Source organism: Lacibacter sp. MH-610 (assembly GCF_045780045.1).
GTDB lineage: Bacteria > Bacteroidota > Bacteroidia > Chitinophagales > Chitinophagaceae > Lacibacter.
On the sequence record NZ_CP116002.1, the window covers coordinates 2,823,002 to 2,880,672 of the forward strand.

The following is a 57,671-nucleotide window of genomic DNA, read 5'->3' on the forward strand; positions in this document are numbered from 1 at the left end:
CGTGGGCATCATGCTCATTATTTGTACTGCTGTTTCATTATTGATCAGCAATACCGGCTGGGGTAATAGTTATGCAGCTTTCTGGAACAGTGAAACACATCTCTCCCATTATCTTCCGCACACCATCATACACTGGATCAATGATGGATTGATGGCTATCTTTTTTTTCCAAGTGGGGATGGAAATAAAAAGAGAACTGTTGTGTGGCGAATTAGCATCTTTCAAAAAATCAATTCTACCGGTTGCCGGCGCAATAGGTGGCATGCTGGTACCCGCTTTGATCTTCTTTGCTTTTAATAAAGGAACAGAATTTCAAAATGGCTGGGGCATTCCCATGGCTACGGATATTGCCTTTTCTTTAGGTGTTGCTTCATTACTCGGAAAGAGAGTACCGCTTTCATTGAAAATATTTTTAACAGCACTTGCCATTATAGATGATCTGGGTGCCATTGTTGCCATTGCGGTTTTCTATACTGAAACGATTCATTTCGGTTACCTGTTTGGTGGCTTAGGTGTGATTGCCTTCCTCGCCATCTGGAATTATTTTAAACTTCCTTTTGGCTTCTGGAATTTTTTACTGGGGCTTCTTACCTGGTTTTGTTTCTTTAACTCAGGAGTGCATGCCACCATTGCGGGGGTTTTATTTGCCTTTACCATTCCCATTAAAAAACTGGATCATATAGAACACAGTCTGCACAACTATGTAAACTTCCTCATCATTCCTGTTTTTGCATTAGCCAATACAGCCATTATTGTTCCGGACGGTTTTGTACAAAATCTCGGCAATAACTTAAGCATCGGTATTATGGCGGGCTTACTTATTGGTAAACCGCTGGGCATTGCGGGTCTTACATTTTTACTGGTGAAACTGAAAGCCGGAAGTTTAGCAAAAGACATTCAATGGAAACACATGATTGGCCTGGGTTTACTGGCAGCCATTGGTTTTACCATGAGTATTTTTATTTCCATGCTTGCATTTAAGAGTTCTTTCACACAGGACGAAAGCAAAATGGCCGTTATGGTAGCATCATTCATCGCAATGCTCCTCGCTTATGCATGGTTTAAAATTTTCACAAAAGAAAAAACAGGAAAAGCAGTGGCATAGTTTTCGGTTATTGGTACAGAAACCGAAAATCATGTACAAACACATCGCTCCGCTCCTGCTTTTTGCACTGGTATTTACATTCAGTAACACGCAGGCACAAACAAAACACCAGGCCGGTGTACGTTTAGGCAGTATTGACCAGTCACTCTCCACAGGATTTACCTACCGTTATTTTCTCAATGAAAAATCGGCTGTAGAAGGTATTCTCAACCTCAGGGGCGATGCGATTGCCTTGGGTGCTTTGTATGAACGGTTTCAAAACATACAGGGTGTTGAAGGGTTACAATGGTATTATGGCGCCGGTGCTTATGTTGGTTTCCAGGGAAACAATAATCTTGGTGTTACAGGTATTGCAGGATTAGATTATAATTTTAAAGAAGTACCGGTGAATCTATCCATCGACTGGAAGCCTGAATTGAATTTAATTGACAACGTTGCTTTCCGTGCTTCCTCTGTTGCAGTGAGTGTACGGTTTGCATTCGGAAAGAAATAGGTCTGGTTTTCTATGGTTCCAAGGTCTGAATTGTTTCAGACCTTTTTTATTCAATATATCTTGGCTGCTTAGGCTTGGGAAGTTTATTCAATTGAGGGTAATGCGTTTTTAACTCATTCCAGGTAGCTTCATATATTGCCGGGTAATAATATCTTTCAAGAAAAAAAGTAATATTATTCAAATAACAGACAGCCCAAATTTCAATTACTTTTTTATTCTCTTTCGCTTTTATATTACCTTCTCTATCAAAATATTTTACCAAAAACTCATCTATAGGAAGAGAATTAATATGATTAAAAATGGCATCATTAATTACATACCCCACAAACATGTTAATAGGGTTTTTTATTCTTGGTATTCGCTCATGACGAATAAGTTTATTGTAAACTGAATCTATATTTCGTTTGTAATTTAAAGAATCAGGGCCAAGACCATAATAGTTGTGAATTTGAACTACAAAAATCATTTCGCTCCATTTATTACCTACAGAGTCAGTAAAATCCATCTTAACTCCTCTATAGGGAAAAGACCCATGGTATAATGTGTACTTCACAAATTCTCTTCTGCAAGAATCTGAAATACAAATTGGACTTTGTCCATTTGTCTTTAAACACAGAAAGCAACAGAGTAACAAAAAGATTCGCATAAAAAGAAATAACAATAAAACAAATTAAATATTGCTTTTATACCTGATAATTTTAGTTGATTTTTTTTATTTCTAATTAATAGTCGCACAAAATCGCCCTAACTTTAATACATGAAGATTTTTTCTGCATCACAAATCAAAGACTGGGATGCTTACACCATCGCTAACGAACCCGTTGCGTCTGTTGATTTAATGGAACGTGCCGCCACGCAATGTGCCGAATGGTTGATTCATAACGGTTATGCAAACAAACATCTTCATATTTTTTGCGGCAAAGGAAATAATGGTGGTGATGGATTGGCTATTGCAAGATTGTTACTGCAGAAAGGATGTAAAGTAACCGTGTATGTACTGGAGTTTGGTCATAAAGGCACCGATGATTTTCAAACGAACCTGCGCCGCTTACATCCCCTTACGTTTGATATTCATTTCATACAATCAGAATTATTCTTTCCCATAATCCAGGAACAGGATGTGATCATTGATGCCATGCTGGGCACAGGCTTAAGCAAACCATTGGAAGGAATTACGCAGAAACTGGTGCTGCATCTCAATCAAACAAATGCACAGCGGATTGCCATTGATATCCCTACCGGTATGTTTGCAGATATCAGTTGTAAAGAAGCCACCGTTTTCCAGGCACATCATACCCTCAGTTTTCAAAACATGAAACTCTGTTTCCTGATGGATGAAAACCAGGAGGCCTTCGGCACCGTACACCTGTTACCCATTCGTTTGCATCCGGAGTTTGAAGCTATCAACAGTTCACCCTTTCAATTGATTGATAAAGCACTTACTCAATCCATTTATAAACCAAGAAAAGCATTTGCACACAAAGGAAATTTTGGACATGCATTGCTGCTGAGCGGCAGTTATGGCAAAATGGGTGCTGCTGTTTTAATGACCAAGGCCAGTATGCGCAGCGGTGCGGGTTTGGCTACAGCATTGATTCCGCAATGTGGATATACAGTCTTGCAAACCGCTGTTCCGGAAGCAATGGTGGAAACAGATAAAAGCCAGTTTCATCTTTCACAAATACCTAAAGAATTATTACGCTATGCAGCCATTGGTATCGGGCCCGGCATTGGGCTGCACGAAGAAACAGCTACGGTTGTAGTTGAACTGTTGAAACAAGTACATCAACCAACAGTGCTGGATGCAGATGCATTAAACCTGTTAAGCATCAAACAAAATCTGCAGGAGTTATTGCATGAAGATTGTATTCTCACACCACACCCTAAAGAGTTTGAACGATTGTTTGGTAAAGCAGCGAATGATTTTGAACGGATGCAACTGGCCTTGTACCAGGCGGCCAAACTAAACGTACACATTATTTTAAAAACACATCATACATTGATTGCTTGTCCTGATGGTAAAGCCTTTTTCAACAGCACCGGTAATGCAGGCATGGCCACTGCCGGCAGCGGTGATGTATTGAGTGGCATCCTTACCGGATTGCTGTCACAGGGCTATCGTGCAGAAGAAGCCTGTGTACTGGGTGTATATCTGCATGGCCTCGCCGGTGATATTGCAGCAACTCATTTGTCGCAGGAAGCAATGATGGCGGGAGATATTGCGGAGGAATTGGGAAAGGCTTTTCAGGCTATTAAATGAATGGGATTTAAGAAAATCATACTCCATTCTGTTCTTTTCCCCAAACCGCCCCGCCAGCCTCATTTTTAGCCTCATTCCCCTATCTTTGCCCGCCCGTACCGAAACGGTACGTTCGGGCGGGCCGCCCTGTTATTTGCAGAGTCGGCGCCCACCAAACTAAAAATCAACTATCAATTGTTTATGGAGAATTTGATTTATCTCGTTCCCGCTATGGCAGTCGTAGGATTGCTGTACACTTTCGTAAAATTCAACTGGGTTTCCAAACAAGATGCCGGTAATGAGCGCATGAAAGAGATCAGCAATCACATTGCTGAAGGTGCCATGGCATTCCTCAAAGCTGAGTGGAAGATCCTGGGCTATTTTGTAGTGATTGTAGCTATTCTGTTAGGTGTAATGGCCATGGCCAATCCTAACAGTCACTGGAGTATTGCACTGGCTTTTGTGATTGGTGCAGTATTTAGCGCCACAGCCGGTTACATTGGTATGCGCATTGCTACCAAGAGTAACGTACGTACCGCACATGCTGCACGTACCAGCCTGAGCAAAGCGCTCAACGTATCGTTCACCGGTGGTTCTGTAATGGGACTTGGTGTTGCCGGTTTGGCGGTATTAGGTTTGGGTGGTTTGTTCATTATTTTAAAACAGATTTTCGTTCCTGCAGGCGCTGATGTAAATGGTGCTGATATGCTCCGTACTATTGAAGTACTCACCGGTTTTTCATTAGGTGCTGAAAGTATTGCCCTCTTTGCCCGTGTGGGTGGCGGTATCTATACCAAAGCTGCTGACGTAGGTGCTGACCTGGTAGGTAAAGTAGAAGCCGGTATTCCTGAAGATGATCCACGCAACCCTGCCACCATTGCCGATAACGTAGGTGATAATGTAGGTGACGTAGCCGGTATGGGTGCCGATCTGTTCGGTTCTTATGTAGCTACTGTACTTGCAACGATGGTATTGGGTCAGGAGACAAAGAGCATCGACAACTTTGGTGGTCTGGCTCCTATATTGCTGCCAATGTTGATTGCGGGTGTTGGTATCTTATTCTCCATCATCGGTACATGGATGGTTCGCATCAGCGATAATGCAGGTGTGAATACAGATGTGGTTCAGAAAGCATTGAACATGGGTAACTGGGGTTCTATCGTGCTTACTGCCATCGCTTCTGTTGGCCTAGTATATTATATTCTTCCTGAAACAATGGTGCTCCGTGGTAATGAGTTCACCAAGTGGGGTGTACTCGGTGCTATTGCTGTTGGTTTGGTAGTGGGTGCATTAATGAGCATCATTACTGAATATTACACAGCCATGGGTAAACGTCCTGTATTGAGCATCATCCGTCAATCATCTACAGGTCATGCGACCAATGTAATTGGTGGTTTGGCGATTGGTATGGAAAGTACCTTCCTACCAATATTAGTTTTAGCTGCCGGTATTTATGGTTCCTTCCTTTGTGCCGGTTTATACGGTGTAGCCATTGCTGCTGCCGGTATGATGGCAACAACTGCTATGCAATTAGCGATTGATGCATTCGGCCCTATTGCAGATAATGCGGGCGGTATTGCTGAAATGAGTGAATTACCCAAAGAAGTTCGTGAAAAGACTGACGTATTAGATGCTGTTGGTAATACTACTGCTGCTACCGGTAAAGGTTTTGCCATTGCTTCTGCAGCTTTAACGGCGCTGGCTTTGTTTGCTGCGTTTGTGGGTGTGGCAGGTATTGATGGCATTGATATTTATAAAGCAGATGTATTGGCCTGTTTGTTTGTGGGTGCCATGGTTCCGTTCATTTTCTCTTCCCTCGCCATTCGTGCTGTGGGTGAAGCTGCGATGAGCATGGTGGAAGAAGTGCGTCGTCAGTTCCGTACCATTCCGGGTATTATGGAAGGTACCGGCAAACCTGAGTATGATAAGTGTGTAGCCATTTCTACAGAAGCTTCTATCAAGAAAATGTTGTTGCCCGGTGCTATTACCATTATCTCTCCTCTTGTAATTGGTTTTGCATTTGGTCCGGAAGCCCTTGGTGGTTTCCTGGCGGGTGCAACAGTAAGTGGTGTATTGATGGGTATGTTCCAGAACAATGCCGGTGGTGCCTGGGATAATGCCAAGAAGAGTTTTGAAAAAGGTGTAGAGATCAATGGCGAAGTATATTACAAAAAATCAGAGCCGCATAAAGCATCTGTAACCGGTGATACCGTAGGTGATCCGTTTAAAGATACATCCGGCCCTTCTATGAACATTTTGATCAAACTGATGAGTATTGTTTCATTAGTGATTGCCCCTACCCTGGCGCAGCTATACAGTCATGGTGGTCATACAGCCGCTAAACAGGAAACTGTAACTGTTACAGTTGATAAAAAAGCTGGTGCAGAAGCCGGCGAATTGAAAATTGACAACCCGTTTATCCAGGCTTTGATCACTGACGGGTTGATCAATACAAAAGAAGGTTTCAGTGTAAACCTGAAAGACAACAAATTAACCATCAACGGAACTGAGCAATCAGCTGAGGTGTTGCAGAAATATGCATCACTGCTCAACGGCAAAACCGAGCTGAACGTGGAAGTTAAAGTTGATTAAAAACTATAAAGGATACAACCATTTAAAAAAAATCGTATTCTTACAATTGTCTAATCAGACCATTATCATTGCCCCTGCATTTCTATGCGGGGGCGTTTTTTTATTGCCTTTCCGCTTTCTTCAGTTTAAGAATTTTTATTAGATTAGTGCTGAGAAGAAAAGCTTATGAAATCATTATTGTACCGCTTACTACTAACTTCTGCCCTGTTTCTTTTTTCTGCGTTCGTACTGAAATCTCAAAAAATTACCGACACCATTTTCTTTAACAAAAACTGGGAAATATGTGAAAAAGAAATGGCTGTGTACTACCGCATCGGCACTTTAACGGTTGATTCTTTCTGGTACTATACCGGCCCCAATAAAGATTACAACCTTAATCATCAACTCATGATGGATATTGTATATGCAGAAGAAGGATATAAACAGGGTCCCTTCAGCTACTTTTACAATAATGGACAGCTAATGATTAAGGGACAGTTTCATTTTAATGAACCTACCGGCAACTGGACCTGGTACTACCCCGACGGAAAAGAAAGGGCCATCATCAACTTTGACGAGGGAACTGATAATTTTCAGTTCATTAAATATGTAAATGAAAAAGGGCAAACGGAACTTGAAAACGGCAATGGTGATTTTGAATGGAGATTTACCATTAAAAATGAACCGGCATTCGGCTACCAGATGAGCGGGCATTACAAAAACGGAAAACGTGACGGTAACTGGAAGTTTTACAATATCAAATCAGATAACAGTCTGAACCTGGCGCTTATTGAAAAATATGATAAAGGAATGTATAAAAAAACGCTTCTTCAATTAAACCGATATGCAGAAACCAGCCATAACCAGGTTAAGAATTATGAGTTTTTACCCCGAAAAATATGGATCACCGAGAAAATACGTTACGATAATTTTTTCAGGAAGAATGGCAATGAAAACAGTGACCTTGCTGTAATACGCTACCTGTTTAACAGGAAAAATTCAGAGATTATAGTTAAGAACAAAAAATTTGAAGATGCACTTCTCTTCATTCTGAAATCACTTGAAAAAAGCAGTAACCAGCTTGATTACAGAACCAAGGCTATTAACGGACGTATAAAATTCAGATTGGGTGAAAATGGCTACCCGGAAGATGTTACGGTAACCGGCGAAGGACTTACTCAAAAAGAAAAAGACTTCCTCATTTTTTATATAAGTAAGTTTAAGGAAATAGAAATGCCCACGGTTGAATCAGTGGCTTTTGAATCCTATCATACCATCAATTTTTATTCTATTGAAGTAAAAGATTATGTACCGGTTTCTATAAGAGATGAAGTTGGTACCGAGTTATTCTTTTCCACACTTACCAGGGATGCGTTTGTAGCCATACTGGAAACCAATAAAAAACAGATTAAAAAATTTGTTCGGTCGCAGTTCAATTATTACTGGTAATGTTTATCCTGAGGTCACACAGATTATTTTTTTGCCGTCTGTTTTACATCAACGTTTCTACTTGAGTACAGATACCGTGTTTATAAAAACAGGGAGAGGACATTGCTTATCAAGAGGAAAGATGCATGAACCATTGTAATTAGGCAACGTCCCCACCTGGCTATTTACTATATCTCAACTTATAATTTTGGAAGACCTTGCTTAAATAGGGGCGTTTTTATTCCGGTATTGTTATTTACTTGCTTGATTCCTTATACTTGATTGAAACAATAAGAACAACAGGGCATATTGTGTATGCACAGAAACATTAGAAATATAGAATAATTTAATTTAACTTGTATAGTAAAGAAGCTGTGTGAAACTGATATACATAATACCCCTTTTATTATTTGCTATTTGTATTGATCAGAGTAAGGTATTGGGTAATTCTACTACATATCTGCCTAACTCTGATAATCCTTCATCTATTTCAGATAATGGATTTTTAACTAAAAGTAAAAAAGCAAGTTTGGGGTTATTAAAAAAGCCTAAGATTAAGAAAAACCTAAAAACGATCTTTTTTGGAGTGATATACAAGAAGATTCTTAAAATATCACATAAGAACGAAAATGACAGCAAAGCATCAACCATATCTTTTTTGTTTTCACTAGCCGCTATTATTTTACTTATCCCTGCTTTATTAAATATTTTTACCGGCATAGTTTTTTTAATATTTATTCCGGCATTTGCAGTTATAGCACTTTTGTTAGGGTTAAAATCAAGGCGTTCAGGCAAAAATTTTAAAAACACATTTGCTATTATTACCGGTGGCTCAATTCTGCTTCTTGGCATTATTATTTCCATAATAGCTTTAGCTACATTCTAATTGCAAAGCAATAACTGTCTCTATTGTTGATTCTTATATGAACATTTCTTATTCCATATTTTCAATAAGTCAGAGTAAATTTTTTCGCCTAAACACCATCAGATAGTATTAAATTTCTTTTAGGTAGTATGGTATGTTTTAATATCGTGTTAACCTTTCCTAAAATTTACAAGCGGTCTTTGTTTTTACGAACCAACTCGTATATTTGATACGAAACAAGTCGTAATACAATGAATAAGCAAGTAAAGCCTACTGAAAGTGAACTGGAAATCCTTCGTGTACTCTGGGAACGTGGAGAAGCAACCGTGCGGGATGTACATGAAGAACTGAGCAAAACAAAAGACGCAGGTTACACTACTACCCTTAAACTCATGCAGATTATGTTTGAAAAAGGGATGGTGAAACGGGATGAAAGCAATAAAACACATAAATACATTCCACTCCTCTCCCGTGAAAAAACACAAAAACAATTTGTAGGTAAAATGATTGATACGCTCTTCCAGGGTTCTTCGTCGCAACTGGTAATGCAGGCGCTGGGCAATCACAAAGCGAGTAAAGAAGAGCTGGAAGAAATTCAAAAACTCATCGACAATCTTAAAAAACAGTAACCATGCTGCAACTGCTGGAAAATGTTTTTTTGCAGGCCCTTGGCAAAGCAATTGCTGCCAGCATCTGGCAAACGGCGATTGTGTACCTGCTCTATCAATTGGTGATACATGCCTTCAAAATAAAACAGGCCGTTGTAAGAAATTTTATAAGTACGGTACTGGTGCTGTTATGCTTTATATGGTTCACCGGTAGTTTGTTCTATTACCTGCAATACCCTGCACCGGCAGCCATTGTCATTGAAAACGGAGCCGGCAATAATTGGGTACAATCTTTTACTGGCAGCAATGGCTGGCAGTTATTTCTGAATTCCTTGATTTTTAAAATCGACCTTTTACTTCCCTACCTGGCTGCAGCTTATTTATGCATCCTTTCAGCACTCAGTTTTAAATTGGTATGGCAACTCTATGCAACACACCAATTACGCCGTAGCGGTATAGCACCGGTGCAGGAAGAATTGCAACAGTTTGTTGATGTTTTATGTGATGATCTTAAGATTGCTAAACAGGTAACTGCCTTTATAAGCCATCAACTGGATATTCCTGCCACCATTGGCTTTTTAAAGCCTGTTATTCTGTTGCCGGCGGCCACCGTAACACATTTAACACCTGCCCAGTTAGAAGCCGTATTGCTGCATGAACTGGCACATATTAAGAGGAATGATTATTTCTGGAACCTGCTGCTGAGTATGGCGGAAATGGTGCTTTTCTTTAATCCGTTTGTTTTACTTCTTATACACTCAGCCCGTAAAGAAAGAGAAAACTGCTGTGATGATGTGGTGATGGCCCATCAGCAGAATGCAGCTATTTATGCTGAAGCATTATTAAATGTTGAGAAGGCAAGGAAACTGACTCCTGCACTGGCAATGGCACTGGGTGATAACAAGCATCACCTCATGCACCGCATCAAACGTATTTTAAATATGCCTGCTGAAAAAAACAGGTTGAGCAGTAAATTGCTGGCATTACTTCTGTTTACGATCCTGTTTGCAATAACCGGTAGTTTTCTCAATAAAAAAGAAAACAAAAAAACAGTTGCACAGAAAGCAGAACAACTACCCCTTGGGGCCAAACAGTCTGTCTTTTATTTATCACCCGATGCGATTATTAAAAAAGAAGACAAGGCTATTTTATTAAAGGATACTGAACGTAAACTGAAACTGGAAATCAGGAAAGAAGAGAATAATGAAGAATTTGTTGTAATGAATGATGAAGGAAATGAAGCTGTATTTGATCGTATCATTTTTGAGAATGCTCCCATGGTTTGGCATTTCAATACAGAAGAATTACCTAAGGAACCAATTGTAACAGGAATTCCAAATGAACTGATGCGCAAACAACTCCATATTGATTCTTTTGTACAGGTATATACCAATAAAGTAAAAGTGATGCAGGAAATGGAACGTTTTTATAAAAAGCGTATGCCTGTACCTGCAACGCCCCATCTTTTATCAAATGAAAAGATCAGGCTGTTTTTTAAAAATGAAGAAGCAAATGATTCACTAAGGTTTCGTTTTAAACAACATGACTTTGAGTTTATTACTGAACAAAGTGTTGAAGGATTAGCTGATTTTTACCGCCGCAGGGCAAAGGAATATGAAATATCCCAACATCAACAGCAACTACTGAGGCAACGGATGGAACGCTTAAAACAAATGCAGTTCCGCAACAAAAACAAAAGACCAAAAGATTCTGCTGAACCGGAAACAATTATTGAAGAAGTACCTTTTGTGTGGACTTCTTACAATGAAGTTTTACCGGAAAAAAAACAGGAACACCAAAAACAGTTTACCATTGTCATTGAAACCAATGGTGACAGATGGATTAACGGTGTGCGGATCAGTAAGGATTCATTACAAAAACAACCTGTACCAGTAAAGAGAAAAGTTATTGAGATTCTGCAGCTCTGATAGTATTACCATACACGTCTCGGACAAAGATCGCCCCACTTATTACCAATTAAAAAGCCCAATACAATTTCATGGGTACCACGTTGCATATACTGCAAGAGGTAATTAGCATTGTTAATATCATAAGAGTAACTTACGTTAAACGTATTGGAAATATTTAATCCGGCCATTGCTGCAAAACCTTCTTTAATACGATAGTTGCCTCCCACCCAAACCCTGTCCTGGTACTGGGCTTTTACATTCACATCAACAAAAGAAGGCATGTTACTTATATAACGAAACATTACAGAAGGGATGATATTCACATCCTCCCCTGCCATGAAACGGTAACCGGCCGTTGCAAAAAAATGAGGCACCAGTGCAGAGCCTTTGTACTGATCATTATTAACCAATGTTATGCGCTGGGGAATAATCTGCTGTGCAGAAACACCAGCAAAAAACTTATCAGAATACAGCCATAACCCTGCACTCAATTCAGGTCTTGTTTTCCTGAACTCAGTCGTTAAGCTTCCTACAGCCGGATCAATGGGATTCGCCAGTTCTGCCTTGGTAGCATCAATGGTGAATCTTGTAAAACCGCCTGCAAAGCCGGCTGACAAGTTCCATTTGGGACTTAAGCCCAAATGATACGCATAAGACACTGTTGCAGTAATCCGACTTATATATCCTGTTTTATAATTTACTACTGAACCACCAATACCATGATGCGGTTCTGCGGCCGTATATTCTTCCCAATAAGCTTTACCACGTGGATTCTCGCCCGGCACCTGAAATGAGGTTGGCGTAGTTCTGTAATCCTGTTTGCCAATAGCACCATGAACCGATGCATAAAAAGTTTGAGGAGCCCCGGGAAAGCCCGCCCATTGATTACGGTAACTCAGTTTTACATCCGTATAATTTTCAATACCGGTTAAAGCCGGGTTAAGAATGTAGTTGTTGAGTATATACTGTGTATAATGCGGTCGTTGCTGGGCATTGCCTGTTTGAACGGCCAGGAAAAAAATAAATAATCCTGTAGTATATCTGAAAAAAATTACCGCAGCTTTCATTAGTCTTGATTGCGTTTCGTTTATCCGTTATCGTAAAATCGTTATATATCCTGCCACTCTTGAACGTCCGTTTTTAGGATCAATTACATAATAATAAGTACCGGCAGGCAAAGGCTGGCCATTATACTTTCCATCCCATGGTGTACTGTACCCTACAGACCTGTACACTAATGTACCGGCTGTATTATAAACTTCCACTATACAACCCGGGTAATCATTGAGGTATTTAATTTCCCAGAAGTCATTGATGCCATCACCATTAGGTGTAAATGTATTCGGCGGTTTCGGCAGCTTGAGCACTTTTACAAATACTGCATCAGAGTTGGTACAACCACCCCTGCCCGTTACACGAACCGTATAAGTAATATCATCCTGCGGTTTTACAATTGTTGGATTTGCACTTGCAGGATTATCCAGATAGGTAGAAGGAGTCCAGAGATACTGCAACCCGTTTCCGGTTGATCTTGCTTCCGATATTTTACGGATGCCGTCCTGCAACATAGTAATATCAGGACCTGCACTAACAACAGGATAAGACCAAACATTGATTTGCTTTTCTGCTGTATCACTTACACAACCTTCTGTTGTGTACACAAATAATTTTACTGTATAAGGAACGGTTGCAGGTGCAGGATACCTGTATCGTGGATTCTGAATAAAGGAGCTATCGCCATTACCAAAACTCCATTTCCAGGTATTAATATTTCGAACAAGTCCGTCACTTTCATCTGTAAAATCAATCGTTTGACCGATACAGATACTATCCACACTTGATTTAAATCTTGCCTTTGGTTGTGGAAATACATTTACCAATTGTTGTGTAATAGAGTCAATACAATTATTACCGCTTGTTACAATCAATTTAACATTATAAGGACCAAGATTGGAATATTTATAAACAGGATTTTGAGCAGATGAAGTATCAGAACCTGCCGGAAATGCAAATCTATTACCGAAGTTCCAACGGTAGCTGAAACCTGTTTGTGTATTATCAGCAATGGTAGAACGATCCGTAAATTGTCCCCTTCCATCGGGCAAACAGATTTTAGGCAGCTGGAAATCTACTTTTGGTAAAGGATTGATTTTTACCTGAAGTGGTTCCGGGAAACTGTTACAACCACGGTTATTCGTTACTGTAAGCTGAGCTGTATAATTTCCATAAACAGCATAGGTATGATTAACTGGATTACTGTTAGAGGTTGTAACTACCGGTGTACCGTCACCAAAATTCCATTGCCATGCAGCAATGCCGGTGGCATTAGCTACAGAACCGGTACTGTTAAAGGTGATGGCATTCTTTTCGCAGAAAGGTGCAGCCGTGTTCAATTTTGCAACAGGCCGGGGCCATACTTCAACCTGGCTTTCTGAATAATGGGTACAACCATTTTGTGCCGTAAATGTGTAACGGATTGTATGAATACCTACGCCTGCTGCAGCAGGATCAAACAAACCGGAAGAACTTACACCGGGACCTGAATAGACTACAGATCCTACCGGTAATCCGCCCGTTTCTCTTGCCTGTGTTATTTGCCGTGGAGCAGCATCCACACAAATGCCGGGTATAGATGCAAAGGTGGTGAGCGGACTTGCATTAACAACAATATCCTGTATGGTATCTTTTTCACAAATAACACCTGAAAAAGCACGCATACGTACCCGGTATGTCCTGGTTAACGGTGATTGAAAATCAGGATAACTGTGTTTGTAGATTTCATCCACTGCAGGGTTATCATCCACTTCCACCTGTGTGGGGTTATTAGCCCAATCCCAATAGATTTCAACCTTAGTAAGCCATCCGAATACAACTGTAGATTTATTTTGAATCTCTATTTCCCTGTTACTGCACAAACCATTGGTTGGCAGAATGCGGTAATCTGTTTTTGCAATTACACCATTTACAGTAAAAGGAATATTAGTGACAGAATCCACGCAACCATCTTTTGACTGTACTCTTAAACTCAACGCATAATTAGCTGCAGTAAAAAACTGAATCGTTGGATTTTTCTGAGTACTGGTTAAAGGATTAGGAGCCGGTGTTACAGGCACTGCACCTGTATTGAAAGTCCATAAATAACTTAACTGCGAAGTACTTCCATCAGCAATTTTTGATGTATCATTAAATGTTGCAAAACCATCTGTTAAACAAACTTCAGGCAAAATGTATCCAATTTTTGGTAGCGGATTGATAAGTACAGATTGTGTAAGTGTATCACTCTTACAACCTTTACTGCTTTCCACCAGCATCTTAATAGTTTTGTTTCCCCAGTTTGCATAGGTATGAGAAACAGGTGTACTTGTTGATGTATTAATGATAGTACCATCACCTAAACTCCAGTACCAACGTACCAGTGTGCCGGCATTGGGTTGTGCTGTACTGTTAAATACAACGGTATTTTTTTCACAGGCCGGTGCATTTAAACTGAAAGAAGCTGTGGGCCATGGATTAATTACAATAGGAACTTCAACGGTATCGCTTACACAGTTTTGATTGGTAAAAGCCCAGTGTTGTACAAAATAAGTTCCCGGTGCAGGAAAATTATATGCAGGATCTTTTACAGTTGATGAGCCTATTACAGTACCGGATGCATTTTTAAATCTCCACTCCCATCTTGTTACAGGATGTGTGATACCATTGGTTTGATCAAGAAATGTTACCGGTGTTTGAAAACAAACTTCAGCCGGTGCATTGATACCTGCTTTGGGTTGCGGATAAATATTATTTATCGGTTTCGTAATAGAATCAACACAACTTTTATTGGACTTTACAATTAGTTTAACCTGGAAGGGACCTGTTGAAGGGTACTTGTGTGATGGATCTTTAATGGAAGCCGTATTCAACGCACCACTGGCAGGATCTCCAAAATTCCATACATAAGAAAACAGATTTTGTGTGCCATCTGAAATAGTTGATGTTCCTGTAAAGTTTACAATACCATCGGGTAAGCATCCATGCAGGTTTGTAAAATTAGGTACCGGTTTTGGATTAATTGTTACCGGTAAACTGACAACGGGGCTTAAACAGCCCGTACTGGATGTAAGCTGCAAAGAAGCCGTGTAACTGGTAACAGCAGGATATGTTGTTGTTACACTGTTTCCGTTGGGATTATTAAGTATTGTACTGTTTCCAAGATTCCAGTTCCAGTTTACGATTGTTCCATAACCTCCGGGCAAAGAAGAAGTATCACCAAACGTAATAGGATTACCGGGGCATTGCGGATTGGTAAATCCGAATTTAGCCACCGGCGTTTTAGTAACCTTTATCACTTTAGGTATAGTATCACTCAAACATCCTATATCCGTCATAATTGCATAACGGATTGTATACTCACCGGGGGTTATAAATATTTTGTTGGGATTGTTAACAGATGAAAATGAATTATCACCAAAGTTCCAGTAATGTTTTACAACCGGTCTTCCAAATCCATTATTATTGGTGGTAAATATTAACAAGGAATCTGTACATCCGTATGCCGGTAATGAAGGCCATGAAAAATCTGCTTTTGGATTTTCAAAAACCTGTAATGGAAAAGGAATAGTTTGAATACCACTGCATCCGTCGGGTGTAGGATTATTAACAGTAACTGATACGGGATAAGTGCCTACTGTATTATAAACATAGGAACCAGGAACTTTAAAAACATACAACTGCCGGCCGTTAAACATATAAGTAGAATCCGGAGTTGGAGAATTATTTATATAGTTTGGATAGGTGGGTATGGTCCAGTTAATTGATACCGGTATGTAAGGCAGAGTAATTGCAAATAAAAAAGGAGAGTTTTTACAAGCAACAGGGCTGTTTACTGTAGCAAATTGATTTGTAGTGGATACAAACTGGGACAAGTCCCGCACGTTTGTACCTCCATTGTATCCATAAGATTCCACACTGCCAAATCCATATACAATGGCCGAAAAGCCAGTATCTGCTGTTACCCTGTGTACAGGATTAAACGCAGAAGATGCTGAAACATCTTCCTGCAAATAAGAATAGTTGGTACCGGGAATATCTACAAAAGTTCCTGTAGGAGCAGCTCCATCGATACGTACGGTATTCTTAAAGTTGCGGTTAATGATAAGATTCACGAAGTGATTTACCACATTGGTTTGACCTGCCGGAACATAGCTTTGATGGGCTGAGAAAAAAGTAATAGTATCTAAGGTTTGCTCAATTGAATTCAGTACCACCATTTCAGGATCCGCATAACAGGTAGGGTTACTCGAGTTAGTAGGACAAGATGCTTTACAGTTTTGAGAAGTTATATATTGTACAACCTGGATTGGCTTATCACCTGAAATAAATAATGGATTTGCTGTTTTATACTGATAGAACCTTCCGTTCGTATTAAACTGACCGGGACCAAACGTATTGGTTATACCATTTTCAGTATAAGTAACTACTGTTGTGGGGTCCTGTACATAAACTCTGTATATATCAGATGGTCTGTTTCTGAAAGGTGCTGTAACAAATTGTTTGCCCCATGAGCGATTGGGAAAAAGTTGCTGATAAAGATTGTCGCCTCCGGAAGCTCCTGCACAATCAAGCGTACTCCAGGTACTTCCTGCAAAAACTGCTACCGGCTTACAACCTCCTCCACCTGATGAAATGGATTTAACAGTAGTACCGCTAAGATCTCCCAACTGTACACTTTGAAATTGATAACAATCCCCTGCATTGGGCAGTGTAATCTGGAATGGAACACCGGCGGGTCTGCCCGCTATACCATTTGCTTTAGGAGTAATTTCAATAACAGTATTACTTTGTGTTGCTACAACTGCAAACTGACTGATTCCACCCTGTGAACCATCACCGGTACTACCCGATCCTGTAACACTTCCATAATTGGTAACAATATATTCAATTCCTAAAACCGGTGTTGGAAGCGCCAGCGTTGCACCGGACCTGGCAGAGCGAATGATGTGTGTGTAAACTACCACTTCATCATCGGCAGTAATTTTAATGGCCGCATTTGATTTAATACCGTCCTGCATATTTAAATAAACCCCGGTATTGGTTGGATTACCGGCTCCGCCCAAGAAAACCCTCGATACCTGGTTTGCAGTAATAGTAAATGGTATGATATTACCGGCAGCATTTACCTGGCCACTTGTGTTTTTGCTGGATGTTATATAGATGCCCATTACTGAGCCCGTTCCATCAATATGGGCCGGGTAGGCAACCCAGAACTCTTTTCCACGATTTGAGAAATCCTGTGCAGATGCAGTAAAAAAACCTACAGAAAACAGAGTAACGGCAGTTAAATATTTGGCAAGAAGCTTCATAACGTAAGGGTTTCCAAGATAAGTATTTCCCCTCATTAATCTAAGAACTGATTGAGTTTTTATATTGGTTCAACTTGAGCAAATAATCAATTGCCCCGGGTCCCTCACAAAACAAAAGATCCAGGATACTGAGATTGGCCATAAAACCAAAACGATCCATAAAGACCTGTTGATAGGTTGGGTAATTAATATCATCTATCGGATGTAAATCTTTTGTTGAAGGCAAGGGATCACCATTATCTGAACAAGGATAATGCGCCAGAATGTCCGTTTTAAGTTTCAGAGTCTCAAAACAAAATTGCATGCATCCAAGGTTCCAATCATACAGAAAACCGGCAGGTTTCTGATAGAGTAGTTCCACCCGCCAACCCAGTTCCTCAAACCAGGGACTCTTTCGATAGGAGTCATGAATACTTCGCCAATGGATGCGCCTCCATTTGCCATCATCCGCTACACGTACATCTTTAAAAAGCCCTCGTTGGTTGCGTCCGCCCAGCAAGGGAACAGAGAGTGAAATAAGCCCATTGGGACCATAAATCCGGGTTCGGTTGGGGTGGAGGGCTTTTAAATACAATGAATCAATACAAAATTTGATATTCTTTGAATTAACTAAAGTTGAATACAATTCAATACTTCCAAAATACTGATAATCATACATTTGAAATTTTATTTTGTCATCCTGTCGTATCATAAACCTAAACGCTTAAAAATGATGCAATAATGAAAATGTAGCTGCATAAAATTTAAATTATTAATTAGATTAAAATTTAATTATAAACTGATTTACAAACAATTAAGACTAAAGTATACACCTATAATTTATTGCTGAACTCTGAAGCTTTAAATGATGCGATTGGGCCTAAGAGTTTTAGCTCAAATTTAAACGATCTGAGCATGCCGTTTTTATATTTATTAAAAACTTGCTCTTATATTGCTCAAAATTTATACACTTGAAATTGCGCTCCTCCCTCCCACTTTGCCTGTTGATTTTTATAGCATCCTGCAACTCATTTCAAACCCCGGAGTACAAGGAGTTCAAAAATTTTCATTTCCAATCGCTCGGCTTCAGCGAAACAATGGTGACAATGGATTTGATTTATTACAACCCTAATCGTTTTGGATTCCAGGTAAAAAGAACGGAAGCAGATGTGTATGTGGATGGGGTTTACCTTGGCCGGGCAATCAGCGATACATTGATCAGGGTTGCCAAAAGGTCAGATTTTTTGATTCCCATGCAAATCAAAACAGACATGAAAAATCTCTACAAAAATGCATGGTCGGCCGTGGCAAATAAAACGGTTTTGATTAAGGCCAATGGATTTATTACGGCCGGAGTAGCCGGCATTTATAAAACTGTGCCGCTGGAGTATGAAGGCAGGCATGAGTTTAGTTTGTTCCGTCCTTGATAACATGATAAAAAAAATGCCGGTTACCAAGCGCCGGGATCAAATGATTTCTTTTCTAATTCTTTTTGGGAGGTCCACCTCCATCCTCAGGTCGTTTGCAGCAAATGGGTAATCTTTTGTACGTTTCTTCATTAGCCGTAATATCATCCGCATCAAAACCCAGGTTTGCAATGGTTGTTTTGATGTTCTCAATATTGGTACGATCGCTCAGGTAGGTTACGATGGTGATTTTCTTTTTGATATCCACCACTATCTTAGCAATTCCCTCTTCATATTTCAGGAATTTCTCAATCTTGTCTTTGCACTCAGCACAGGCTGCCTGTGGGGTCTTAATTTGTATCGTTACGGGCTTTTTGAACTGTGCAGTACTGCTCAGTGCACCTAATAACAGAAGAGATATAAATATTGATTTCATCCGGTAAGTTTAGGATTTAAAATTATCAAATTCCCTTCCAGTTAGCAGGATCAGCATTCCATTTTAACAAAACTTCCTGCTGAGATGCATCAACGATGCTTTTATCAACCGCCAGTTGAATCAACGTTGGGTAATTGGTCAGTGAGCGGTAAGGAACTCCGGCTGCTTCCATAGCTTTTGCTGCCACCTCAAAACCATAGGTAAAGATGGAAACCATGCCAATAACTTCCACACCGGCTTTACGCAACACTTCCACCACTTCCAGGCTGCTTTTACCGGTTGAAATCAAATCTTCTACCACCACTACCTTCTGCCCTGCTTCCAATGCGCCTTCTATTTGATTACCCAGCCCATGTTCCTTGGGTTTGGGACGGACATAAACATAAGGAAGCTTCAATTGATCTGCTGCCATGGCACCCCAGGCAATACCTGCAGTAGCAACACCGGCCAGTAACTCAGCATCAGGAAATTGTTCAAAAATCACATTGCACATTTCACTCTTGATGAACTCACGCACATGTGGGAACGATAAAACTTTCCGGTTGTCACAGTAAATGGGGCTCTTCCAGCCACTGGCCCAGGTAAAAGGTTCTTTTACATTTAAACGGATGGCCTTAACTTGTAGTAGTTTCTCGGCAACTGCCTGTTCATTAGTCATGACGCAAAAGTAAGGGTGTAAAGTTGGAAGGTTAAAGGTGAAAGGCAATAAAATCAAATAATACGATGATTGTTATTTATTTTCAACCATATACCTTACACCCCAAGCCCTAAACCCTGATTTCATGTACATCAAAATTTATTTTGGCGATAAACCTGTCTATCTGTGCAATGAAGTAGATGCTTACCTGAACGAAATCATGCATCATCCTGACGCTGTATTTATTGATGAACTCTCCGGCCCGGCTATTAAATCCCTGTTACACGAAATTGTAAAGGAAGATTTTCATGCAGGCATTATCTGGAATGAGGATCTGGAAAAACTAAAGAAAGCATTCTTTAAACATTTTACAACCTTAACAGCTGCAGGCGGAGTGGTAGAAAATGAAAAAGGAGACATCCTGCTCATCTTCCGCAGAGGAAAATGGGATTTACCTAAAGGCAAACTGGATAAAGGAGAAACCATTGAACAATGTGCCCTGCGGGAAGTAATGGAAGAAACAGGACTTACCAATGTAGCATTAAAACATCCCCTTACCATTACCTATCATACCTATGATGAATTCGGGAAACATATTCTCAAAGACAGTCACTGGTTTCAAATGAATGTAAGCGGAAAGCAGGAATTAACTCCACAAACAGAAGAAGATATCCATGAAATTAAATGGGTAAATAAGAACGAACTCAAAAACTATCTTAACAATACCTATCCATCTGTAAAGGAGGTGTTGGAAATGTTATAATGGCTTTTTTAAAATCGCTACCGTTAACCGGCTTACACAAATCAATTTCTCCCGCTCATCGTGAATTTTAATATCCCACACATGTGTGCTGGCACCAATATGTATAGGCGTACAGGTACCGGTAACAAATCCACTGCGGGCAGAACGTACATGATTGGCATTGATTTCCAAACCCACACAAATAAACTTTTCCGGGTCAATTACCATAGCAGAAGCTACGCTACCCAAGGTTTCGGCAAGTACACAACTGGCGCCACCATGCAATAAACCATAAGGCTGCTGTGTGCGATGATCCACCGGCATAGTTGCTTTTAAAAAATCAGGTCCTACTTCAGAAAATGAAATACCGATATGCTGACCCATGGTTTCATCATTCATCGCTTTAAAATGGTCGGCATTTAATTCTTTATTAAACCAAATCATAAGTGAGAAATATGATTATACAACTATAAGATAGCAGCTGCTAATTTTATTGTTCGATGATTTTACTTTTTGCTTACAGCCCTGTTCACCACATCCGGTAAGAACGGGGATGCATCGCCGCCGTTACGGATTACATCACGTACTAATGTTGATGCAACGGAAGTATATTGAGGTAAACAGGTAAGAAAGAGGGTTTCAATATCATGATCCAGACTGCGGTTCATATCAGCAATCGCTTTTTCATATTCAAAATCATTTACATAACGGATGCCCCGAAGAATGAACCTGGCATTCACTGTTTTGCAGCAATCAACCGTTAATCCTTCGTAAACAACAGCCTCTACCCTTTTTTCCTCTTTAAAAATTTCATTGATCCATTGCAACCGCTGCTCTTCGCTGAACATGGGCGCTTTATTGGCATTACGGCCAATGCCTATATAAAGCTTGTCAAACAAATCAAGAGAGCGGTAAATAATATCTAAATGACCAACTGTAATAGGATCAAAAGTGCCGGGAAATAGGCAGATACGTTGCATATGGCTGAATTATGTGCCGAATATCGGAATGATTCACCACATACAAAACCTGTATTTTAAATAGTTCCTGATTTGTGGTATTGCTTGTATTATCTGCAGTTTGTACATTAACACAAACTTTTACCGCATGACCAACAGAAACACTTCCAAAGTAAGAATCCTGAGTATTGATGGCGGAGGCATACGTGGCATTATTCCTGCCACGATTGTGCAGTATCTTGAAGAGCGGATTCGTGCAGTTACCAATAACAGCAATGCCAAAATAGGCGATTACTTTGATATGATTGCCGGCACCAGCACAGGAGGTATTCTCACCTGTATTTACCTGTGCCCGCAGGATGACGAACGGCACTTACCCAAATATGCAGCTTCTGATGCGCTTCAATTGTATATGGAGCATGGTGATGAAATTTTTCATAAAAATTTCTGGCAGCAGTTTAAAAACTTTAAGCTGTGGAATGAAAATTTTCCGGTTGACAGTCTTGAAAAACTATTGAACCGGTACTTAGGCGATACATTGCTTAGCCAACTGATAAAACCATGCGTCATCAGTGCCTATAATTTTTATGAACGCCGGGCTATGTTTTTTAACAGTGCTGACAGCAGGAAACTGGGTGGAGAAGTAAAAGAATTTAAAGCGAGGCATATAGCAAGAGCTACCAGTGCAGCGCCTACTTATTTTGAACCGGCATTGATTAACAGCCTGAGTGAAGCACCCCAATACCTCATTGACGGCGGCGTGTTTGTAAACAACCCTGCATTATGCGCCTACAGTGAAGCCAGAAGCCTGGAATTTACCAGCAAACAGGTTTTATACGGTTCGTATCAAAAAGAAAAACCTGATTATCCATCAGCAAAAGATATGCTGCTGGTAAGCATTGGTACCGGAAGCAGCAAAAAGAGATATGAATTTGATGATTTGAAAAATGCAGGCATTATTAAATGGCTTCCTGTAATTATCGATATCATGATGAGTGGTAACAGCGAAACCGTACACTACCACCTGAGTAAAATGTGGGATACATTGGAAGGGGAAGATAAAAAAGACTACTATCGCCTGGAACCAGAACTGGGTATGGCTTCGCCGGATATGGATAATGTGAAAAAGAAAAATTTAAAACTACTTCATGATGCCGGGCAAACCTTTGTATTCAATAACATTAAAATGCTGAATGAAATTGCAGATAAGCTGATTTTACATTCTTAAATTTACCGTCTGAAATAACCTATACTTATGATCAAATACGCATGCCTTGCATTTATTATTTCTATTTCCTGTTCTAAAGTAAATGCCCAAACTACCGCAAAAGATTCTATAAACTATTATAATTCTGAAATAAGGAAACTAACCAAAAGATACCGAGACTCCTTATTTAACAATCCCGCTTTTAGAGAATACAGTGATAATGCCAGAAGGTTACGGGCAAAAACCGACGATTATGCTGGATTTCATCTTTATCTGCAAACCAGTTCTGCAGATTTTTCAGGTATTAATAACGACTATAACGGACTGGGATTTTCAGGTTTTAGTGGTTCGCATCTTGCGATTGGTTATGGTTTTACTTCCAAGAAAAACAGACGGATTTTTGACTGGAATCTTACAGCTTTCGGAATCGGTAAAAAATCAACATCTAACCTAGGTGATTTAAAAACTTCATTTATGACTGCGCTTCAGTTTGAATGGGGTTATGATTTCATCAAGAAAAACACGATCAATATTTACCCCTACGCAGGTTTTGGAATACGCAGTGAAGGATTAGAGTATCGTAATAAAGCAATTTATAATGGCACTCCTACTAATCTTACGAATGTGATTCAAAATAATACCTCTTTAAATGACTACAAATCAAGTATCAGTTACCAGGCAGGAATTGGGATGGAATTTGTAATCACAAATCCTGCAAAAAATGGAGGAGTAATACTTTGCCTGAAAGGCGGCACTAACCAGCCATTTAGTAAAAAGAGTTTTTCGTTTGGCAGTTTCAATTATGACCCTCAGATTAATTATGGAGCATGGTACATTACCACCGGATTTAAGTTTTTTGGAAGATGATTATGTGATTGCTGCCAGACTGAATGAATCTTCCAACGCCTTTTCTTTGCAAGAACTTCCGGAATAAACAGCATACTTACAATTGAGATGCAGAATGGCGTTCCCCCTGTACAAGAGTGCGACGCCACAGCAGTTGAAACGGGATTGTAACGCTGACTACAAAAAAATTGTATTCAAAATCCCCCTTTTCCACAATCTGTTGAAAACAGGTTGATAACTATTGAAAACGGGCATCATTCCTGCAAGTTCTGTAAGGGTGAATCTTCTATATTTGTCGCCTTCCACTAAATAAAATACCGTGAGATTAAAGAGTTTAGAGATTAAAGGATTTAAAAGTTTTGCCGATAAAACTGTGGTGAGTTTTGACGAGGGTGTTACGGGCATCATTGGCCCCAATGGTTGCGGCAAAAGCAATATCATTGACAGTATCCGTTGGGTGATTGGTGAACAAAAAATAAGCCACCTCCGCAGTGAAAACTTAGAGAGTTTGGTGTTTAACGGCTCCAGAACAAGAAGCGCTTCCGGTTTGGCTGAAGTAAGCCTTACGTTTGAAAATACCAAGAACCTTTTACCTACTGAATTTAATACGGTTACTGTTACCCGTAAGTTTTATAAAAGCGGCGAAAGCGAATACCGTCTCAATGATGTGCAATGCCGTTTAAAAGATATTCAGAACCTGTTTATGGATACAGGTGTGAGTACAGACAGCTATGCGATTATTGAGCTGGGCATGGTGGATGATATCATCAAAAACAAAGAAAACAGCCGTCGACGTATGCTGGAGCAGGCGGCCGGTATTACCATTTACAAAACACGTAAGAAAGAAGCCAAGAATAAGTTAGATGCCACAGAGCAGGATCTTGCACGTATTGAAGACTTGCTGTTTGAAATCAACAACCAGTTGAAGGCATTGGAAAACCAGGCGAAGAAAGCGGAAAAGTATCACGAGATTAAGAAAGAATACCGTGAAGTGAGTATTGAACTGGCCAAAGCAGCTCTGGAAGGTTTTAACCTCACCTGGAAAACATTAAATGAGCAACAGGAGGCTGAAACCAACCGCAAGGTAGAACTGGAAGCCAAGATTGCCGGCGATGAAGCAGGATTGGAACAGGAACGTCTTGGTTTTATTGAGAAAGAAAAAGAATTGCAGCAAATGCAACATGCCTTTAACGACATGCTGCAAAACCTGCGCACCAAAGAAAATGATAAGAACCTGGCGCAACAACGTTTGGTGTACCTGCGTGAGAAAGAAGGCAACTTAAATGAGTTTCTGCAAAAAGCAGGCGGACAATTAAAAGGCATTGAAGAAAGCATCGGCTTTACACAACAGCAGATTACTGATGAAGAATCTCAACTGAATAACTTAGGTTCACAATTAGATACGTTAAGAGCCGCCGTAGAAGAAAAGCGAAAAGTATTTGATGAAAAACGCAGCGGTATTGATGAAGTGCGCCGGGAAACCCAGGCCATTCAGCGTAACCAGTTTGAAGCAGAAAAGAATGTAGCCGTAAGTGAAACAGGTGCTCAGAATTTACAACGCAGCATCTACCAACTGAAAGAAGAACAAAGCAACCGCAAGCAGCAATTGCAGCAGTTAGAAGAAGAAAAGAAACAGAAAGAATACGAGCTTAACAATCGTCGTGAAGAGTTGCAACTCTTGCAACAGCAGCATGAATTAACAAAGGAGCAGATTCTGCAAACGCAAAGTGAACTGGAAGGTTTGCGGAATCAACTGGCAGATGAAAACAGGAAGCTTGACAGCAGAAAGAATGAATATGATCTGTTGAAAAGCCTGGTGGAAAGTATGGAAGGCTACCCTGAAAGTGTAAAGTATTTGCACAACAACGAAGGATGGCGCAGAGATGTACCACTGCTCAGTGATGTAATGGTAGTAAAGGAAGAATACAGAACAGCCATTGAGAATTTATTAGAGCCCTACCTTAACTATTATGTAGCTGAAGATTTACAGGATGCCATGGTAGCCGTAAACCTGCTGCACAGCCATCAAAAAGGAAAAGCGAATTTCTTTTTATTGAACCAGTTCAACGGTCATGCTGTATTGAATGAAGCTCCGCAAACTACGGTGCGTGCATTGGATGTGGTGGAGGTTGACAGCCGTTATCAATCATTGGCCAACTATTTATTAGGTCAGGTTGTAATTGCAGATAATGGTGATGCATTGCCCGAAGGCTTTACCGGAACAGTGGTTGAAAAGAGCGGTAAATTTTACAAAGGAAAATATACCTTAACCGGTGGAAGCATCGGTTTATTTGAAGGAAACAAACTTGGCCGTTCTAAAAACCTGGAGCGTCTGCACGAAGAAATTCTGGCACAGGAGAAAGTAGTGCTTGATCTGAAACATACGATTCAGATGCGCCACAATGAAGTGATCGGTTTTAATGAGCAGTTGAAAGAAAATGCGATCAAGGAAACGGAAACCGCCATCAATCAATTGGTGAACCAGGTGTACGGTATTGAAAATAAAATTGAAAATCTGCATCACAACGATGCAGCTGCCGATCAACGGTTGGAAGACCTGGAAGCCCAGTTAGAAGAAGTGCATGAAAAACAAAGTGGGTATAAAGATGAACTGGAGAAATACAATTCTCAGTTAGAGGTGCTGGCAGATAAACTCGAAGGTATTGAGCAGGAGTTTTTAGCGGCCGAACAATTGTACAACGAAGCCAATCAGCAGTACAATGATTACAACCTGAATGTTACCCGTCAGCAAAGTAAGGTAGCTGCCTTAAAGCAGGAACTGGATTTTAAACAGAACCAGTTGAATGATTTGCGTACACAGGTAGAGAACAATTCAAGCCAGTTGGGCGAAACAAGTTTACAGATTACGGAAAGTGCTGCTGCCCTGCAGGAAGTAGAGCAACTGCTGGTGGATTTACTTCGTACCAAAGAAGAAGAAGAATTGAAACTGAATACGGCAGACCAGGCTTATTACAATCTCCGTAACCTTTTGGGCGAAAAAGAAAGTGAGTTGCGTCATCTCATCAAGGATAAAGAACAGGTGGATCATTTATTGAATGAGATCAAAGACAAACTCAATGATTTAAAACTGCAGTTGGCAGGAACCAAAGAACGCCTGAGCGTAGAGTTTAAAGTGAACCTGGAAGATGTAATGGATGAACCACGCACGGGTGAAGATCCTGTGGAGGAATTACAGGCTAAGGTTGACCGCATGAAAAAACGTTTGGAAAACCTGGGTGAAGTAAACCCCACCGCCATTGAAGCGTTTGAGGAAATGCGGAAACGTTATGAGTTTATCCTGGAACAAAAGAACGATCTCGTAAGTGCAAAGGAAAGCTTGTTACAAACCATACAGGAAGTAGAAGCAAAAGCCAATCAACGTTTCCTGGAAACATTTAACCAGGTGCGTGAAAACTTCCAGAAAGTATTTAAAGCATTGTTCACCGAAGAAGATACGGCCGATTTGATCCTGGAAACTCCTGAAAATCTTGCTGAAACAAGTATTGATATTGTAGCCAAACCAAAAGGTAAACGCCCCAGCAGCATTACACAGTTGAGCGGTGGTGAAAAAACACTAACGGCTACGGCCATGCTGTTTGCCATTTATCTCATCAAACCGGCTCCGTTCTGTATTCTGGATGAGGTGGATGCGCCGCTGGACGATGCCAACGTAGGCAAGTTCACGAACATGATCCGCAAGTTCAGCGAAAACTCACAGTTCATCATTGTTACGCACAACAAACAAACCATGAGCGCTGTAGATGTGATTTACGGTGTAACCATGCAGGAAGCCGGTGTGAGCAAACTGGTGCCGGTTGATTTCAGAAACCTCAACTAATCCTATCGCCATATAAAATAAAGTCCCGCTGATGAGGCGGGATTTTTTTTGTGTATAGGATTGTTTTATTACGGATACACACGGATGAATACTAAAGCCATGAATGGCTTTAGTAAGATGATGATTTGGTAACAAGCAGAATGCATACGAGGGAGCGTATTTGCGTCGCACAGTTCATGGTTCCGTTTTCCAATAATGCATACTTAAACTAAAAGGCAACACCTTGCAAGGCAAAAGGTGTCGCCTCTGTACACCATGACACAATCGTTATCTCCACCGACCAGAAGAGAAAGCAAATCAACATTTTCCGCTTATTTTAAAATATTTATTGTTTTTCAATAAATATTTATTTATATTTGCACCGTCATTAAAAATCATTCACATGGAAATCAAAATTACCACCAAGCACATTCTCATCGTATTGAACATTATTACCTGGCTCATTTTCGTTGGGGTCTGCATAGAAGCAGGCGGGTTTTTATTTAATACATTTTATACATTGTTCGTGGGTCCGCAGAATGCGGAATTCTTTTGGAATCGCCTGGATCTATCCAGTCTTTACAAATTTGACCGGGGTCATTTTTTTACGGAGACAACACTCATCAATATTGTAGCTGTACTGAGAGCCATCATGTTTTTTGTAATCGTAAAATTTTTGTACGATAAAAAATTAGACTTATCAAAGCCTTTCAACTTACACATGAGGCGTTTTATTCTCAACATCGGCTACTTAGCATTAGGCATCAGTTTTTTCTCTTCCTGGGGAACGAATTATACGGATTGGCTGGTGAGCAAAGGTGTAACCATGCCCAGTACCCATCAGTTACGTATTGCAGGTGCAGATGTGTGGTTGTTTATGAGTGTTGTACTTTTTGTAATTGCACAAATATTTAAAAGAGGAATTGAAATCCAAACTGAAAACGATTTAACTGTATAACCATGCCTATTATCGTAAACGTGGATGTTATGATGGCCAAACGCAAGATGAGCTTAACCGAACTTGCGGAAAAAGTGGATTTAACACTGGCCAATCTTTCCATCTTAAAAACAGGAAAAGCAAAAGCAGTGCGTTTCAGTACGCTGGAAGCTTTGTGCAAAGCATTGGACTGTCAGCCCGGCGATTTGCTGGAATATAAACCGGAAGATGCGTAAGCTTCTTTATTATTTCCTCTTTTCACCGAACTTTATCCGCATCAATTTGATGCTATGAGCAAACGAACCGATTATATCTCCTGGGATGAATATTTTATGGGAGTGGCACTACTTTCAGCCAAACGAAGCAAAGACCCGGGCACACAGGTAGGCGCCTGCATTGTAAATCCAAAAAACAAAATTGTGGGAGCCGGTTACAATGGACTACCTGCCGGTTGTGATGATGATGAATTTCCCTGGACCAAACAGGGTGATTTTCTGCAAACCAAATATCCTTATGTGTGCCATGCTGAGCTCAATGCCATTCTCAACAATATTGGCATGGATCTTCATGGCTGCAGAATCTATACAGCGCTGTTTCCCTGTAATGAATGTGCAAAAGCAATTATACAGGCCGGCATCAGTGAAGTAATTTATTTAAGTGATAAGTATCACGGCAGTGATGCTTCCATCGCTTCTAAAAAAATGCTGGATACAGCGGGAGTAAGCTACAGAAAAGTAACACCGGCAATTTCAACGATTGTTCTTTCATTTGATGAGAAGGATGTATAAAAAAACCCCGCCTTACGGCGGGGTCTCTATAATGAATCACTCTTTATTTCTTACGCACTCACCTTACCCTTCACCTTTGCAATCACTTCTTCAGCAATGTTATTTGGTGCAGGTGCATAGTGACTGAACTCCATGGTTGAAGTTGCACGGCCGCTTGATAATGAACGCAACTGTGTAACGTATCCAAACATTTCACTCAAAGGCACTTTCGCACGAATCACCTGCGCATTACCTTTTGTATCCATACCTTCCAGCATACCACGACGACGGTTCAAGTCACCTGTTACATCACCCATGTACTGATCAGGAGTTACTACTTCTACTTTCATGATTGGTTCGAGCAATGTTGGTTTTGCTTTGCGGCCTGCTTCACGGAAACCACTCTTCGCACACAATTCAAATGACATCGCATCAGAATCCACATCATGGTAGCTACCGTCAAATACACGAATCTTCATGTCTACCATCGGATAGTTGGCAAGAACACCATTGGTCATCGCATTTTCAAAGCCTTTGGTAATGGCAGGAACAAATTCCTTAGGAATTGATCCACCAAACAAGTCATTTACAAACTGGAATGATTTACCGGGGTTTTCTGTTAACCACTCCTGGTCAGCAGGTCCGATTTCGAACACGATATCCGCAAACTTACCACGACCACCTGACTGCTTCTTCAGCACTTCACGGTGTTCAACAGTTGCTTTGAATGCTTCTTTATATGCCACCATCGGTGCACCCTGGTTTACTTCTACTTTAAACTCACGCTTCATACGATCCACGATGATCTCCAGGTGAAGTTCACCCATACCACTCAATACAGTTTGTCCTGTTTCTTCGTCTGTACGCACACGCAATGTAGGATCTTCTTCTACCAGCTTGGCAATAGCCATACCCATCTTATCTACGTCAGCTTGTGCCTTGGGCTCAACAGCTAAAGAGATTACAGGTTCAGGAATAAACATGTTCTCCAATGTGATCGGATGATTTTCATCACACAAAGTATCACCTGTTTTAATTTCCTTGAAACCTACTGCTGCACCAATATCACCCGCTTCAATAAAATCAATCGGATTTTGCTTGTTGGCAAACATCTTCATGATACGGCTGATACGCTCTTTCTTACCACTTCTTACGTTCAATACATAAGAACCGGCATCCAGATGACCGCTGTAACAACGGAAGAACGCCAAACGACCAACGAAAGGATCCGTCATGATCTTAAACGCCAACGCAGCAAATGGTTCTTTCGCATCAGGCTTACGGGTCATTTCAGCACCGGTATCAGGATCAGTTCCTTTAATCGCTTCAATATCTACAGGAGAAGGCAGGTAACGACAAACAGCATCCAATGCAGTTTGCACACCTTTATTCTTGAATGAAGAACCGCACATCATCGGTACAATCGAAAGATCAATTGTAGCCTTACGTACCGCTTCATGAATTTCATCTTCAGTAATGCTGTCAGGATTATCAAAGAATTTTTCCATTAATTGATCATCATATTCAGCTACTGCTTCTACCAGCTGTGCTCTCCACTCTTTTGCTTCTTCAAGCATATCAGCAGGAATTTCAATTTCATCAAAAGTCATTCCTTCTGTTTCCATATGCCAGATGATACCTTTCATCTTAATCAAATCTACCACACCTTTAAAATCATCTTCAGCACCAATCGGTAATTGAAGGGGAACGGCTTTTGAACCCAGCATTTCACGCACCTGCTTAACAACATTTAAGAAGTCAGCACCGCTGCGGTCCATTTTATTTACGAAACCGATACGTGGTACGTTGTAACGGTTTGCCTGGCGCCATACAGTTTCAGATTGAGGTTCTACACCATCTACGGCGCTAAACAATGCAATCAAGCCATCCAGTACACGCATACTACGCTCTACTTCTACAGTAAAGTCCACGTGACCGGGCGTATCAATAATGTTGAAGTTGTACTTCTTGGTATCAGGAGTTGCCTTACCTAATACAGTAGGGAAATTCCACTGACAGCTTACCGCTGCAGAAGTAATGGTAATACCTCTTTCTTTTTCCTGCTCCATCCAGTCAGTAGTAGCTGCACCATCGTGCACCTCACCAATACGGTGAATCATACCTGTATAGCGCAGGATACGCTCTGTAGTGGTAGTTTTTCCGGCATCAATATGAGCCGCAATACCAAAGTTTCTCTGAAATTTTAAGTCTGCCATGACTATTTGATTTGATTGTTTATCGTTTTAAATTTTTGAATATATATTTTGTGATCAGCTTTTGAATCTCTGTGCTTCTGCTGTTGCGTCGCACTCTTGTACTGCCTTAACACTATGGAACTCTTGTCTCCAATTTGGAGCACTTGCGACTTGTATTTCCCTCTTTAGGGGACAGGGGCGTCGCTTTGATATGTGAAGATTTAGACTCTCATATACGCCACTTGAAGAAAAACCCTGAACCTCATTGAAACTCTTACCTCCTTAGCTTTTCCTAATGGCGGCGCAAAGGTAGGGATTTAAGGCAGAACAAAACCAATAATTTTCCACCTTTTACCCCATACATTTTGCCTGAAAAATTGACCCAACCCTGCCTTTGCCGGCAGGCAGGCCCGTCAGCGGGTTTACCCCCTGACGGCGGTTGAAATAATACGATTTACCCTGCTTTGCAAACAAACCCCTCGCATTCATAACCTCAAAAAGTCCATTTTTTACCACTAACCCACCTCTGCCCTGTTTCAATTTTACCTCACAAAACAAATCACCATGCAACGAAAAGACTTTTTAACCAAAACCCTGCTGGCGGTACCGGCCATTGCTTTGGCAGGAACCATCAAGGCAGCAACCAATTCGACCAAAGAACCCTTTATTGTGGATGCGGGCAAATCCCGTTTTGGAGAGGATAATAAGTTTATGGGTGTGCACCCCAACGATTTAAAAATCTCCGGCAAAGACACAGACGGGCATCTTTCTGTATTTGATTATGTGGGCTATGCAAAAGTAGGACCTGCTCTGCACATCCACTTCCACCAGGATGAAATATTCACCGTAATAGAAGGTGAATATCGTTTTGTGGTGGGCAAAGAAACCCATGTACTCAAAACGGGGCAAACCATCTTTTTGCCAAGAGGTATTCCGCACACATGGATTCAATTAACAGATAAAGGCAGGCTCATTTACTTTTTACAACCTGCCGGCAAGATGGAAGAATTCTTTTCTTATATGGGCACGGTAAAGCAACGCTTAAGCGATGAAGAAATGGCCCGCATCCATGAAGCACATGGTATGAAAGTGGTAGGCCCACCGCTTACACTTTAAGAAACATTGTATCTTACTCATTCATTACTGCTTTGCTTTTAAAAGATTTCATACCGGCACCGGAGGTTCAGGATGTTGTACAGTTGTACCGCATCGTACACCTGCAATTTCCGAAAGAACAAACTGCTCCTTCCAAGGCTTATCCGCCACGGCCGGAGCAGTGTCTTGCGTTTTATCCTTATGATACAGAAACGGTGGTGTATCAAAACAGTGGTAAAAAAGTAGAACATCTTCCTGTTGTATTGTACGGACAATTTACAGAAGTAACCAACCGCATCATCGGTAATAACTTTTTAGTGTTTCAAATTATCTTTCATCCCGGTGCCTTGTTTCGATTAACAGGTATTCCTTCAACAGAACTTACGAATCAATACATGGATGCCGGTTTGATATTCTCATCACAATTAAAACTGGTGAATGAGCAATTAGCTGCTGCAAAAGATTATAAGGAGATGGTGCAGATAGCTGATGTGTTTGTACAACAGCTCATCAAACAACAACGTAAGCAACGCATGCACATTGATGATGCCTGTTTACTCCTGCTTAACAGCGAAGGAAAATTCAGTTTAGATAAATTATCAAAAGCAGCCTGCTTAAGCAGCAAACAACTGGAACGAAAGTTTAAAGAACGCACCGGTGTTAATCCCAAGTTGTTTGAACGCATCATCCGGTTTGATAAAGTGTTTCGCTATAAAAATTCTAATCCTCAGTTTGATTGGCTGCGTATTGCTGTTGCCTGTGATTATCACGACTACCAGCATCTTGTAAAAGAGTATAAAGACTTTACAGGATTTACACCCGTTGTTTTTCACGAAATAGAAAATAAAGCCCCGGAACGTGCATTTGGATTGGCTGAAGGTTATTATAAATAACTTTTTTTCAAATGTGCGAACCTTCAAATCTATCAGGATTCAATCGAGACTTACTTGCAGATTGCCTGTAAAAAAATTGAACGAAAAAAAATACCGGCATTCCAATAAGCGTACCCGTTGAAGCTCCAAACAGTACATCAAGCGGGAAATGTTTACCTACATACACCTGTGCATAACACACTGCTGATGCCCAAACAAAAAGCCAGGTCCATCTGGTTTCTTTATAAGTTTTAAAAAAAAGAAACCATACAACAGCAAGACCAAAATGATTACAGGCGTGTGTAGAAGGAAACGAATAGAGTCCGCCACAATCAATAACTGGTCGAATAAACGATTGTAACTCCTGTGTATGACAGGGTCTGGGTCGTTCAAAAAAGGGTTTCAGCAGCTTGGCAGATACTATATCATTTAATACAAATGATAATGCAGAACCAAAAAAGAGTACAATTGATTTTTTTCCGGTTTTATAAACTGCATAAAGAGCTACACCAGTATAAAAAGGTATCCAGGTATAAGGATGACGCAGCATGAGCATGAATGGGTCAAGCCATTGCTGATCAGCATCTCTATGAATTAATATGAAAATATACCGGTCAATTTTTTCGATTAACAACATGCCATGTTCTGTTGATAATTCAAATAACATGCATGTATGTGATTGAACTGTTATGAAATTGTAAACACTCTATGAAATAAACACAAAAAATCCCTCTGTAAACACAGAGGGATTTTTATTCGTTCTTAATTGAAATGCTATTCAAACATTTCGATTATGCTAATTCTCCCGTTCAATTTCCCGGTTCATCTCCTCAATATCCACCGGCTGTGAATCATCGCCCAGCAAATACCTGCAGAAATAATCAGCCATTTTCCAGTAGAAATATTCCGTCATGTTTCCATAGCCATGACGCTGACCCGGCAGTACCACTAATTCAAAACGCTTGTTGGCTTTAATCAAAGCATTCGCCATACGAAGTGTATTAGCCGGATGCACATTGTTATCAATATCACCATGACTCAGCATTAAACGACCTTTGAGGTTTTTTGCCAGCTCAGAATTCTTTTCAATGGCATAGATAAAACTGGTATCACCTTTATCACTCACCTGTTCTTTTACACCATGATGTTTTTCACTCCACCATCTGTTGTAAATATTGTTTTCATGATTACCGGCACTGCTCACTGCTACTTTAAAAAAGTCAGGATATACCAGCAAGGCAGCGGTGCTCATAAAACCACCACCGCTATGACCATGAATACCTACTTTGTTTACATCAATAAATGAGTAACGATAACTCAGTTGCTCAATGGCAGCTTTTTTATCAGCTAAGCCGTAATCACGCAAATTACCATAGCCATAATTGTGATACCATTTGCTGCGTGATGGATGTCCACCCCTGTTGCCCACTGTAATTACTACAAATCCCAATTGTGCCAAACGGTCAATACGGTCCATGCCTCTTCCAAAAGCTTTGTTTACTGATTCTGTTTGTGGCCCGGGATATACATAGGTGATGATGGGATACTTTTTAGTACTGTCAAAGTTGAATGGCTTGTACATCACACCATACAAATCAGTAATGCCATCAGCAGCTTTTACTTTAAAGGGTTCGGGAAATTTATAGCCTGCTTCCATCAATCCACTCATATCTGTTTTTTCCAATTCCATAATTACCTTACCGGTATTATCCTGCAATACAGATACAGGTGCAGTATTCACCCGGGAAAAAGTAGTTACAAAAAAGCGACTGTTATCATCCATGCTGGCAGCATTTTCATACTCAGCTCGGGTTAATAATTTTAAACCGCTGCCATCAAAGTTTACACGATAGAGATTTAAGTAATAAGGATCCAGGTTGGGTTCTCTGCCATTGGCAGTAAAATAAAGCACTCTGTTTTTGGCATCAATGCTTTCAATATCCTCACAATGAAACGCACCACTCGTAATTTGATTTTTCAAATTGCCTTTTTCATCATACAAATAAAAATGGGCCCAGCCATCACGCTCACTCCATTGAATCAATTCTTTTCCGCCGTTTACCAATCCTAAACGTCTTGTTTCAATATAAGTATTCATGCGCTCTTCAATCACATTCACTGCTGTATCACCTGCTATATTTACTTCACAGATATCAATACGTTTTAAATCACGGCTTGTGATGTTGAGATAAAATTTATCATTGGTTCCCAGCCAAATGGAAGCACGGTTTTCATCATCCCTGTTTTTTTGCAATGGTGGTGCCGGCCACAATCCTACTTCCTGATCTTTAAATCTTGACAGGCGAATTTTTTTGTTGGTCTTTGCTTCAAAGTTGAATACATACAACTCACGCACAGGTGCTTCTTTTTCACCGGGCATTTGATATTTATAGGTCTCTAAAGTGGGGCGTGGATCAGCAATGTTATTGATCACCCAGAGGTCTTTTACTTTTCTGTTGTCGGAACGTACAATGCTGAAATACTTACCATCCGGCGACCAAAGAACGAAAGCTGGCTTACGTTTATCCTTGTTGCGTTCTTTTTCTACATTGGTTTCATTACCACCGCCGCCATAACTGTAGTTCTCAACACCATCCGTTGTAAGTTGATGTTCTACGATGGTACTGTCTTCTTCTTTGATTTGTGCTTTACGATAATTAGCACTATCCATCCAGTACAGGTTGTGCTTTTTTGAAAAGATGATATATCGTTGATCAGGTGAAAAAGAAGCCCAGCTCATTCTGTCTTTTGGCTTTTGAAAATCTTTCAGCTCCGTTAATACACCGCTGATGAGATTGTATTCAAAATAAAATACTTTCTTCTCAGGCTTGGCTGCCGGAGCACCTGCTGCTTTCTTGGTGGTATCTTTTTTTACTTCATCCACAGTACTCTTGATTTCAAACTGAATACTGTTTTCATCTTTGATGAACTTGAGTTTTTCAATAGGCAGATGCTGTGCATCAAAAGGATCCTTCACAATCTTCGTAATCTCTGCTGCAAGCCTGGCATTGTCAAATAATTTTTGTTTTGAGCCTTTCACAGCATCCACGATATACCAAAACTTACCTTCACGGGTTTCATACACATACCAAAACCGATCACTCAGTTTTAACCAATGCGGATCCACATTGGTGCTGAACAACATCTTGCTTACCTTATCCGGTGAAAAACGACCGGCTAATGCATAATTGCCTTTTTGCTGTGCTGTAACTGAAAATGATAATAGCACCAACAGTGCTGAAAGAGTTTTTCTCATGCTTCAATGTTTTTATACAATCTGATTCAGGGAATTGAACTTACCGCTTAAAGATAAGGAGTGCTATATAACACTAAAGAAAATGTGGAGGATTTACAGGAACGGCAGAAAAACAAAAATCCCCCTGTTTGCACAGAGGGACTATTATATTGCAAGAATCTGTTTCTTATCTGAAGTGAGCAAAAGCCTTGTTTGCTTCAGCCATACGGTGTGTATCTTCTTTCTTTTTGAAAGCACCACCTTCACCTTTACTTGCTGCTACAATTTCATTCGCTAATTTATCGGCCATGCTGCGACCATTACGCTCACGGCTGTAACGAATCAACCATTTCATGCTCAAAGAAAGCTTACGCTCTGCACGAACCTCGGTAGGAATCTGGAAAGTAGCACCACCAATACGACGGCTGCGTACTTCTACAGCAGGCGTTACATTAACGATGGCTTTTTTCCAAACTTCATATCCATTTTCACCTGTTTGCTTGGCCACTTTTTCTACTGCATCGTAGAAGATAGTGAAAGCAGTGCTTTTCTTGCCCTGCCACATCAGGTTGTTTACAAAACGGCTCACCATCACATCGTTAAACTTTGGATCCGGAGCCAGCGCAATCTTTTTAGGTTTCGACTTCCTCATTTATTTACTTTTTATCACCCCTACCGGGGGTTGGGGTTATTTTTTAGCTTTTTCTTTCTTTGTTCCGTATTTAGAACGGCTCTTCTTGCGGTCTTTTACACCGGCAGTATCCAAAGAACCACGAACAATATGGTAACGAACACCGGGAAGATCTTTTACACGACCGCCACGTACCAATACGATTGAGTGCTCCTGGAGGTTATGACCTTCTCCGGGGATATAGGCAATCACCTCTACTTTATTGGTTAAACGAACCTTAGCTACTTTACGAAGCGCTGAGTTTGGTTTTTTAGGCGTGGTAGTGTACACACGGGTACATACACCACGGCGGAACGGGCAGCTATCCAACGCACGGGATTTACTCTTAGCCCTGATGATTTCTCTTCCTTTTCTTACTAATTGCTGAATTGTAGGCATTCGTGACCTTTTAATTTTTGGACGGCAAAGGTAGGAGCTTCACAGAAAATAACAAAAACTTTCACCTATTTTCTCTTGTTTTTTAATAGGCGGGCATCAAAATAATAGCAACAGAATCTTCTGATTGGTACAATTTTTTATACAATCAGTTAGTTTTACACAAATATCAGAAGAACCAACTCTGTTTTATGAAATTATCCGCCTCTGCAAACATTTTTTCGTCACCTACCAGGCGGATTTTCCTTTTTTCCCTGTTTTTATTTACATCAGTTCTGGCTTTCGGTCAATTGCCCGTACCTGCTTTTACAGCCACCCCCCTCTCCGGCTGCTCGCCATTACTGGTAAATTTTACGGATCAATCCACCGGCGCCATTTCCTGGCAATGGGATCTGGGGAACGGTGTTACTTCTAATCAACAGAACCCTTCTACAATTTATACCAACCCCGGAACTTATACGGTTATCCTTACCGTAACCAATGCCAACGGTTCCCAAACGCTTACAAAAACAAATTATATAACCGTCAGCAATCCCCCGGTTCCTGACTTTTCTGTAAATAACAATTCCGGATGTTTTCCGCTCCGTACCCAGTTCAGCGATTTAAGTGCTCCCGGCTCCGGCACTATTGTGTCCTGGTCCTGGTCCTTTGGCGACGGGAACACTTCTACTTTACAAAATCCGCAACACACCTATTTTAACAGCGGTAATTATGCCGTTTCGCTCACCGTAGTAAACAGTGCCGGTTGCAGCAGAACGATTGTAAGACCCAACTACATCAGCGTTTCGCCGGGTGTAAGGGCTGATTTTAATTTTTCAACACCGGTCAACTGCCGGCCTCCGGAAACAATCAATTTCCAGAATCTGAGTTCCGGCCCCGGTACCATCACCTATCAGTGGAATTTTGGTGATGGAGGTACCGCTACGGCTACAAATCCATCTCACAACTATCTTACGTCGGGACCTTTTACAGTTACACTTATTGCCACCAGTTCGCAGGGATGTATTGACACATTGGTAAGAACAAATGCGGTTCAGTTAAACAACCTGCAAACCGTTATTAATGCACCCGATACCGCCTGTGCCAATGAACAGATTCTTTTTCAAAATCAATCTACCCCGCCGCCCATCAGTTCTGTGTGGACATTTGGAGATGCCACTTCATCTACCCTCATCAACCCGGTAAAGACTTATACCACACCCGGAACCTATGTTGTGAGATTGGTGAACACCTATACCGGGTGTGTTGATTCAACAACCCATACCATCGTCATCAATCCCAAACCGGTTGCCCGTTTTACCAGCCCCGATTCTATTTCCTGCCGGGTACCCCATACGGTTACGTTTGTTGACCAATCAACAGGAGCTATCAGTTGGAACTGGGATTTTGGTGATGGGGGCAGTTCCACCCTTCAGAATCCCACACACACTTATAATGCATTGGGTGATTATACCGTTCGGTTAATTGTTACCAATACGCAGGGCTGTACTGATACACTCATCAAAACAGCATTCGTAAAACTGCAAAGCCCGGTTTTTAACCCAATTATTTCACCAAGAGAAGGTTGCCGGCTTCTTGCTGTAAACTTTGCGGCCAATTCAACAGCGGTTGATTCGATTGCCTCCTGGTTCTGGGATTTTGGAAACGGCAACACTTCTACTCTTCAAAACCCCGGCAATGTGTATGACTCAGGAACCTACACTGTTAAACTAAGAGTTACTACCCGTCTCGGTTGTCTGGATTCTATACTAATTCCTGCTGCTGTAAGAGTTGGTACAAGACCTTCTGCCAATTTTAATGCACTTCCGTTAACGGTTTGTGCTTTTGCACCTGTACAGTTTAATGATCTCTCAACAGGTAACCCGAATGAATGGGTATGGAATTTTGGTGATGGAAATACATCCACCCTTCAAAACCCAACACATAGTTTCCAGGATACCGGGCGTTTTACCATCAGGCTTACTGTATTTAACAACCGTTGCCCTGATAGTATAACCAGGCTTGCGTACATTAGAGTGTTGCCCCCAATTGCCCGTTTTAACAACGGCGTAAACTGTACTGTAAATAAACAGCAGGTTACGTTTACTGATCTTTCTACAGGTGCTACTTCCTGGCTGTGGAATTTTGGCGATGGCAATACTTCCACTTTACAAAACCCGGTACACACTTATGCTACTCTTGGCAGTTATACAGTAACACTAACTGTATTTAACGGAGCTTGCTCTCACAGTATCACCAGGACCATCCGTTTGCTGGATGCGGTTCCTGACTTTACATCTGATAAAAGAGTAGCCTGCAGAAAATATGAACCGATTCAGTTCTTTAATAACTCTACTGAAATTCCCAACATTGTATCCTACCTCTGGAATTTTGGCGATGGTAATACATCAACGCTTGAAAACCCTGTACACACTTATACAAATTCAGGAAACTATAATGTTACGCTCACTGTAACCGATATCAATACCTGTGTTACCAGTGTTACAAAGAACAATTACATCCGCATCAACGGTCCTACAGCGGGTTTTATAGTACCAAGACCTGAAAACTGTATCAACACCGATATTTCATTTACTAATACAGCCACAGGAGATGGTGTGAATCCGCTTACCAGTGTATTGTGGAATATGACCCCCACTGATGTAATCAACAGCAATGCTAATCCTTTTGTGTATCGTTATACAACTGAAGGGTTCTATGCCATTTCACAATGGGTTACAGATGCTGCCGGATGTGTGGATACCTTCCGTTTTACTTCTGTACAAATACTCAACCCAAGAGCTGCGTACTTATCCGACACACTCTCCTGCCCCGGTGCAGTTATCAACTTTACCAATCAATCAACCGGTGGTTCCGGTTTGCATAGTTATAACTGGTTGTTCAGCGATGGATTCACCAGCACTGCAACTAATACCAGTCATGCATTTGCTGCAACCGGCAATTACACCGTTACACTTTTTATTACGGAACCCATCGGCTGCCGGGATTCAGTAACCAAAACAATCCGTGTTAATAATCCTGCTGCTGCATTTATAGTAAATGACAGCGCCAGTATCTGTCAACCGTTTGAAGCAGGTTTTACCAGCACCAGTACGTTTGTAAATGCATGGAACTGGAATTTTGGCGATGGCAATACCTCTACTGCTGCTAACCCAACGAATTTTTATGTGGTGCCCGGTCAATACAGGGTGAGGCTTATTGTAACTTCTCCGGGTGGCTGTACAGATAGTGCTTTTAAAAATATGATCATGGCAAGAGACACGGGCACTCTTACTTACAATCCGCTTAGTGGTTGTGCTCCGCTTACTATGAATCTGCAAACAAGAACAGATATCCCCTTAGAATATACCTGGGATTATGGTGATGGCACCACCCTTACAACAACCGATTCTAACCGAACGCATATTTACCAGGCAGGCTTTTATGTACCAAAAGTTGTTATCAGAGACAGACTTGGTTGTACCGGTATCATTAACGGAATTGATACAGTAAAAGCATTTGGTTCCCGACCCAATTTCGGGGCTGATCTGTTTTTGTTTTGTGACAGCGGAACCGTGCAGTTTTCTGATTCAACCATTACTGCAGATGCAATCACCGGCTATCTATGGAACTTTGGCGATGGTAATACATCTACTGCTGTTAACCCTGCACATCGTTATACTACAACAGGAACTTTTGATGTTACATTAACAGTCACAACTCTTTCAGGTTGTACCAATAGTATTACCAAGACCGCACTTATAAAAGTGGTGGCCTCACCGGTTGCATCTATAACAGGAGCAGTGAGTAGTTGTATCCCCGCCAGTTTTCAGTTACGTGGCAATTGGTTGAATCCTGATACCTCTGCCATTACCTGGCGATGGAATATTGATGGGCAGATTTTCAATGTTCAGAATCCACCGGCAATTAACCGCACAACAGCTGATACTGTTTTTATTGAATTAATTCTTACAAACAGTTCCGGCTGCAGAGATACCGTTACTGATATTGCCATTGCACGCCCCTTGCCCAATGTATTTGCCGGAAATGACACTACTATTTGCCGGGGAAGTTTTGCAACACTCAATCCTTCAGGAGGAGCTTCTTACACATGGTCTCCGGCTACCAACCTGAGTTGTACCAATTGTGCAAGCCCGCAAGCAAGTCCTGTTAACACAATTCAATACACCGTAACCGGTACATCACCGTTTGGATGCAGTAGCCGTGACAGTGTGATTGTACGTGTAAAGCAGCCATTTACAATTACAGCATCTCCCGGTGATACCATTTGCATTGGAGATTCCTATCGTATGCAGGTAAGTGGTGCAGAATTATATACATGGTCGCCGCCATCACAACTTACAAGTACGAATACACCTTCTACTATTGCAACACCAACAGCAACAACTGTGTATCAGGTAATTGGTTCAGATAGTTTAAACTGTTTTCGTGATACTGCATTTGTACCGGTTGTGGTTTACAATTATCCAACAATTGGTTTAAGAGATACCACCATGCGTGCAGGTGATACCATCCTGCTCAACCCTCGTGCTTCAGCTGATGTAACTAATTTTACATGGCTCACGAATTATAATCTTTCCTGCACCAATTGTATCACACCATTTGCCTGGCCGGAGCGTACTACCTCTTACAGAGTTCGTGCTGTTAATGCAGGAGGATGTGAAATCAACCGTTTTATTAAAGTAACTGTTACCTGCAGTAAAGAAAACATTTTTGTTCCCAATGCCTTTACGCCTGATGCCAATGGCAGAAATGACCGTTTCACTATTTTAGGCAGAGGGTTGCAATTAATTGTATTCCTCCGGATTTATAACCGTTGGGGGAACCTTGTTTTTGAAAAAACATATTTTGATGCCAATAATCCTTTGCTGGGATGGGATGGAAAAATAAATGGTGTGGAAGCAGCACCCGGTCTGTACACTTATGCCGCACAGGTTATTTGTGGTGAAGGAGGAATCATTCCGGTGAATGGCTCAGTCATCTTAATACGGTAATACTTTAAAATAAAAAACGGCTCTTACGAGCCGTTTTCAGTTAATGTTGTTAAATGCGATACAACCACTCGTAGTCATCAGCTTCTTTGCCTTCACGGATAGCAGTAAGTCTGCGTTTCACTTCTGTAGAAATGGCAAAGTTTTCCGTATCAAAAAACATTTGAAAATCTTTATACCTTAATTCTTTAATGGTAGAAATAGTGGCTGCGGTACCGGTTCCGAAAACTTCTTTAAGATTACCGGCTTTATAAGCATCAATCACTTCATCAATACTGATGGCTCTTTCTTCTACTTTCAATCCCTGTTCGGCCAGCAATTTCATAACGCTGTCTCTTGTAACACCTGCAAGAATGGTTCCTTCATTTAAATCAGGAGTGATTGCGGTGTTACCTATAATTACAAAACCATTCATCACACCGAATTCCTGCAGGTATTTGTGATGCAGGGCATCTGTCCACAACACCTGGTCATATCCTTTTGCTTTTGCTTCTACTGTAGCTTTCATTGCTCCGGCATAGTTACCGGCAGCTTTTGCATAACCAACACCACCGGGCACAGCACGTACATATTGCTCCTCTACATAAATACGCATGGGTGCTGTATAATAAGGTCCGGTTGGACTCAGGATGACCATGAACTTATATTTTTCACTGGGGCGCACACCAATTACTTCATCCGTTGCAAACATAAACGGACGGATATAGAGTGAATGATCTTTACGGGAAGGGATCCAGCTTTTATCAAGCTCAATCAATTTGCGCATGCCTTCCATAAAAATTTCTTCAGGCACCTGCGGCATCTGCATACGCTCTGCCGAAATATTAAAACGCTTATAATTATCATGCGGACGGAAGATAAAAGCATCTCCGTTTTCATGTTTAAATGCTTTGATGCCTTCAAAAATACTTTGACCATAATGCCAGGCTGCATTGGAAGGCGCAATCAATAAAGGTTGATAAGGTTTGATTTCAACATTCTTCCATTCTCCGTTTTCATAATCCGCTTCCAGCATATGATCTGAAAAGTATTTACCGAAGGGAATATTCTCCAGGTTCAGATCTTTTAATTTACTGGTCTCTGCCTTGGTAATGGTTATCTCTGCCGTAGTCATCATACTTCGTTATTTTTGGCAAAGAAACGAAAATACTACCAACTGTTAACTATGTAATTTATAAACGGATGGAACTGAACGGACTTGCATTTTCACATACACAATTGGCCGAGCTGTATAAAGACAAGCTGGTGGTAACAGAACCAATGAGTGAACCCGCAGCGGCTAAACCTGCCATTGCTGCTGAACCGGTAATGAAAGCGAAGTCTAAACCTTCCATCAACATCAAAGGCAAAAACAAGAAAGGGATTCTTTGGGTTGTAGATGAACCCGGCCAGGCCTTTTTAGATGATGCTGATTTTGAATTTCTATCCCAGATACTTACGGCTTGTAAAATGAATATGGATGATATTGCATTGGTGAACCTGGCGCATAACACTCATTCTATTCATGAAATAACTGATGCATTAAAACCATCTGTAGTACTGCTTTGCGGCATTGAATACCAGTCATTGCCATTTAAACTGGATGAATATATTATTTATCCGCATGCTAAAAAGCAATATTTCCTGAGCGACCGCTTAGAGGACCTTAGAAACGATAAAGCCAAAAAAACTAAACTATGGCTGGCACTGAAAGCCATTTTTTCCCTCTGATATGCACCCACTCATTTTAGCTACATCCAATCCAAACAAAGCAAGGGAGATTCAATCTCTTTTGCCCGGCTATTTTGAAGTAATTACTTTAAAGGAAGCCGGTATTGAACAGGAGATTCCGGAGCCTTTTTTTACACTCGAAGAAAATTCCCGTCATAAAGCATTCACTATCTACTCACTTACCGGTAAAGATTGTTTTGCAGAAGATACAGGGCTTGAAACGGAAGTTCTGAAAGGCGCACCGGGTGTGCATAGTGCCCGCTTTGCCGGAGAGCCCCGTAATGATCTGCGTAATATGGAGAAATTACTCAACGAACTGAACGGAGAAACAAACAGAAAGGCACAGTTCAGAACGGTAATGACATTAGTGCTGAACGGAGAAACGCATTTATTTGAAGGAATCTGTAAGGGGCAAATCACTTTGAGCCCCAGAGGTACCGAAGGGTTTGGATATGACCCCGTATTTGTTCCTGAAGGCAGTACACTTACATTTGCTGAAATGGGTCTGGAAGAGAAAAACCGTTTCAGCCACCGGAAAAAAGCACTTTTCAAGATGATAGATTATCTTCAAAAAACAATTACTCCTTAAAAAGATCATGTTAAGCAACCAATCAATAGAAGATGCCGACTTAATCAGGGATTGCCTTGCCGGTGAGCGGCGTGCTCAAAAACAGTTGTATGATAAGTATGCCGCTAAAATGTATGCCGTTTGCATCCGTTACATGGGCAATGGTGATGATGCCAGCGATATTTTACAGGACGGATTTATAAAGGTTTACAAAAACCTTGACAAGTTCCGGGGCGAAGGAAGTTTTGAGGGTTGGCTGCGCCGCATATTTGCCAACACCGCCATTGAACAACTCCGTAAAAAGAAACTCAACTTTTCAACTGCTGATAAAGAAGAACAGATTGAGTTTAAAGCTCCGGGGGCTGTTGATAATTTAAGTGAAAAAGATTTACTCAAGATTGTAAGTGAACTTTCTCCCGGCTACCGCACTGTATTTAACATGTATGTGATTGAAGGTTATGGGCATAAAGAAATTGCAGAGATCATGAATATTAGCGAAGGCACCAGTAAATCCCAACTGGCAAGAGCCCGGATGATTCTGCAGGAAAAAGTAAAAGCATTGAAATAACAGTATGTACGACGAACAGCTCCAGCAAAAATTATTAGCAGCAGCAGTGCCTGCCCCGGCCGGGGTGTGGGACCAGATTGCTGTATGGCTGGATGAAGCTGCCGCAGACGAACCTTATAAAACCAAACTGAACGCCATTGAAATACTTCCTGCAGATAAGCACTGGAACCGCATTGAACAGGAACTGAACGAGCAAAAAGAAGATGCTGTTCTGGCATCGCTGCTTCAACGGGCAGAAATAACTCCTCCTTCGCTTGAATGGGAACAACTTGAAAACCGGCTGGATGAAGCAGAAAATGAAGTATGGGCAAAACAATTACAACAAGCTACGGTTACACCCCCTGTTGCTGCATGGTCGCATATTGAAGAACAGCTTCCGCAACAAGGCAAGGTAATTTCTATTCAAAGGTCAAACCGTCAATGGTACCGCCTGGCAGCCGCTGCGGTTATTACAGGATTGATTGCATGGGGCGCTTTTCAATTGTTTTCAAATCGTACAAGTACAGATGGTGTCGTTGCAACAGTACCGGCTGTTACCGATCAAAATAAAACAAATCAGGAAGCAACTGTTGAAACACCTGCTCCAATTACAGATGTAAGCTCCTCTCAGCCGTTAGCGGCAAAACAAACAGTTGCCACAGTTGCAAAAAGAAAGAATCGATTTAAAACTATAACCAATGATCAATGGGCTGCTCATGAAGCACCTATTGCTAAAACAAGCAGTTTTACTGAAACAAACTATCTGTTGGTACTGGACGAAAAAGGAGATCTTATCCGAGTATCCAAAAAGCTGAGTACAATGGATTGTGCTAAAAACACAGAAGTTCCTGTGGATGCTGTTACCGCACTGCAATTAAAAGACTGCGAAGACAAAATAAAACGTTTACAGCAACGGATGGCCACTGCCATTTCAGGAATCATCCCCGACCCGGGAATACTTTCTGCAACCACTGAAAAATAAAGACATTAACTGCTATTGATATGAGCCGGATTAAACTGCAGCTGCCTTCAGCATTTTCATTTCAAACCCAAATTCCCATTCGTATTTCTGATATCAATTACGGCAACCATGTTGGCAACGACGCTGTTCTTGGACTTATTCATGAAGCAAGGGTTCAGTTTTTAGCGGCCAAAGGTTTCAGTGAGCTGAATTGCGGAGGCGTAGGATTGATTATGAGCGATGCAGGTATTGAGTTTAAAAAGGAAATTTTTTACGGTGATGTTATTACAGCGTTTGTAACTACTGTTGATTTTACATCCATCGGTTTTGATCTGTATTACAAGCTTGAAACTAATGGCAAAGCAGCTGTACTTGCTAAAACAGGAATGGTTTGTTATGACTATGAAAAAAAGAAATTAGCACAGGTGCCGCAGGAAGTAAGAGAAAAATTAAGTCAATAATTGCTACTTCATCGCTTTTATTTCGTCCAGTAATTTACCGGCATAGCTGCTGTTCATAAGTGCCAGTTCATTGTATTTTTTTACTGCTTCTGCTTTGCTGTTAACACGTACAAAACAAAGACCCAGGTAAAACAAGGTTGTCTCCGCTTTTGGGTTCAGATGGTTGGCAATATTTAAATTGCCGATGGCAACTCCATATTGCTGGGTTGAGTAATAAGAATAACCGATTTCGGCGTAAGCAAGGGCATTAGAGGAATCAGCAAGGATTGCTTTCTGCAAATGAGGAATGGCTTTATCAAATTCCTTTTTCTCATTATAGCACCAGCCAAGATCGCTCAATGCTTTACTGTTTGCGGGGTTTAGCTCTAATACTTTTAATAATACCGGAATAGCTTCCACACACTTGCGTTCTTTTTTCAAAGCCAATGCCTTATTGTACAATTCCGTTTCTGATTGCGCATGTGTATGCAACGCAACTGCTGTAAAAAAAACAAGTAACAGAAATAACTGTTTCATTTGATAAATTTAGATCATAGGTTTCATATGCAGCTTGGTTATGATCAGCAAAATCATTCATTCCAGATGCGCCAGGCTGCTTCTGCCTGCAGCACCAGCATTTCCAACCCGTTTTTAACCGCTGCTCCCTGTTGTTCTGCAGCCGATAAAAAAGCTGTTTTTTCAGGGTTGTACACCAGGTCGTAACAAAGGTGTCGATTACTGATGGCAGCATATGGTAAGGATGGAAGGCTGTTCACATTCGGTTGCATTCCCAGTGGTGTGGTGTTGATAATAAGTGTATGCGCTGCTATTACAGACACATCCAAATCTTCATAACGCAAAGCTCCTGCTGTACCTGCCCTCGAAACTGTTTGTGCCTGAATATTATTTTTTTTCAACACCCATAACACTGCTTTAGCCGCACCTCCGGTACCAAGCACTAATGCTTGGGTATGATGAGTTTTAAGATGGGGTAATAAGGATTGCTCAAAACCGATGACGTCAGTATTAAAACCTGTTAACTCTTCTCTAATAATGCGGATACAGTTACAGGCACCTATTTGCTGTACGGCCGGTGATAGTGATGTGAGATAAGGCAATACCTGCTCTTTATAAGGAATGGTTACATTCAAACCCCGGAGTTGAGGATTTGCTGCTAATACGCCCGGTAATAATTCTATCTGCTCAATGGCAAATAATTCATAGACCGTATCAGCAATTCCTTCTCTCTCAAATTTTTCAGTAAAGTATTTTTTAGAGAACGAGTGCGACAGCGGATAACCTATCAATCCGTAAAGGTTCATTTACTATTTTCCTTTTTATCGAGGAACAGGTGAAAAGTATCGCCCCTTAAACCAATACGCATGGCTTCCAATGCAATTACTTCATGAGGAGCAATATTACCCAGGTTTACATTACAACCGATTAATTCAATAAAGTACAAAGCCTGTGCTTTTTGAGGAGCTTCCCAGATAATTTTCTGCTCCGGAATCTGGGTAAGAATTTCCTGTACAAGGCCTTCACGCACTTCTCCGCTTCCACGGTAAATACCAACGTTTCCGGCTTCTCTTGCTTCTGCAATTACATAGCTGGAACCGGCTTCCAGTTCAGCTTTCATCAGTTCAATCCATTTGTAAGGAGGTATAATATGAGCAGCATCTTTACTTCCCACTTCGCTCAGCACCGTACCGTACTTCGTTAATTTTTCAATATAGCCGCATTTTTCAGCATGAGGAATGGTGATGGAGCCATCACTTACTTCCATCCAGTCAATGCCATAATCTTTACAAACAGCTATATAATCTTCAAACTGGTTGCGGATCAAGAAGGCTTCAAACAGCGTTCCGCCAAAATAAACGGGCAAGCCATAAGATTTATACAACTCAATTTTTTCACGCAGGTTAGGTGTAACAAATGAAGTACCAAAGCCCAGCTTCACTACATCCACATGCGGACCTGAGGCGCTTAAGAAATTCTTTGCTTCTTCCAGGCTCAACCCTTTATCCATCACCATGGTAATTCCAAAGCTGCGGGGTTTTGTAAGCCGATCCGGTATTTGAGATAAATTAAAGTTCATGTATCATTTTTTTGAAACTGCGCAAAAATAAGGAACCACAGATGAACTGCAATTCTTTACAGGATTGATATCCGTCAGCCTTGGCTTTCGGTTCAGATAGACCTGGACTTTTTATACCGGGCAATTATATCCACTACCTGCGGATGCTGCAGCAACTTGGGATTGATGGTGATGAGGTTTTTAATGAGTTTAGGCGCTTTACTCATACCGCTTTCAAGATAGAGCAAACCCTGCTTGGTTTTACCGGTAGCAAAGGCGATGGCAGCACGGTAAAAAATGAAAAGAGGCTTGCCTGCTGTGGCTTCGTAGGCAGCCTGGGCATATTCATCAGCGTGGTCCAGTAAATCCGCCTGCAGCATACAGTCCAGCATGGAACTCCAGCCCTTTACACTTTTAGGGCGAGCTTTTATAACATTGGCAAAATGTTCGATAGCTGTTTCAAACTGTTTTAATTCTACTAAGGCAATGCCCATGGTTAAATTATACTCCGGGTGCATTCGGTTAGCCTTTAAAGCCATGTGCAAATGCTTAATGCCTGTTTCATATTGTGCTTCGTTGATGTAGGTACAGGCTATTTTGTAATGATAACGGGCATCGTCTGCATTAAGATGTGATGCTTTACGGTAATGAAAACGGGCCTGTGCATATTGACCTAACCGATCAAAACAATAACCGATAGCTTCATGAATCACTTCCTCCGGCCGGCTTAATTCCAACACTTTCTCCAGCATTTCAATCGCCTCTTTGTACTTACGCATGCGTATATAAGCATCGCCCATATTACGGTACGCATAATCAAACTTTTCATCAATGGCTATGCAATACATGTAAGCATCAATGGATTTTTCATACAGCTTTAATCCCTGGTAGGCTGCTCCCAGGTTAAACCAGGCCAGTTCACTGTATGGATATTCATTGATGATGTTTTGATGGAGTTTAATAGACTCTTCATTCCTACCTGTAAAATCGGTCCAGAAACAAATTTTATATAAGGCCTCTTCATTCATAGGATCTTCTTCCAGAATCAATTTGAGGCATTCAAACACTTTCTCAAACTCCTCGTAGTCATCGTATACATCGGCCAGTTCAAACAGTAACTCAATACGTTCTTCACCCTGGAACAACTCCAGGGCATCTTCCAGGAGCTGAATGGCTTTTTCCTGTTCATCCAGCGCCAGGTAAGCATCTGTTTTGAGGATGAAGAGATTAATATCCAGGCTGTCCAGTAGTTCAGCTTTTTCAAGCAATTGCAGGGCTGCCCTGTATTGACGTGATGCCAGCAGTAAATCAGCTTTTTTTATGAGCAGTAAAGAAGAGTAAGGATAAATTTCAATGCCCAGTTCCGCCGCCTGTATGGCTGAGGCCAGATCCTCCCGCTCATCAAAGTAATTAATCAACCTTTCAAAACTCTCCTCCTCGATAAATGAATGCGAACGGCCGTTTTTAAGGTTATCAAACTGGCGGAGCAGTTCCCGCATTTCATCATTGTTGGAGCGTGAAGGGTTCTTTTGCATGTGGTAGAGGTTTTCCTAAGATAATCTCATTTCAATAAAAAGTACAACAGCCATGTAACATTTAGTTATCAACATACGTTAATATTATGAGAATAATATGACAGGCGGTTTGTACTGCCGGAATATTAATTGTTAAATTTGTACATCATGCACAAAAAAACTGGTTATATGAGAACAACCAAACGTATCAGCTTTGCAGCTGTGCTGTGTTTTGTGTTGGTAAACATAGCATCCTCCGCAACTCATTTTTCCGGAGGCGAAAATAAGAACCAGGAAAAGGGCGGCGTTAAAATGACACCCGGCAAATCATCTCTTACACTTGGTAATGGTTTTCATTTCCGTGGTGGTTTTACCTTTAACACCAATGCCAATAAATCGGGCAAAACAAACCTGATGCTCAATAACAATCAGGCAATCCGCTTTCAGAAAGGAAACAATCTGTATGTATTACCCTACAAAACAAGGCCGTTCTACAATAAGTTTAAAACTCCTGAAAAGCCTTTAAAATAAAATGAAAGCCGTCTTTAAAGACGGCTTTATATTTGTTGTCATTTATTTCTTTATTTGCTTAATTCTTTTTCTGAAGTTTTTTATTCTCTTGATAACTCATTTCACGGTAGCCTCCTTTTGGCAAATCAAACAAAGCAGCGCTGATGGGGTCGAAATTGATTTTATCAGCGATGTAAGTAATTTTCATATCGCCCAATGTGGCTTCGTATTCAAGCGGAACTCCCGGCAAACCGGCAAACTGCGGACCGTAGTTTTTATTCTGAAAACTGAAGTCAGAAGTATAAAACACTTTAAACGTACTTCCGTCTTTTAAAGTAATGAGCGCCAGTTTACAGTTATATCCAAGAATTTTTTTGGTATCATTCTTAAAATCATATTTGATTCCTGAGAACTTTTGATTGGCATCCTCATACTCCGCTTTTGTCATTCGGATCAATACTTTGTCTTCTCCATAATCATTCATCTGGGTAGCATTACCGCTGCGGGAATCATGTAAAACAGTAGTAGAACCTAAAATACTTTTCAGCTCTGTTTTGAGCAACTGGTTTTTGAAAAACATTTTCAATGTTGCGCCATCCAGGAAGTCGGCCGTTTGCGCTTCTTTGCTGCCGGTTACTACCACAATATTGTACTGCACCACCCCTTCGTTGTATTGCTTTTGAGCAAAACCGGGAAAAGACACCAGTATTAACAATGAGAAAGATACCAGGAACCGCATGGACTCTTTATTTGATTTTAATTGAAACATATTTTTTGGTTCGATGCTTTCAACCGAACAGAGTAAAGATATAAAAAATAGTATGCTGGTTGCACTGCAGTATTTATTTCACAAGCTGTTAAAGAAAACAAAAACACTCACCTTTTGGTGAGCGTTTGCTATAGATTGTAAAAGGCTTATTTACTTCCTTTCGATTTGTTTTGCATATCCTTTACCTTTTGAGCCGTTTGCTGGTTTGATGACTGAATCTGCTCCAGTTTTTCCTGCCACTTGCTCTTGGTTACCGGTTTCTTTTTGTTTTCCTGGATTTTAGCGTGAATTTTCTCATCGCTGATGATAAACTTCTGAATAAAGAACTGTAAACCCAGTGTTACAATATTGGAAACGGTATAATACCAGGTTAAGGCGCTGGGTAAGCTGTTAAAAATAAACAGCAACATGATGGGGAAAAAGTAAATCATGTATTTCATTACCGGGTTATCCTGTGTAGGCGTTGTTTGCATGTTATACACAGAAATAAGAAAACTGGTAATGGTAGCAGTAATGGTAAACAAACTCACATGGTCGCCGTAAAAAGGAATGCTGAAGGGCAAATGTGCAATGCTGTCATAAGCTGAGAGATCATGCGCCCAAAGGAAGTTTTCTCCTCGCAGTGCAATATTGGCATTAAAGAAACTGTATAGTGCAAAGAAGATAGGAATTTGCAGTAAGGCAGGAATACAGCCGCCGAGTGGATTAACACCTGCCTGGCGGAAGAGCTTCATCTGTTCCATACTCATGGCCTGTTGATCATTTCCGAATTTCTTCTTAAGCTCTTCAATATCCGGACGCAGCACCCGCATTTTGGCACCGCTTAGATAGCTGCTGTAAGTAAGTGGCGAAATGATAAGACGGATGAAGAAAGTGAGCAACATAATTACAATACCAATGCTGGTAATGTATTTGCTGAAAAAGTCAAACACGGGCATTACCACAAACCGGTTGATGTATTTTACAAATGCAAAAATACCGTACCCTAACTGCACATGACCCTGCAAACCGATTTCGTACTTTTTTAGAATATGATAGTCATTAGGACCGAAATACAACTGCAGAGGCAATTTTGCTTCGGAGGCACCGGATAAATTAAAACGTAAGGTGCTGTTGGCCGTTAATACCTGTTTTAAAGAATCTTCTTCAGCAGTAGGAACTTTCCAGTCTACATCAGCAGACGACATGGTATTACCTGCAATTAATGAGGTATTAAAGAACTGCTGCTTTACACCGATCCACTTGGTTTTATCACCCAGCTTTTTACTGTCGCCAGTACCGGCTGCAGAAAAATCATAAGAACCTTCTTCATTATAAGCGATATTACTTTGCCCTTTTTCATATTTGAGATCACGCTCCTGCTGATGGGTTACAATATCCCAGTTGATATTCAGCAGTCCCTGTGTAAGCAATTGACCGGCCCCTTTTAACTGAACATCCCACTGAATGAGATAATCATTGTTTTTAAGGGTGAAAATATGTTCAATGCTTTTGCCGGTTGAATCAGCAGCCGTAAAGCGGATTACCTGCTCCTCTCCTTTCTTTTCAACCGGAGAAGCAGTAAAGCTGAGCTGCCTTGTTTCAGCAGATTGATTATTGCCGGTGTTTACAGAATAACTGATGCTGTGACCGTTGCCACCCAGTACTACCGGGGTACTGTCGTATTTTTTAAAGTTTTTGAGTTCTACATATTTGGGATAACCACCCTTATTCGTAAAACCCACTTTCATCAGTTCATTCTCTACAACGGTTATTTGCTCGGCAGCAGCACCGGTAAAACCACCTGCCTGCTGTTGATTGGCTGTAGCTTCCTGCTGAACGGAATCTTTTCGCTGAGCAACCGTATCTGCCGCTTTCTTTTTAGCCACCTGCACAGCAGCTATAGAATCTGCCACCTGCTTTTTTTCTTTTTGCAGCGATGCCTGCTGGCGGTTGGTAACAAAAATATACCCAAACAAAAGCACCATCATCAGCACAAAACCAATAATCGTATTCCGGTCAAAATTCATGTCTTAAAATTTGAGCCGCAAAGGTAGGGATTTGGGGAGAAGTTGAAAGCCGGTAGCCAATAGTCGTAAACAGGGATAAAACATGTACTAACGATAATCTGTTTCAGGCTTCCTTTATCATTTCTTTTGCAATAATTACATTTGAGTATCCGTTTCAGCTTTTGTTCCAACCTGTTCTGTTCCTGCTTTAATCACGCTAAACATTTTAAAACCTTTTCAATGAGTGTACAAACGGCTCCCATGTACGCACAGGATGCGTATGTGCCCAACCAAACTGATGAACTGCTGTGGTGGCTTTCAACTGCTGAAAAAGAATTGATCAAAGATTGTGTGGTAGACCGCAACCGTTATCGTATCGTCGGTATGACGGTTCTGGCAACCTGGATTTTTGCCACATTAGCCTGGACTTATTTTTTCTCCACCGTTATTGATAATGTTTTTCTGTACGTCGGCAGCGGGTTGTTTATGGGCTTCGTAATCTTAACCATCGACCGTGCTTTGATAAAAGGCATCAACCGGTTTAATAAAAACAAAATCACACCCCTGCTCTTTCGTGGAGCACTCGCATTAACCATCGGCACTTTTATGGCACAGCCTGCCATTCTTTACATGTTTGATAAAGAAATAAAAATGCAGGTAAGTCTAGATAATGAAAAAAGGAAACTCACCAAACGAACAGAACTCGATGCCTTGTACAAAAACCGCAAAGATGAATTACTGAAAGAAAAAACTACACTGCAGAAGTCATTGGATACAAAATATGCGGATGTAACTGCAGCCCGTGACAAGTTTTTAGCAGAAACCGACGGAAGCGGAGGTACCGGCAAAGTGGGCATAAAAGATATAGCTATTGCCAAACGTAATGAGTATCAAAAACTGGATGAAGAGTATAAAGCATTGCTTGCTACCAATCAACAAAGGATAACAGCTATTGATGAGGAGTTGAATACGATGGAAGCCACCATCAAACAACAGGAAAAAGATTTTTTGCAATATCTCAACACCGGTTTTCTTACCCGTATTGAAGCAATGAATAACCTGCTCAAAGAAAACAGCGCCTTACAGTTCCGGTATTATCTTATTCTCATTATCCTGATGCTTATTGAACTGATGCCGGTTATTGCCAAAACCATGCTCCCCGCAGGAGTGTATGATGAAAAAGTGCGGCAACGTGAACAGATGGAAAAACTGTTGCTGGAAGAAAGTATGGATTATGAAAAAGACATGAAACGTCTCTACAATAAACTATCCATGCAGCATGATACTGAAACGATGGAAGAATTTTTCAGGATGAATAAAGAGGAACAGAAGAACAAACTCAATCACTTTGGCAAAGACTGGAAGCGGAACGATGAAAACATGCAGGGCTTCTGGTCCAAAGTAAAACAGCAGATGATCAGCCGGCCTGAAAACTAAGCTTTAGTTACAGGTCACAAATGAAAACTGTATTGAATAAAGGTGTAAAGTGAGATGAACTTACCCGAAACAGCACTTACTCATTTAAATAAGGGCAGTATTACATAACGCACCAGCATCACGAGGAGGCAAAACAAGAATACAAAAATGGAAATACGGTTAATGCCGTGCATATACTTCATCCACTGGGTTTTTTCCCTGTTGGGATCGGGCTTTTTGAGATATAAATATTCAGCTACCTGTCGTAAAAAGGCCATAAGTCTCGTTTTGGAATTTAACATCAAAATTAAAAGAAAGTTCAAAGTGTTATGATTTAAATCATAAGCAAGGGTTGCAGGTTGTTTTACATTCGATATTGAAAAATTTTATTCGATTTAAACGTTTAAACGAATTTTTATGAACATTCGCTCTATAGGACCAGCCCTCGCACTAAGCCTTTGCCTGGCCTGCAACAATGCAACCGAAAATCAAACAACTGCCGCAGCAGAAACAACTGTTGACGGAGGACAATCAACCGTACAGGATGATGAAAGCGCCAAAGACATTGCAAAAATTGCCGTGGGCAGTAAAGACCACTCAACACTGGTTGCCGCCTTAAAAGCAGCAGACTATGTAAATGTGATTTCAAATGCCGGTCCGTTTACTGTATTTGCTCCTGTAAACGCAGCTTTTGACAAACTGCCTAAAGGAACACTTGATGATTTACTCAAACCTGAAAACAAAGACAAACTGAGAAGCATACTGGAATATCATGTGTATGTGGGTGTGTTGAAAGATGCTTTGATGAGCGATGGGTTAACGTATGGAATGGCAAGTGGCGACAATGCAACTATTGGAAATAAAGATGGTAAATTGACCGTTAATGGAGTTAATATTATTGCAACCATCCCTGCCAGCAATGGCATTATCTATGTTACGGATGGCGTATTGCTTCCCCCTGCGAAATAACTTCCCTTTGAACAGCCATTAAAAAACCGCTCCAGGGAGCGGTTTTTATTTTACCTGTTTCATTCAGTAGAAAGACTCTTCCCGCTGCACATCATCAATCTTAATTTGCATAACTGTAGCAATTGAAAGTGCCCGTTGTTTAATCTGAAAAGATTTCTCTCCTTCAAACAAATCATCTACTGTTTCATTAAACAGTTTCAACCATCGTTCAAAATGAAAATGATGCATTGCACTTTTAGCATGTAGTTTTTTATGTACTTCCATGGGATTGCCGGCATAACTTCCGGTATGAAAAACTATATTTTCCCAGAAACGATACATTACCGGCAAATGTTTTTCCCAATCTACTTTAACAGTATCCGTAAAAAAATGATGTATGAGTTCGTCTTTTTTTACTTTCTCATAAAATGTATTTACAAGCAGTACAATATCATCATGGTTTTCGATATCCTTTTTCATAGCAATTGTTTATTTAACAATCAACATACTAAAATCACTTATTGCTTTTAATGCATGTAACTGCCGGGCTTTGAAATGAAACATATCTCCCGGCCTCAAATGAAATACTTCCCCTTCCAGCATAAACTCCACTTCACCCTGCTGAACAATAAAGAAGGCATCAACCGGTGAAATATGCGGTTTTAATTCTTCGCCTGCAGGCAGATTGAGCATAATAACATGTATATGATCATCCTTATACACGCCTGACTTTTCAATTTTTTCATGTCGTATATAATCTGTTACGTTTCCTATAAGCATACGCTCTTTTTTATAAATCTTTACGTTTAAATTGTTTTACTGAAAACCAAAGCGGCACCAGCGCCCACATCATCAATGTGATAAAAGAAATAATGATACCGGTACCACTGCCGAAGAACTCATGAAATACGGCTCCTGTATAACCCATTAATGCAGAAATATCCAGCTTCAACAGCATTAAAACTCTCGACAGATCAACCGGGTTGAGCATTGTCAATGCAATCATTGGTTTTTCCAAAGGATACTCACTGAACTGGAACAGGAACAACATCACCACTGCATCATAGATAAGTGTAAATAAAAACCAGAGCAATACCGCAATGCCGATGCCCTTGGCCTTATCTCTTGTTTTAACAGAAGCCAGCAATGCAATACCGGTAAAAATAACTGACTGGAATAAACCTGTAACAAGCAGCATAAAACCCGTTGCTGAAAACTCATACAGCATTACCGGAATTCCTACGCCCACCAAAAAAGCAAGGGATAAACTTAATGCCAGTCCGAAGTACATACTTAACCAGAGTGTTGTACGTTGCAGCGGTTGAGCTACCAGCAACTCCAGGAACTCTGATGAGTTGTAAACATAGATGGTTGAGAAGATGATACTTACCAGTGGAATAAATATGAGTGTAATGTTCATAAGGCTCAATACACCTTTCATTGTATTGGCATCCATATTAAATACACCTATTGAAA

The 57,671-nt window shown here is 40.8% G+C and carries 51 protein-coding genes (2 of these 51 running past the window's edge); 26 read left to right on the forward strand and 25 right to left on the reverse strand.

Features of this window, described 5'->3' with window-relative positions:
* On the forward strand, positions 1-1,105 hold the 3' portion of the coding sequence (nhaA, locus tag PDL71_RS13055; protein WP_407521740.1) for a Na+/H+ antiporter NhaA. Its footprint begins 68 nt before the window's first position; 1,105 of the gene's 1,173 nt are visible here — the last part of the coding sequence; the start codon falls outside the window, past its left edge; the stop codon is at positions 1,103-1,105.
* A gap of 31 nt (positions 1,106-1,136) precedes the next feature.
* Positions 1,137-1,598, forward strand: coding sequence for a hypothetical protein (locus PDL71_RS13060; protein WP_407521742.1), 462 nt, complete (start codon positions 1,137-1,139; stop codon positions 1,596-1,598).
* A 46-nt stretch (positions 1,599-1,644) separates the two neighbouring features.
* Here PDL71_RS13060 and PDL71_RS13065 read toward each other — a convergent pair whose 3' ends face one another.
* Positions 1,645-2,064, reverse strand: coding sequence for a hypothetical protein (locus PDL71_RS13065; RefSeq protein ID WP_407521744.1), 420 nt, complete (start codon positions 2,062-2,064; stop codon positions 1,645-1,647).
* Positions 2,065-2,355: 291 nt separating this feature from the next.
* Between PDL71_RS13065 and PDL71_RS13070 the strand changes: the two genes are divergently transcribed.
* From PDL71_RS13070 to PDL71_RS13080, 3 genes are all read left to right on the forward strand, one after another.
* Positions 2,356-3,858, forward strand: a complete 1,503-nt coding sequence (locus tag PDL71_RS13070; RefSeq protein ID WP_407521746.1) for an NAD(P)H-hydrate dehydratase — start codon at positions 2,356-2,358, stop codon at positions 3,856-3,858.
* A gap of 180 nt (positions 3,859-4,038) precedes the next feature.
* Positions 4,039-6,429: a sodium-translocating pyrophosphatase gene (locus PDL71_RS13075; protein ID WP_407521748.1), complete on the forward strand. Its 2,391-nt coding sequence runs from the start codon at positions 4,039-4,041 to the stop codon at positions 6,427-6,429.
* A gap of 165 nt (positions 6,430-6,594) precedes the next feature.
* The gene (locus tag PDL71_RS13080; RefSeq protein WP_407521750.1) at positions 6,595-7,857 is read left to right on the forward strand and encodes a toxin-antitoxin system YwqK family antitoxin; all 1,263 of its coding nucleotides are present in this window, start codon (positions 6,595-6,597) and stop codon (positions 7,855-7,857) included.
* 405 nt (positions 7,858-8,262) lie between these two features.
* On the opposite strand, the gene PDL71_RS13085 is transcribed toward PDL71_RS13080, so the two are convergent.
* Positions 8,263-8,700 (reverse strand): hypothetical protein, encoded by a 438-nt coding sequence (locus PDL71_RS13085; protein ID WP_407521752.1) that lies wholly within the window; start codon positions 8,698-8,700, stop codon positions 8,263-8,265.
* 252 nt (positions 8,701-8,952) lie between these two features.
* On the opposite strand from PDL71_RS13085, the gene PDL71_RS13090 reads away from it, so the two are divergent.
* Together PDL71_RS13090 and PDL71_RS13095 are read left to right on the forward strand one after the other, a co-directional pair.
* On the forward strand, positions 8,953-9,330 hold the full coding sequence (locus PDL71_RS13090; RefSeq protein ID WP_407521754.1) for a BlaI/MecI/CopY family transcriptional regulator: 378 nt from the start codon (positions 8,953-8,955) through the stop codon (positions 9,328-9,330).
* A 2-nt stretch (positions 9,331-9,332) separates the two neighbouring features.
* A complete protein-coding gene (locus PDL71_RS13095; protein WP_407521756.1) occupies positions 9,333-11,237 on the forward strand; it encodes a M56 family metallopeptidase in 1,905 nt (634 codons plus the stop codon).
* 5 nt (positions 11,238-11,242) lie between these two features.
* Here PDL71_RS13095 and PDL71_RS13100 read toward each other — a convergent pair whose 3' ends face one another.
* From PDL71_RS13100 to PDL71_RS13110, 3 genes are read right to left on the reverse strand one after another with little or no spacing between them, the layout of a single operon-like run.
* Complete coding sequence (locus PDL71_RS13100) at positions 11,243-12,286, reverse strand: type IX secretion system membrane protein PorP/SprF (RefSeq protein ID WP_407521758.1); 1,044 nt, start codon at positions 12,284-12,286, stop codon at positions 11,243-11,245.
* 27 nt (positions 12,287-12,313) lie between these two features.
* Complete coding sequence (locus PDL71_RS13105) at positions 12,314-17,563, reverse strand: PKD domain-containing protein (protein ID WP_407521760.1); 5,250 nt, start codon at positions 17,561-17,563, stop codon at positions 12,314-12,316.
* 40 nt (positions 17,564-17,603) lie between these two features.
* The gene (locus tag PDL71_RS13110) at positions 17,604-18,221 is read right to left on the reverse strand and encodes a WbqC family protein (RefSeq protein WP_407521762.1); all 618 of its coding nucleotides are present in this window, start codon (positions 18,219-18,221) and stop codon (positions 17,604-17,606) included.
* Between the two features lie 427 nt (positions 18,222-18,648).
* Between PDL71_RS13110 and PDL71_RS13115 the strand changes: the two genes are divergently transcribed.
* Positions 18,649-18,969 (forward strand): LEA type 2 family protein, encoded by a 321-nt coding sequence (locus PDL71_RS13115; protein ID WP_407521764.1) that lies wholly within the window; start codon positions 18,649-18,651, stop codon positions 18,967-18,969.
* Between the two features lie 55 nt (positions 18,970-19,024).
* Here the strand turns inward: PDL71_RS13115 and PDL71_RS13120 are convergent, their stop codons facing one another.
* Positions 19,025-19,384 (reverse strand): heavy-metal-associated domain-containing protein, encoded by a 360-nt coding sequence (locus tag PDL71_RS13120; RefSeq protein ID WP_407521766.1) that lies wholly within the window; start codon positions 19,382-19,384, stop codon positions 19,025-19,027.
* A 25-nt stretch (positions 19,385-19,409) separates the two neighbouring features.
* Positions 19,410-20,042 (reverse strand): orotate phosphoribosyltransferase, encoded by a 633-nt coding sequence (gene pyrE, locus PDL71_RS13125; protein WP_407521768.1) that lies wholly within the window; start codon positions 20,040-20,042, stop codon positions 19,410-19,412.
* Between the two features lie 124 nt (positions 20,043-20,166).
* Between pyrE and PDL71_RS13130 the strand changes: the two genes are divergently transcribed.
* On the forward strand, positions 20,167-20,784 hold the full coding sequence (locus PDL71_RS13130; protein ID WP_407521770.1) for an NUDIX hydrolase: 618 nt from the start codon (positions 20,167-20,169) through the stop codon (positions 20,782-20,784).
* On the opposite strand, the gene PDL71_RS13135 is transcribed toward PDL71_RS13130, so the two are convergent.
* Together PDL71_RS13135 and coaD are read right to left on the reverse strand one after the other, a co-directional pair.
* A complete protein-coding gene (locus tag PDL71_RS13135; RefSeq protein ID WP_407521772.1) occupies positions 20,779-21,207 on the reverse strand; it encodes a hotdog fold thioesterase in 429 nt (142 codons plus the stop codon). The genes PDL71_RS13130 and PDL71_RS13135 overlap by 6 nt on opposite strands.
* Before the next feature lie 62 nt (positions 21,208-21,269).
* A complete protein-coding gene (coaD, locus tag PDL71_RS13140; RefSeq protein WP_407521775.1) occupies positions 21,270-21,743 on the reverse strand; it encodes a pantetheine-phosphate adenylyltransferase in 474 nt (157 codons plus the stop codon).
* Positions 21,744-21,870: 127 nt separating this feature from the next.
* On the opposite strand from coaD, the gene PDL71_RS13145 reads away from it, so the two are divergent.
* The 6 genes from PDL71_RS13145 (at position 21,871) to PDL71_RS13170 (ending at position 29,317) form a co-directional block, all read left to right on the forward strand.
* A complete protein-coding gene (locus PDL71_RS13145) occupies positions 21,871-22,950 on the forward strand; it encodes a patatin-like phospholipase family protein (protein WP_407521777.1) in 1,080 nt (359 codons plus the stop codon).
* 27 nt (positions 22,951-22,977) lie between these two features.
* A complete protein-coding gene (locus PDL71_RS13150; protein ID WP_407521780.1) occupies positions 22,978-23,796 on the forward strand; it encodes a hypothetical protein in 819 nt (272 codons plus the stop codon).
* A 298-nt stretch (positions 23,797-24,094) separates the two neighbouring features.
* Positions 24,095-27,613, forward strand: a complete 3,519-nt coding sequence (smc, locus tag PDL71_RS13155; protein ID WP_407521782.1) for a chromosome segregation protein SMC — start codon at positions 24,095-24,097, stop codon at positions 27,611-27,613.
* Between the two features lie 382 nt (positions 27,614-27,995).
* Positions 27,996-28,550: a DUF2975 domain-containing protein gene (locus PDL71_RS13160; protein WP_407521785.1), complete on the forward strand. Its 555-nt coding sequence runs from the start codon at positions 27,996-27,998 to the stop codon at positions 28,548-28,550.
* A gap of 2 nt (positions 28,551-28,552) precedes the next feature.
* Entirely contained in the window at positions 28,553-28,765 is a 213-nt protein-coding gene (locus tag PDL71_RS13165) for a helix-turn-helix domain-containing protein (RefSeq protein WP_407521787.1), read from the forward strand.
* Between the two features lie 54 nt (positions 28,766-28,819).
* Positions 28,820-29,317, forward strand: coding sequence for a deoxycytidylate deaminase (locus tag PDL71_RS13170; protein WP_407521790.1), 498 nt, complete (start codon positions 28,820-28,822; stop codon positions 29,315-29,317).
* Between the two features lie 50 nt (positions 29,318-29,367).
* Here the strand turns inward: PDL71_RS13170 and fusA are convergent, their stop codons facing one another.
* The gene (gene fusA / locus PDL71_RS13175; protein WP_407521793.1) at positions 29,368-31,512 is read right to left on the reverse strand and encodes an elongation factor G; all 2,145 of its coding nucleotides are present in this window, start codon (positions 31,510-31,512) and stop codon (positions 29,368-29,370) included.
* 543 nt (positions 31,513-32,055) lie between these two features.
* On the opposite strand from fusA, the gene PDL71_RS13180 reads away from it, so the two are divergent.
* Together PDL71_RS13180 and PDL71_RS13185 are read left to right on the forward strand one after the other, a co-directional pair.
* Entirely contained in the window at positions 32,056-32,607 is a 552-nt protein-coding gene (locus PDL71_RS13180; RefSeq protein WP_407521796.1) for a cupin domain-containing protein, read from the forward strand.
* 32 nt (positions 32,608-32,639) lie between these two features.
* Positions 32,640-33,479 (forward strand): helix-turn-helix domain-containing protein, encoded by an 840-nt coding sequence (locus PDL71_RS13185; RefSeq protein WP_407521799.1) that lies wholly within the window; start codon positions 32,640-32,642, stop codon positions 33,477-33,479.
* Positions 33,480-33,486: 7 nt separating this feature from the next.
* On the opposite strand, the gene PDL71_RS13190 is transcribed toward PDL71_RS13185, so the two are convergent.
* The 4 genes from PDL71_RS13190 to rpsL form a co-directional block, all read right to left on the reverse strand.
* Positions 33,487-34,125 carry a phosphatase PAP2 family protein gene (locus PDL71_RS13190; RefSeq protein WP_407521801.1) on the reverse strand — a complete coding sequence of 213 codons (639 nt, stop codon included), beginning with the start codon at positions 34,123-34,125 and terminating at the stop codon, positions 33,487-33,489.
* 129 nt (positions 34,126-34,254) lie between these two features.
* Entirely contained in the window at positions 34,255-36,714 is a 2,460-nt protein-coding gene (locus PDL71_RS13195) for a DPP IV N-terminal domain-containing protein (protein WP_407521803.1), read from the reverse strand.
* Between the two features lie 166 nt (positions 36,715-36,880).
* Positions 36,881-37,345: a 30S ribosomal protein S7 gene (gene rpsG, locus PDL71_RS13200; protein WP_407521805.1), complete on the reverse strand. Its 465-nt coding sequence runs from the start codon at positions 37,343-37,345 to the stop codon at positions 36,881-36,883.
* A gap of 36 nt (positions 37,346-37,381) precedes the next feature.
* Positions 37,382-37,762, reverse strand: a complete 381-nt coding sequence (rpsL, locus tag PDL71_RS13205) for a 30S ribosomal protein S12 (RefSeq protein ID WP_407521807.1) — start codon at positions 37,760-37,762, stop codon at positions 37,382-37,384.
* A gap of 188 nt (positions 37,763-37,950) precedes the next feature.
* On the opposite strand from rpsL, the gene PDL71_RS13210 reads away from it, so the two are divergent.
* The gene (locus tag PDL71_RS13210) at positions 37,951-42,753 is read left to right on the forward strand and encodes a PKD domain-containing protein (RefSeq protein ID WP_407521809.1); all 4,803 of its coding nucleotides are present in this window, start codon (positions 37,951-37,953) and stop codon (positions 42,751-42,753) included.
* 49 nt (positions 42,754-42,802) lie between these two features.
* Here the strand turns inward: PDL71_RS13210 and PDL71_RS13215 are convergent, their stop codons facing one another.
* Positions 42,803-43,867, reverse strand: a complete 1,065-nt coding sequence (locus PDL71_RS13215) for a branched-chain amino acid aminotransferase (RefSeq protein ID WP_407521811.1) — start codon at positions 43,865-43,867, stop codon at positions 42,803-42,805.
* A gap of 65 nt (positions 43,868-43,932) precedes the next feature.
* Here PDL71_RS13215 and PDL71_RS13220 point away from each other — a divergent pair, with 65 nt between their 5' ends.
* The 5 genes from PDL71_RS13220 to PDL71_RS13240 are packed head-to-tail and all read left to right on the forward strand — an operon-like array spanning position 43,933 to position 46,997.
* The gene (locus PDL71_RS13220) at positions 43,933-44,460 is read left to right on the forward strand and encodes a hypothetical protein (RefSeq protein WP_407521813.1); all 528 of its coding nucleotides are present in this window, start codon (positions 43,933-43,935) and stop codon (positions 44,458-44,460) included.
* 1 nt (position 44,461) lies between these two features.
* A complete protein-coding gene (rdgB, locus tag PDL71_RS13225) occupies positions 44,462-45,049 on the forward strand; it encodes an RdgB/HAM1 family non-canonical purine NTP pyrophosphatase (protein WP_407521816.1) in 588 nt (195 codons plus the stop codon).
* A gap of 7 nt (positions 45,050-45,056) precedes the next feature.
* Positions 45,057-45,596 (forward strand): RNA polymerase sigma factor, encoded by a 540-nt coding sequence (locus PDL71_RS13230; RefSeq protein ID WP_407521818.1) that lies wholly within the window; start codon positions 45,057-45,059, stop codon positions 45,594-45,596.
* Positions 45,597-45,600: 4 nt separating this feature from the next.
* The gene (locus PDL71_RS13235) at positions 45,601-46,557 is read left to right on the forward strand and encodes a hypothetical protein (protein ID WP_407521820.1); all 957 of its coding nucleotides are present in this window, start codon (positions 45,601-45,603) and stop codon (positions 46,555-46,557) included.
* Between the two features lie 20 nt (positions 46,558-46,577).
* Positions 46,578-46,997 carry an acyl-CoA thioesterase gene (locus PDL71_RS13240; RefSeq protein WP_407521822.1) on the forward strand — a complete coding sequence of 140 codons (420 nt, stop codon included), beginning with the start codon at positions 46,578-46,580 and terminating at the stop codon, positions 46,995-46,997.
* A gap of 3 nt (positions 46,998-47,000) precedes the next feature.
* On the opposite strand, the gene PDL71_RS13245 is transcribed toward PDL71_RS13240, so the two are convergent.
* From PDL71_RS13245 to PDL71_RS13260, 4 genes are all read right to left on the reverse strand, one after another.
* Complete coding sequence (locus PDL71_RS13245) at positions 47,001-47,513, reverse strand: tetratricopeptide repeat protein (protein ID WP_407521824.1); 513 nt, start codon at positions 47,511-47,513, stop codon at positions 47,001-47,003.
* 53 nt (positions 47,514-47,566) lie between these two features.
* Positions 47,567-48,298, reverse strand: a complete 732-nt coding sequence (locus PDL71_RS13250) for a shikimate dehydrogenase family protein (protein ID WP_407521826.1) — start codon at positions 48,296-48,298, stop codon at positions 47,567-47,569.
* On the reverse strand, positions 48,295-49,071 hold the full coding sequence (locus PDL71_RS13255; RefSeq protein ID WP_407521828.1) for a phosphosulfolactate synthase: 777 nt from the start codon (positions 49,069-49,071) through the stop codon (positions 48,295-48,297). Before PDL71_RS13255 ends, PDL71_RS13250 begins: the two co-directional genes overlap by 4 nt.
* Before the next feature lie 92 nt (positions 49,072-49,163).
* A complete protein-coding gene (locus tag PDL71_RS13260; protein WP_407521830.1) occupies positions 49,164-50,585 on the reverse strand; it encodes a tetratricopeptide repeat protein in 1,422 nt (473 codons plus the stop codon).
* A gap of 168 nt (positions 50,586-50,753) precedes the next feature.
* Between PDL71_RS13260 and PDL71_RS13265 the strand changes: the two genes are divergently transcribed.
* Positions 50,754-51,095, forward strand: a complete 342-nt coding sequence (locus PDL71_RS13265; RefSeq protein ID WP_407521832.1) for a hypothetical protein — start codon at positions 50,754-50,756, stop codon at positions 51,093-51,095.
* 58 nt (positions 51,096-51,153) lie between these two features.
* Here PDL71_RS13265 and PDL71_RS13270 read toward each other — a convergent pair whose 3' ends face one another.
* Positions 51,154-51,843, reverse strand: a complete 690-nt coding sequence (locus tag PDL71_RS13270) for a hypothetical protein (RefSeq protein ID WP_407521834.1) — start codon at positions 51,841-51,843, stop codon at positions 51,154-51,156.
* 146 nt (positions 51,844-51,989) lie between these two features.
* A complete protein-coding gene (gene yidC, locus PDL71_RS13275) occupies positions 51,990-53,852 on the reverse strand; it encodes a membrane protein insertase YidC (protein WP_407521836.1) in 1,863 nt (620 codons plus the stop codon).
* Between the two features lie 219 nt (positions 53,853-54,071).
* On the opposite strand from yidC, the gene PDL71_RS13280 reads away from it, so the two are divergent.
* Entirely contained in the window at positions 54,072-55,268 is a 1,197-nt protein-coding gene (locus PDL71_RS13280) for a DUF4407 domain-containing protein (RefSeq protein ID WP_407521838.1), read from the forward strand.
* A gap of 80 nt (positions 55,269-55,348) precedes the next feature.
* Here the strand turns inward: PDL71_RS13280 and PDL71_RS13285 are convergent, their stop codons facing one another.
* A complete protein-coding gene (locus tag PDL71_RS13285; protein ID WP_407521840.1) occupies positions 55,349-55,525 on the reverse strand; it encodes a DUF6728 family protein in 177 nt (58 codons plus the stop codon).
* Between the two features lie 139 nt (positions 55,526-55,664).
* On the opposite strand from PDL71_RS13285, the gene PDL71_RS13290 reads away from it, so the two are divergent.
* Complete coding sequence (locus tag PDL71_RS13290) at positions 55,665-56,216, forward strand: fasciclin domain-containing protein (protein ID WP_407521842.1); 552 nt, start codon at positions 55,665-55,667, stop codon at positions 56,214-56,216.
* Between the two features lie 63 nt (positions 56,217-56,279).
* Here the strand turns inward: PDL71_RS13290 and PDL71_RS13295 are convergent, their stop codons facing one another.
* The 3 genes in view from PDL71_RS13295 to PDL71_RS13305 are tightly spaced (at most 10 nt apart) and all read right to left on the reverse strand, a layout consistent with a single transcriptional unit that may run on beyond the window.
* On the reverse strand, positions 56,280-56,675 hold the full coding sequence (locus tag PDL71_RS13295) for a group III truncated hemoglobin (RefSeq protein ID WP_407521844.1): 396 nt from the start codon (positions 56,673-56,675) through the stop codon (positions 56,280-56,282).
* A 9-nt stretch (positions 56,676-56,684) separates the two neighbouring features.
* Entirely contained in the window at positions 56,685-56,975 is a 291-nt protein-coding gene (locus tag PDL71_RS13300; RefSeq protein WP_407521847.1) for a cupin domain-containing protein, read from the reverse strand.
* A 10-nt stretch (positions 56,976-56,985) separates the two neighbouring features.
* Positions 56,986-57,671: the 3' portion of an ABC transporter permease gene (locus PDL71_RS13305; protein ID WP_407521849.1), read on the reverse strand. It continues 82 nt past the right edge of the window; the window shows 686 of its 768 coding nt (coding positions 83-768); the start codon falls outside the window, past its right edge; its stop codon occupies positions 56,986-56,988.

Bases quoted from the DNA above. Each gene is read 5' to 3' on its own strand.
- PDL71_RS13270 (WP_407521834.1), bottom strand. From the start codon at position 51,843: ATGTTTCAATTAAAATCAAATAAAGAGTCCATGCGGTTCCTGGTATCT.
- PDL71_RS13070 (WP_407521746.1), top strand. From the start codon at position 2,356: ATGAAGATTTTTTCTGCATCACAAATCAAAGACTGGGATGCTTACACC.
- PDL71_RS13120 (WP_407521766.1), bottom strand. From the start codon at position 19,384: ATGAAATCAATATTTATATCTCTTCTGTTATTAGGTGCACTGAGCAGT.
- PDL71_RS13145 (WP_407521777.1), top strand. From the start codon at position 21,871: ATGACCAACAGAAACACTTCCAAAGTAAGAATCCTGAGTATTGATGGC.
- coaD (WP_407521775.1), bottom strand. From the start codon at position 21,743: ATGCAACGTATCTGCCTATTTCCCGGCACTTTTGATCCTATTACAGTT.
- PDL71_RS13075 (WP_407521748.1), top strand. From the start codon at position 4,039: ATGGAGAATTTGATTTATCTCGTTCCCGCTATGGCAGTCGTAGGATTG.
- rpsG (WP_407521805.1), bottom strand. From the start codon at position 37,345: ATGAGGAAGTCGAAACCTAAAAAGATTGCGCTGGCTCCGGATCCAAAG.
- PDL71_RS13060 (WP_407521742.1), top strand. From the start codon at position 1,137: ATGTACAAACACATCGCTCCGCTCCTGCTTTTTGCACTGGTATTTACA.
- PDL71_RS13135 (WP_407521772.1), bottom strand. From the start codon at position 21,207: ATGATTTGGTTTAATAAAGAATTAAATGCCGACCATTTTAAAGCGATG.
- PDL71_RS13240 (WP_407521822.1), top strand. From the start codon at position 46,578: ATGAGCCGGATTAAACTGCAGCTGCCTTCAGCATTTTCATTTCAAACC.
- PDL71_RS13210 (WP_407521809.1), top strand. From the start codon at position 37,951: ATGAAATTATCCGCCTCTGCAAACATTTTTTCGTCACCTACCAGGCGG.
- PDL71_RS13180 (WP_407521796.1), top strand. From the start codon at position 32,056: ATGCAACGAAAAGACTTTTTAACCAAAACCCTGCTGGCGGTACCGGCC.
- PDL71_RS13195 (WP_407521803.1), bottom strand. From the start codon at position 36,714: ATGAGAAAAACTCTTTCAGCACTGTTGGTGCTATTATCATTTTCAGTT.
- PDL71_RS13290 (WP_407521842.1), top strand. From the start codon at position 55,665: ATGAACATTCGCTCTATAGGACCAGCCCTCGCACTAAGCCTTTGCCTG.
- PDL71_RS13295 (WP_407521844.1), bottom strand. From the start codon at position 56,675: ATGAAAAAGGATATCGAAAACCATGATGATATTGTACTGCTTGTAAAT.
- yidC (WP_407521836.1), bottom strand. From the start codon at position 53,852: ATGAATTTTGACCGGAATACGATTATTGGTTTTGTGCTGATGATGGTG.
- PDL71_RS13170 (WP_407521790.1), top strand. From the start codon at position 28,820: ATGAGCAAACGAACCGATTATATCTCCTGGGATGAATATTTTATGGGA.
- PDL71_RS13190 (WP_407521801.1), bottom strand. From the start codon at position 34,125: ATGTTATTTGAATTATCAACAGAACATGGCATGTTGTTAATCGAAAAA.
- PDL71_RS13245 (WP_407521824.1), bottom strand. From the start codon at position 47,513: ATGAAACAGTTATTTCTGTTACTTGTTTTTTTTACAGCAGTTGCGTTG.
- PDL71_RS13095 (WP_407521756.1), top strand. From the start codon at position 9,333: ATGCTGCAACTGCTGGAAAATGTTTTTTTGCAGGCCCTTGGCAAAGCA.
- PDL71_RS13110 (WP_407521762.1), bottom strand. From the start codon at position 18,221: ATGTATGATTATCAGTATTTTGGAAGTATTGAATTGTATTCAACTTTA.
- PDL71_RS13085 (WP_407521752.1), bottom strand. From the start codon at position 8,700: ATGGAAATAATAATGCCAAGAAGCAGAATTGAGCCACCGGTAATAATA.
- fusA (WP_407521793.1), bottom strand. From the start codon at position 31,512: ATGGCAGACTTAAAATTTCAGAGAAACTTTGGTATTGCGGCTCATATT.
- PDL71_RS13260 (WP_407521830.1), bottom strand. From the start codon at position 50,585: ATGCAAAAGAACCCTTCACGCTCCAACAATGATGAAATGCGGGAACTG.
- PDL71_RS13265 (WP_407521832.1), top strand. From the start codon at position 50,754: ATGAGAACAACCAAACGTATCAGCTTTGCAGCTGTGCTGTGTTTTGTG.
- PDL71_RS13165 (WP_407521787.1), top strand. From the start codon at position 28,553: ATGCCTATTATCGTAAACGTGGATGTTATGATGGCCAAACGCAAGATG.
- pyrE (WP_407521768.1), bottom strand. From the start codon at position 20,042: ATGACTAATGAACAGGCAGTTGCCGAGAAACTACTACAAGTTAAGGCC.
- PDL71_RS13255 (WP_407521828.1), bottom strand. From the start codon at position 49,071: ATGAACTTTAATTTATCTCAAATACCGGATCGGCTTACAAAACCCCGC.
- PDL71_RS13130 (WP_407521770.1), top strand. From the start codon at position 20,167: ATGTACATCAAAATTTATTTTGGCGATAAACCTGTCTATCTGTGCAAT.
- PDL71_RS13285 (WP_407521840.1), bottom strand. From the start codon at position 55,525: ATGGCCTTTTTACGACAGGTAGCTGAATATTTATATCTCAAAAAGCCC.
- PDL71_RS13160 (WP_407521785.1), top strand. From the start codon at position 27,996: ATGGAAATCAAAATTACCACCAAGCACATTCTCATCGTATTGAACATT.
- PDL71_RS13220 (WP_407521813.1), top strand. From the start codon at position 43,933: ATGGAACTGAACGGACTTGCATTTTCACATACACAATTGGCCGAGCTG.
- PDL71_RS13215 (WP_407521811.1), bottom strand. From the start codon at position 43,867: ATGATGACTACGGCAGAGATAACCATTACCAAGGCAGAGACCAGTAAA.
- PDL71_RS13100 (WP_407521758.1), bottom strand. From the start codon at position 12,286: ATGAAAGCTGCGGTAATTTTTTTCAGATATACTACAGGATTATTTATT.
- PDL71_RS13235 (WP_407521820.1), top strand. From the start codon at position 45,601: ATGTACGACGAACAGCTCCAGCAAAAATTATTAGCAGCAGCAGTGCCT.
- PDL71_RS13150 (WP_407521780.1), top strand. From the start codon at position 22,978: ATGATCAAATACGCATGCCTTGCATTTATTATTTCTATTTCCTGTTCT.
- PDL71_RS13250 (WP_407521826.1), bottom strand. From the start codon at position 48,298: ATGAACCTTTACGGATTGATAGGTTATCCGCTGTCGCACTCGTTCTCT.
- PDL71_RS13065 (WP_407521744.1), bottom strand. From the start codon at position 2,064: ATGATTTTTGTAGTTCAAATTCACAACTATTATGGTCTTGGCCCTGAT.
- PDL71_RS13280 (WP_407521838.1), top strand. From the start codon at position 54,072: ATGAGTGTACAAACGGCTCCCATGTACGCACAGGATGCGTATGTGCCC.
- PDL71_RS13230 (WP_407521818.1), top strand. From the start codon at position 45,057: ATGTTAAGCAACCAATCAATAGAAGATGCCGACTTAATCAGGGATTGC.
- rdgB (WP_407521816.1), top strand. From the start codon at position 44,462: ATGCACCCACTCATTTTAGCTACATCCAATCCAAACAAAGCAAGGGAG.
- PDL71_RS13090 (WP_407521754.1), top strand. From the start codon at position 8,953: ATGAATAAGCAAGTAAAGCCTACTGAAAGTGAACTGGAAATCCTTCGT.
- PDL71_RS13105 (WP_407521760.1), bottom strand. From the start codon at position 17,563: ATGAAGCTTCTTGCCAAATATTTAACTGCCGTTACTCTGTTTTCTGTA.
- rpsL (WP_407521807.1), bottom strand. From the start codon at position 37,762: ATGCCTACAATTCAGCAATTAGTAAGAAAAGGAAGAGAAATCATCAGG.
- PDL71_RS13300 (WP_407521847.1), bottom strand. From the start codon at position 56,975: ATGCTTATAGGAAACGTAACAGATTATATACGACATGAAAAAATTGAA.
- PDL71_RS13080 (WP_407521750.1), top strand. From the start codon at position 6,595: ATGAAATCATTATTGTACCGCTTACTACTAACTTCTGCCCTGTTTCTT.
- PDL71_RS13115 (WP_407521764.1), top strand. From the start codon at position 18,649: ATGGATTTGATTTATTACAACCCTAATCGTTTTGGATTCCAGGTAAAA.